Source organism: Guyparkeria sp. (genome assembly GCF_046545975.1).
GTDB lineage: Bacteria > Pseudomonadota > Gammaproteobacteria > Halothiobacillales > Halothiobacillaceae > Guyparkeria.
This window is the reverse complement of record NZ_JBKGYT010000003.1, coordinates 1-48,676: the sequence shown is the minus strand read 5'-3', so window position 1 is coordinate 48,676 and position 48,676 is coordinate 1. Positions and strand designations below refer to the sequence as shown.

Annotated in this window: 49 protein-coding genes and 1 other RNA gene; 18 read left to right on the top strand and 32 right to left on the bottom strand. The window is 68.1% G+C overall.

What is annotated here, in order from left to right:
- The 19 genes from mnmD to ACLFMY_RS00740 all read right to left on the bottom strand — a co-directional run.
- A partial coding sequence (mnmD, locus tag ACLFMY_RS00830; protein WP_410762609.1) for a tRNA (5-methylaminomethyl-2-thiouridine)(34)-methyltransferase MnmD occupies positions 1–1,150 on the bottom strand: 1,150 nt, incomplete at its 3' end.
- Between the two features lies 1 nt (position 1,151).
- Positions 1,152–1,556: a secondary thiamine-phosphate synthase enzyme YjbQ gene (locus ACLFMY_RS00825; RefSeq protein WP_410762608.1), complete on the bottom strand. Its 405-nt coding sequence runs from the start codon at positions 1,554–1,556 to the stop codon at positions 1,152–1,154.
- 39 nt (positions 1,557–1,595) lie between these two features.
- Positions 1,596–2,138, bottom strand: a complete 543-nt coding sequence (locus ACLFMY_RS00820; RefSeq protein ID WP_410762607.1) for a hypothetical protein — start codon at positions 2,136–2,138, stop codon at positions 1,596–1,598.
- Positions 2,139–2,209: 71 nt separating this feature from the next.
- A complete protein-coding gene (gene recR, locus ACLFMY_RS00815) occupies positions 2,210–2,815 on the bottom strand; it encodes a recombination mediator RecR (RefSeq protein ID WP_410762606.1) in 606 nt (201 codons plus the stop codon).
- A 69-nt stretch (positions 2,816–2,884) separates the two neighbouring features.
- Positions 2,885–3,208 carry a YbaB/EbfC family nucleoid-associated protein gene (locus ACLFMY_RS00810; RefSeq protein WP_410762605.1) on the bottom strand — a complete coding sequence of 108 codons (324 nt, stop codon included), beginning with the start codon at positions 3,206–3,208 and terminating at the stop codon, positions 2,885–2,887.
- Positions 3,205–5,031 carry a DNA polymerase III subunit gamma/tau gene (dnaX, locus tag ACLFMY_RS00805; RefSeq protein ID WP_410762604.1) on the bottom strand — a complete coding sequence of 609 codons (1,827 nt, stop codon included), beginning with the start codon at positions 5,029–5,031 and terminating at the stop codon, positions 3,205–3,207. The genes ACLFMY_RS00810 and dnaX overlap by 4 nt, the downstream gene beginning before the upstream one ends.
- A 26-nt stretch (positions 5,032–5,057) precedes the next feature.
- Positions 5,058–5,154, bottom strand: an RNA gene (gene ffs / locus ACLFMY_RS00800) — signal recognition particle sRNA small type.
- A gap of 99 nt (positions 5,155–5,253) precedes the next feature.
- Positions 5,254–6,348 carry a histidinol-phosphate transaminase gene (gene hisC / locus ACLFMY_RS00795; RefSeq protein WP_410762603.1) on the bottom strand — a complete coding sequence of 365 codons (1,095 nt, stop codon included), beginning with the start codon at positions 6,346–6,348 and terminating at the stop codon, positions 5,254–5,256.
- A complete protein-coding gene (hisD, locus tag ACLFMY_RS00790) occupies positions 6,345–7,646 on the bottom strand; it encodes a histidinol dehydrogenase (protein ID WP_410762602.1) in 1,302 nt (433 codons plus the stop codon). Before hisD ends, hisC begins: the two co-directional genes overlap by 4 nt.
- On the bottom strand, positions 7,643–8,299 hold the full coding sequence (gene hisG / locus ACLFMY_RS00785; protein WP_410762601.1) for an ATP phosphoribosyltransferase: 657 nt from the start codon (positions 8,297–8,299) through the stop codon (positions 7,643–7,645). The genes hisD and hisG overlap by 4 nt, the downstream gene beginning before the upstream one ends.
- A gap of 5 nt (positions 8,300–8,304) precedes the next feature.
- A complete protein-coding gene (gene murA / locus ACLFMY_RS00780) occupies positions 8,305–9,564 on the bottom strand; it encodes a UDP-N-acetylglucosamine 1-carboxyvinyltransferase (RefSeq protein ID WP_410762600.1) in 1,260 nt (419 codons plus the stop codon).
- Between the two features lie 16 nt (positions 9,565–9,580).
- Positions 9,581–9,916: a lipid asymmetry maintenance protein MlaB gene (locus ACLFMY_RS00775; RefSeq protein ID WP_410762599.1), complete on the bottom strand. Its 336-nt coding sequence runs from the start codon at positions 9,914–9,916 to the stop codon at positions 9,581–9,583.
- Between the two features lie 7 nt (positions 9,917–9,923).
- Positions 9,924–10,568 (bottom strand): phospholipid-binding protein MlaC, encoded by a 645-nt coding sequence (locus ACLFMY_RS00770; RefSeq protein WP_410762598.1) that lies wholly within the window; start codon positions 10,566–10,568, stop codon positions 9,924–9,926.
- Positions 10,569–10,577: 9 nt separating this feature from the next.
- Positions 10,578–11,975 carry a TolC family protein gene (locus tag ACLFMY_RS00765; RefSeq protein WP_410762597.1) on the bottom strand — a complete coding sequence of 466 codons (1,398 nt, stop codon included), beginning with the start codon at positions 11,973–11,975 and terminating at the stop codon, positions 10,578–10,580.
- Between the two features lie 2 nt (positions 11,976–11,977).
- Positions 11,978–12,436 (bottom strand): outer membrane lipid asymmetry maintenance protein MlaD, encoded by a 459-nt coding sequence (mlaD, locus tag ACLFMY_RS00760; RefSeq protein ID WP_410762596.1) that lies wholly within the window; start codon positions 12,434–12,436, stop codon positions 11,978–11,980.
- A gap of 6 nt (positions 12,437–12,442) precedes the next feature.
- The gene (gene mlaE, locus ACLFMY_RS00755) at positions 12,443–13,222 is read right to left on the bottom strand and encodes a lipid asymmetry maintenance ABC transporter permease subunit MlaE (RefSeq protein ID WP_410762612.1); all 780 of its coding nucleotides are present in this window, start codon (positions 13,220–13,222) and stop codon (positions 12,443–12,445) included.
- Between the two features lie 5 nt (positions 13,223–13,227).
- Positions 13,228–14,070, bottom strand: a complete 843-nt coding sequence (locus ACLFMY_RS00750) for an ABC transporter ATP-binding protein (protein WP_410762595.1) — start codon at positions 14,068–14,070, stop codon at positions 13,228–13,230.
- Positions 14,067–14,561 carry a hypothetical protein gene (locus ACLFMY_RS00745; RefSeq protein ID WP_410762594.1) on the bottom strand — a complete coding sequence of 165 codons (495 nt, stop codon included), beginning with the start codon at positions 14,559–14,561 and terminating at the stop codon, positions 14,067–14,069. Before ACLFMY_RS00745 ends, ACLFMY_RS00750 begins: the two co-directional genes overlap by 4 nt.
- 282 nt (positions 14,562–14,843) lie before the next feature.
- Positions 14,844–15,701, bottom strand: coding sequence for a formylglycine-generating enzyme family protein (locus ACLFMY_RS00740; RefSeq protein WP_410762593.1), 858 nt, complete (start codon positions 15,699–15,701; stop codon positions 14,844–14,846).
- Between the two features lie 99 nt (positions 15,702–15,800).
- On the opposite strand from ACLFMY_RS00740, the gene ACLFMY_RS00735 reads away from it, so the two are divergent.
- The 13 genes from ACLFMY_RS00735 to ACLFMY_RS00675 all read left to right on the top strand — a co-directional run bounded on the left by ACLFMY_RS00735 (position 15,801) and on the right by ACLFMY_RS00675 (position 25,134).
- Positions 15,801–16,805, top strand: coding sequence for an SIS domain-containing protein (locus tag ACLFMY_RS00735; RefSeq protein ID WP_410762592.1), 1,005 nt, complete (start codon positions 15,801–15,803; stop codon positions 16,803–16,805).
- The gene (locus ACLFMY_RS00730) at positions 16,802–17,338 is read left to right on the top strand and encodes a KdsC family phosphatase (protein ID WP_410762591.1); all 537 of its coding nucleotides are present in this window, start codon (positions 16,802–16,804) and stop codon (positions 17,336–17,338) included. The genes ACLFMY_RS00735 and ACLFMY_RS00730 overlap by 4 nt, the downstream gene beginning before the upstream one ends.
- Positions 17,335–17,931: an LPS export ABC transporter periplasmic protein LptC gene (lptC, locus tag ACLFMY_RS00725; RefSeq protein ID WP_410762590.1), complete on the top strand. Its 597-nt coding sequence runs from the start codon at positions 17,335–17,337 to the stop codon at positions 17,929–17,931. The genes ACLFMY_RS00730 and lptC overlap by 4 nt, the downstream gene beginning before the upstream one ends.
- Before the next feature lie 34 nt (positions 17,932–17,965).
- A complete protein-coding gene (lptA, locus tag ACLFMY_RS00720) occupies positions 17,966–18,532 on the top strand; it encodes a lipopolysaccharide transport periplasmic protein LptA (RefSeq protein ID WP_410762589.1) in 567 nt (188 codons plus the stop codon).
- Positions 18,533–18,540: 8 nt separating this feature from the next.
- On the top strand, positions 18,541–19,299 hold the full coding sequence (gene lptB, locus ACLFMY_RS00715) for an LPS export ABC transporter ATP-binding protein (RefSeq protein ID WP_410762588.1): 759 nt from the start codon (positions 18,541–18,543) through the stop codon (positions 19,297–19,299).
- Positions 19,300–19,479: 180 nt separating this feature from the next.
- The gene (locus ACLFMY_RS00710) at positions 19,480–20,958 is read left to right on the top strand and encodes an RNA polymerase factor sigma-54 (protein ID WP_410762611.1); all 1,479 of its coding nucleotides are present in this window, start codon (positions 19,480–19,482) and stop codon (positions 20,956–20,958) included.
- A gap of 22 nt (positions 20,959–20,980) precedes the next feature.
- A complete protein-coding gene (gene hpf / locus ACLFMY_RS00705; protein WP_410762587.1) occupies positions 20,981–21,274 on the top strand; it encodes a ribosome hibernation-promoting factor, HPF/YfiA family in 294 nt (97 codons plus the stop codon).
- 239 nt (positions 21,275–21,513) lie between these two features.
- Positions 21,514–21,996, top strand: a complete 483-nt coding sequence (locus ACLFMY_RS00700) for a PTS sugar transporter subunit IIA (RefSeq protein ID WP_410762586.1) — start codon at positions 21,514–21,516, stop codon at positions 21,994–21,996.
- A 112-nt stretch (positions 21,997–22,108) separates the two neighbouring features.
- Positions 22,109–23,053: an HPr(Ser) kinase/phosphatase gene (locus ACLFMY_RS00695; RefSeq protein ID WP_410762585.1), complete on the top strand. Its 945-nt coding sequence runs from the start codon at positions 22,109–22,111 to the stop codon at positions 23,051–23,053.
- On the top strand, positions 23,050–23,931 hold the full coding sequence (gene rapZ / locus ACLFMY_RS00690) for an RNase adapter RapZ (protein ID WP_410762584.1): 882 nt from the start codon (positions 23,050–23,052) through the stop codon (positions 23,929–23,931). The genes ACLFMY_RS00695 and rapZ overlap by 4 nt, the downstream gene beginning before the upstream one ends.
- Positions 23,932–24,083: 152 nt before the next feature.
- Positions 24,084–24,476 carry a PTS sugar transporter subunit IIA gene (locus tag ACLFMY_RS00685; RefSeq protein WP_410762583.1) on the top strand — a complete coding sequence of 131 codons (393 nt, stop codon included), beginning with the start codon at positions 24,084–24,086 and terminating at the stop codon, positions 24,474–24,476.
- A 29-nt stretch (positions 24,477–24,505) separates the two neighbouring features.
- Positions 24,506–24,790, top strand: a complete 285-nt coding sequence (locus ACLFMY_RS00680) for an HPr family phosphocarrier protein (protein WP_410762582.1) — start codon at positions 24,506–24,508, stop codon at positions 24,788–24,790.
- Between the two features lie 17 nt (positions 24,791–24,807).
- Positions 24,808–25,134, top strand: a complete 327-nt coding sequence (locus ACLFMY_RS00675) for a hypothetical protein (protein WP_410762581.1) — start codon at positions 24,808–24,810, stop codon at positions 25,132–25,134.
- A gap of 114 nt (positions 25,135–25,248) precedes the next feature.
- Here the strand turns inward: ACLFMY_RS00675 and hemL are convergent, their stop codons facing one another.
- The 8 genes from hemL to gatC form a co-directional block, all read right to left on the bottom strand.
- Positions 25,249–26,538, bottom strand: coding sequence for a glutamate-1-semialdehyde 2,1-aminomutase (gene hemL / locus ACLFMY_RS00670; RefSeq protein WP_410762580.1), 1,290 nt, complete (start codon positions 26,536–26,538; stop codon positions 25,249–25,251).
- Positions 26,539–27,219, bottom strand: a complete 681-nt coding sequence (gene thiE / locus ACLFMY_RS00665; protein ID WP_410762579.1) for a thiamine phosphate synthase — start codon at positions 27,217–27,219, stop codon at positions 26,539–26,541.
- A complete protein-coding gene (locus ACLFMY_RS00660; RefSeq protein ID WP_410762578.1) occupies positions 27,216–28,229 on the bottom strand; it encodes a glucokinase in 1,014 nt (337 codons plus the stop codon). The genes thiE and ACLFMY_RS00660 overlap by 4 nt, the downstream gene beginning before the upstream one ends.
- The gene (locus ACLFMY_RS00655) at positions 28,226–31,483 is read right to left on the bottom strand and encodes a glycoside hydrolase family 15 protein (protein ID WP_410762577.1); all 3,258 of its coding nucleotides are present in this window, start codon (positions 31,481–31,483) and stop codon (positions 28,226–28,228) included. Before ACLFMY_RS00655 ends, ACLFMY_RS00660 begins: the two co-directional genes overlap by 4 nt.
- A 135-nt stretch (positions 31,484–31,618) precedes the next feature.
- The gene (locus tag ACLFMY_RS00650; RefSeq protein ID WP_410762576.1) at positions 31,619–32,554 is read right to left on the bottom strand and encodes an Hsp33 family molecular chaperone HslO; all 936 of its coding nucleotides are present in this window, start codon (positions 32,552–32,554) and stop codon (positions 31,619–31,621) included.
- 31 nt (positions 32,555–32,585) lie between these two features.
- Positions 32,586–34,055 carry an Asp-tRNA(Asn)/Glu-tRNA(Gln) amidotransferase subunit GatB gene (gene gatB / locus ACLFMY_RS00645; protein WP_410762575.1) on the bottom strand — a complete coding sequence of 490 codons (1,470 nt, stop codon included), beginning with the start codon at positions 34,053–34,055 and terminating at the stop codon, positions 32,586–32,588.
- A gap of 19 nt (positions 34,056–34,074) precedes the next feature.
- The gene (gatA, locus tag ACLFMY_RS00640) at positions 34,075–35,556 is read right to left on the bottom strand and encodes an Asp-tRNA(Asn)/Glu-tRNA(Gln) amidotransferase subunit GatA (protein ID WP_410762574.1); all 1,482 of its coding nucleotides are present in this window, start codon (positions 35,554–35,556) and stop codon (positions 34,075–34,077) included.
- 77 nt (positions 35,557–35,633) lie between these two features.
- Positions 35,634–35,921: an Asp-tRNA(Asn)/Glu-tRNA(Gln) amidotransferase subunit GatC gene (gatC, locus tag ACLFMY_RS00635; RefSeq protein WP_410762573.1), complete on the bottom strand. Its 288-nt coding sequence runs from the start codon at positions 35,919–35,921 to the stop codon at positions 35,634–35,636.
- Between the two features lie 374 nt (positions 35,922–36,295).
- Between gatC and ACLFMY_RS00630 the strand changes: the two genes are divergently transcribed.
- Genes ACLFMY_RS00630 through mreD form a run of 3 tightly spaced genes read left to right on the top strand, consistent with a single transcriptional unit; the run spans position 36,296 to position 38,728 of the window.
- Positions 36,296–37,333 carry a rod shape-determining protein gene (locus tag ACLFMY_RS00630; RefSeq protein ID WP_410762572.1) on the top strand — a complete coding sequence of 346 codons (1,038 nt, stop codon included), beginning with the start codon at positions 36,296–36,298 and terminating at the stop codon, positions 37,331–37,333.
- Between the two features lie 11 nt (positions 37,334–37,344).
- On the top strand, positions 37,345–38,262 hold the full coding sequence (gene mreC / locus ACLFMY_RS00625) for a rod shape-determining protein MreC (RefSeq protein WP_410762571.1): 918 nt from the start codon (positions 37,345–37,347) through the stop codon (positions 38,260–38,262).
- Positions 38,252–38,728 (top strand): rod shape-determining protein MreD, encoded by a 477-nt coding sequence (gene mreD / locus ACLFMY_RS00620; RefSeq protein WP_410762570.1) that lies wholly within the window; start codon positions 38,252–38,254, stop codon positions 38,726–38,728. The genes mreC and mreD overlap by 11 nt, the downstream gene beginning before the upstream one ends.
- A 30-nt stretch (positions 38,729–38,758) precedes the next feature.
- Here the strand turns inward: mreD and ACLFMY_RS00615 are convergent, their stop codons facing one another.
- Complete coding sequence (locus tag ACLFMY_RS00615; RefSeq protein ID WP_410762569.1) at positions 38,759–39,118, bottom strand: diacylglycerol kinase; 360 nt, start codon at positions 39,116–39,118, stop codon at positions 38,759–38,761.
- 18 nt (positions 39,119–39,136) lie between these two features.
- Positions 39,137–39,517, bottom strand: coding sequence for a glycine cleavage system protein GcvH (gene gcvH, locus ACLFMY_RS00610; protein ID WP_410762568.1), 381 nt, complete (start codon positions 39,515–39,517; stop codon positions 39,137–39,139).
- 250 nt (positions 39,518–39,767) lie between these two features.
- On the opposite strand from gcvH, the gene ACLFMY_RS00605 reads away from it, so the two are divergent.
- Positions 39,768–41,807 carry a TonB-dependent receptor domain-containing protein gene (locus tag ACLFMY_RS00605; protein WP_410762567.1) on the top strand — a complete coding sequence of 680 codons (2,040 nt, stop codon included), beginning with the start codon at positions 39,768–39,770 and terminating at the stop codon, positions 41,805–41,807.
- Positions 41,808–42,282: 475 nt separating this feature from the next.
- Here the strand turns inward: ACLFMY_RS00605 and ACLFMY_RS00600 are convergent, their stop codons facing one another.
- Positions 42,283–43,254 (bottom strand): sigma-54 interaction domain-containing protein, encoded by a 972-nt coding sequence (locus tag ACLFMY_RS00600; RefSeq protein WP_410762566.1) that lies wholly within the window; start codon positions 43,252–43,254, stop codon positions 42,283–42,285.
- Between the two features lie 135 nt (positions 43,255–43,389).
- On the opposite strand from ACLFMY_RS00600, the gene ACLFMY_RS00595 reads away from it, so the two are divergent.
- Positions 43,390–44,628 (top strand): multifunctional CCA addition/repair protein, encoded by a 1,239-nt coding sequence (locus tag ACLFMY_RS00595; RefSeq protein ID WP_410762610.1) that lies wholly within the window; start codon positions 43,390–43,392, stop codon positions 44,626–44,628.
- Here the strand turns inward: ACLFMY_RS00595 and metE are convergent.
- Entirely contained in the window at positions 44,619–46,928 is a 2,310-nt protein-coding gene (gene metE / locus ACLFMY_RS00590; RefSeq protein ID WP_410762565.1) for a 5-methyltetrahydropteroyltriglutamate--homocysteine S-methyltransferase, read from the bottom strand. The genes ACLFMY_RS00595 and metE overlap by 10 nt on opposite strands.
- 99 nt (positions 46,929–47,027) lie before the next feature.
- Positions 47,028–48,676: diguanylate cyclase domain-containing protein (locus ACLFMY_RS00585; protein ID WP_410762564.1), on the bottom strand; the 1,649-nt coding region annotated here is incomplete at its 5' end.

Genomic DNA, 48,676 nt, shown 5'->3' with positions numbered 1-48,676 from the left:
CGGCGATGCGGCCCTGGCGCTCGGCGTGGCGCGACTGCCGGGCGAGCTTGATCACCCCGGTAAAGCCGTAGGCCGGATCGTTCCGATCGGCGGGGCCAAGGGTCTCGCGGACCAGTTCACGCATGAATCCCATGCCGGTGGCGGTCAGCTGGGACAAGCGGTTCCAGTCTCGGCTCATCACCGGCGCGACCAGGCCGGCGGGATTGCCCGACCCCCCGCCGGCGGGGGCGGACCCGGATTCGAACACCTCCACGGGAAGCCCGCGGCCCGCGGCCAAGTGGGCCAGTGAAGCGCCGGCCATCCCTGCACCGACCACCGCGATGCGCCGACCGTCCGCGTGCCCTGTCGATGACGCCGACGTTCCGCCGGCCGCGTGCCGGCCGACCAGCATGTCGCGCTTGCGTCCGAAACCCGGCCGCTTCTCGGTGTCGAATCCCGCGGCACCGAGGGCATCGACCACCCGCCGGGCAGCCGAGTAGGTCGCCGCCGTCGCGCCCGGCGCGGCGCGGCGCCCCAGCTCGACCAAAAGCGCCTCGTCCCAGAGTTCGGGGTTGCGCGCCGGCGCGAAGCCGTCGAGGAAGAAGGCGTCGAACGCCCCGTCGATCTGGGGAAGCTGGTCGCGGGCGTCGCCCCAGACCAGGGTCAGGCGAATGCGACCACCGGCGAGCAACCGGCGATGGAAGCCGGGAATCGCGTCCGGCCATTGCCCGTGCAGCTGTTCCTGCAGCCGTGCCAGTCGCGCCGGACCGCCCTCGTCCAGGGCGGGATGCTCGTCGAGCCAGCGGGCGGCCAACTCGCACTGAGCCCGCCCCAGTCGGGGCAGGTCCTGCCGGGCGATGGGATGCTTCTCGAGGCTGACGAAATCCAGTTGCGCGTCGGCCGGCGCGGTCGCGAGGAAGACGAGCGCCGTGGCAAGGAAGTTGCGGCCGGTGCCGAAACCCGTTTCCAGTATCCGGCTGGCCCGGCCGTCGGCGAAGCGCTCGGGAAGGTCGTTCCCGTGGATGAACACGTGTTCGCTCTCGCCGAAACCGCCCTCGCGGGAGAAGTAGACGTCGGAATACAAGGAACTGGTCGGGGTGGTGGCATCGTCCCCCCACTCCAGCCGCGCCGACGACAGCGGCCAGCCCGGTGCGACCGTGGACTGGTCCACCTCAGGCGGACTCGGGGACCTGCGTGATCACCACGCGCCGCCGATGCGGCTGCGCCCGATGCTCCCAGAGGAAGATGCCCTGCCAGGTGCCCAGCAGCAGGCGACCGTTCTGCACCGGGATGGTCAGCTCGTGTCCGGCGACCAGCGTGCGGAAATGCGCCGCCATGTCGTCCGGCCCCTCGTCGTCGTGGCGATAGGCGGGGTCGCCATCCGGCGCAATGCGCTGGATCAGGGTCTCGAGATCGATCCGCACGTCGGGCGAGGCGTTCTCGCAGAGAATCAGCGAGGCACTGGTGTGCTGCAGGAACAGGTGACAGAGACCCGAGCCGGACAACTCGCGGTCCACCTCCCGCGTGATGTTGGTGAACCCGCGTCCGGGTGTACTGAGTTCGATGATCCTTGGCATGAAGGCATTCTACCAGCGGTCAGGCGACTCTGGCGGGGATCAGGGTTGTTCCCCCGGTGCCGACCCGTCGGCCGTCAGCGCGTCGCGCAGCTCGTCGGGCTCACAGGCCTCGTCGATGCGATGCACTTCCCCTTCCCCGGACAGCTGGAACAGGGTGACGCAACCATCGGTGGCAGGCAGCGTGTCGGCCACACCCTCTTCGCGGATGAGCGTCACCGGGTAATCGCGATCCTTGAGGGCCGGCATGGCGATGAGCTTCGTGATCAGCCCCGGCATGCGGCTGATATCGGAAAGGTAGATGATCTCCCCCGCGCGCAGGGCATCGCCGGCGATCTCGCCCAGCGTGCCCGAAAGGTCATCGTCGGCCTGCTTGGAGCCGGAGAAGATGATCAGCGTGGCCTCGCCCGGTACGGCGTGCTCGTCGCCGAACTGGTCCTCGAGATCAAGCATGGGAAAACGCTCGCCCGGGACGAGCACCGGCTGGCCCTCCTCGGCATTCGCGAATGGACTGGCAGCCATCAGGGCCAGCGCCATGGCCAGGGCCGGCTGGAGGAAACGGTGGGAGGCGGAACGACGCAGCATGGCGACCTCTTTCAACGGTATGGGGGGCAGCAATCCTATCAGTCCGGATGATACCCCATAAGTTCCCGGGGTCAGTCGTCCCGCTGCTCGCGCCGCCCCCGCAGGGCAAGACTCAGCGTACTCGGGTCGATGTACTCGAGCTCGCCGCCCATGGGTACGCCCTGGGCGAGCCGCGTCACCTTCAGGCCGCGGGCCTGCGCGAGTTCCGTCACGTAGCCGGCGGTCGCCTCGCCCTCGATGGTGGCGCTGGTGGCCAGTATCACCTCCTCCAGGGCCGGGTCGGCCAGCCGCGTCTCGAGCTGGTCGAGCTGCAGCTCCTCCGGGCCGATGCCGTCGAGTGGCGAGAGCCGACCGAGCAGGAGAAAGTAGCGCCCCTGAAAGGCGCCGGACTGCTCGATCGCGATCCAGTCGGCCGGCGACTCGACCACGCACAGCAGCGCATCGTCGCGTCGCTCGTCGGCACAGATCGGGCAGAGGTCACCCTCGGTGAATACCCGGCAGGAACGACAGTGGCCGAGCGTCTCGAGCGCCTGCTCGATCGCCCGCGCGAGGTTGGCCGCCCCGGCTCGATCGCGCTCGAGCAGGTGGAGGGCCATGCGTTGCGCGGTCTTCTGGCCCACGGTGGGCAGGCAGCGCAGCGCGTCGATGAGTTGCTGGAATCCGGGCGAGAATTGCACGGGCGGGTCTCCGGAACGAGAAACGCCCGAACCGTGGTGGATCGGGCGACGGGACGGACGAGTCCGTGATCAAAACGGCATCTTGAAGCCCGGCGGCAGGTTCATGCCGGCCGTCATGCCCGACATCTTTTCCTGCTGCTCCTGCTCGATGCGACGGGAGGCGTCGTTGATCGCCGCGGCGATCAGGTCCTCGAGCATCTCCTTGTCGTCCTCGAGCAGGCTGGGGTCGATCTCCACCCGGCGGGCCTCGTGCTTGCCGGTCATGGTGACCTTGACCAGGCCGCCACCGGACTGCCCCTCGACCTCCATATTGGCGACTTCTTCCTGCATGCGCTGCATGTTTTCCTGCATCGCCTGCGCCTGTTTCATCAGATTACCCATACCACCTTTCATCTGCGGTCTCCTGCTGGCTGTTGTTCGTTGGCATGCTCGCCCTGCTCGACCGGGCGAACGGAATCGGGAAGCAGCTCGGCGCCGGCACGCTCGGTCAGCACGCGAGCGGACGGATGCGAGCGGACGGACTGTTCGCGCGCGTCCCGCGCGGCCCGCTCGTTCTGCTCGCGGATCTCGGCCGGCGTGGGGCCGTCGACGGCGGGCGCCCTCGGGGCCGGAGCGGCCTCGGCCCGCCGCTCGACGGGCGAACCGAACACGAAGCGGACCGGCTGGGTCACGCCCAGCCGCTTGAGTTGCGTCACTAGGCGATCCTGCGTGCTCTTCGAGGCCATCGACCGGAATCCCGGGTCGATGGTCAGCACCACCGTGTCCGAGTCCAGCGAGGCGTGGCAGCGTTCGGCCAGGCTGCGGGCCGGCATCGGCAGGCGCGAGACGAGCTCCGGCCACCTGTCGGGGTCGAAGGCCCGGGGGCTGTCGACCTCGCCGGCCGATGCGGAAGCTACCCCGGGATCGGCCGACGGTCCCGCAGGATTATCGGAACCGGCGGGCGATCGGGAGGCGTCGGGCACCGTCCGGTCGGGAACGTTCGGCTCCGCCGGTGGCGTCGACCACCTCGCCGCGACGTCAACGGCCGGGCTGGCCTCGGGCCTCGTTTCGGGTCCGGGTTCGGGCCGGGCCCGCTCGGCCAGGCGATAGGCGGGTGCCGCGCCGGCATCGGCCACGTTGCCGACCGGGGCCGGGGCCGATGCCGGCCGGTCGACCGGCTGGAACGCCAGCATTCGCAGCAGGGTCATCTCCAGCCCGACACGGGCCGACGGCGCCCAGCCGATGTCCCGCCGTCCGCCGAGGGCAATCTGATACCAGAGCTGCAACGTCTGCGGGTCGACGTCGGGGGCCTTCGCGCCGGGTTCGGTCGAGTCGCCCGGGGGCAGCCACTGGGCCAGAGAGGCCCGGTGGACGCTCTCGGCCAGTTCGGCCAGCAGTCGCGCCGGGTCGACCGATCGCTCAAGGGCCTGGTCGACCAGCGCGAACAGCGCGTCGGCATCACCGGCGGCCAGCGCGTGCAGCAACGACTCGAGCAGGCGGCGGTCGGTCACGCCGAGCATGTCGGCCACGGCCTCGGCGTCGAGACGCCCGTCGCAGTAGCCGATTGCCTGGTCGAGCAGGCTCAGGGCATCGCGGATCGACCCGCCGGCGGACTCGGAGACCAGCCGCAGCGATTCGGCATCGCTCTCGATGCCCTCCTTCTCGAGGATATCGCCAAGGTAGCGCTGGATGTGCTGCTGCGGCAGCGCACGCAGGTTGAACTGCAGGCAGCGTGAAAGCACGGTGACCGGCAGTTTCTGCGGATCGGTGGTCGCGAGCAGGAACTTGACGTGTTCCGGCGGCTCCTCGAGCGTCTTGAGAAGCGCGTTGAAGCTTGCCGCCGAGAACATGTGCACTTCGTCGATCAGGTAGATCTTGAAGCGCCCCTTGACCGGCAGGTAGACGACGTTGTCCAGCAGCTCGCGGGTATCGTCGACCTTGGTGCGGGAGGCGGCGTCGACCTCGATCAGGTCGACGAAGCGTCCCGAGTCGATCTCGCGACAGGCATCACACTCGCCGCAGGGGCGGCTGGAGACGCCGCGCTCGCAGTTGAGCGCCTTGGCGAAGATGCGCGCGACCGTGGTCTTGCCGACGCCGCGCGTGCCCGTGAAGAGGTAGGCGTGGTGAAGGCGATCGCGATCCAGCGCGTTGGTGAGGGCCTGGAGCACGTGACCCTGGCCGACCATCTCGTCGAAACGCTTGGGTCGCCACTTGCGTGCCAGTACCAGGTAGCTCATAGATCGCAATCCAATTGGGTGGCACCCTGCATCCGCCGGTCTCCGGCGCCCGAATCGACCGCTACCGTTGCTCCCTTCCGGGCCTGGCGGAATTCACGGTGATCCGTCGCGAAGGGACGAACACAGGGCACCATTGGGTGGCGTCTCGGACCAGCGTTCACTGATCGGAAACGCGGGCGAAGAATAACATGCCGGACGCCCGGAAAACAGGCTGGTCCGGGACTACTCCGCGCCGAGGATCGCATCGAGGGCGGTCAGTAGCGCCGCGTTCTCCGGTTCACTACCGACCGTGATGCGCAGGTGGTCGCCGATGCGGGGACGGTCGAAATGGCGCACGATCACCTTGTGCCGGCGCAGGCCGGCCGCCAGATCGGCCCCGGCGTGGTCCGGGTGGCGCGCGAGCAGGAAGTTCGCGGCCGACGGCACCACCTCGAAGCCCCGGGCATTCAGCCCCGCCGCGAGCTCCTCGCGCATGCGGATGATCGCGGCACGGGTCCGCTCGAAGTGCGCCCGGTCCTCGAAGGCGGCGATCGCTCCCGCCTCGGCGAGTCGGTCGACCGGATAGGAGTTGAAGCTGTCCTTAACCCGGGTCAGCGCCTCGATCAGTCCCGACTGGCCAACGGCGAAACCGATCCGAAGGCCCGCGAGGGAGCGCGACTTCGAGAGTGTCTGGGTGACCAGCAGGTTCGGGTAGCGCCCGACCAGGGCGACGGCCGACTCCGCGCCGAAATCGACATAGGCCTCGTCGATGACCACCGCACAGTCGGCGAAATGCGCCGCGAGCCGCTCGACCTGCTCCAGCCCCAGGGCCCGGCCGGTCGGCGCATTGGGATTCGGCAGGATCACGCCACCGACACTGGAGGGGTCGATGCGGCACATGGCGTCCACGTCCACGGCCAGCGCCTCGTCGAGCGGCACGATCGTCGACTCGATGCCGTACAGCCGGCAGTAGACCGGGTAGAACGAGTAGGTGATGTCGGGAAAGACGATCGGCCGTCCCCGCTGGAACAGCGCGCGGAACAAGAACCCCAGCACCTCGTCCGAGCCGTTGCCGACGAAGACCTCGTCCAAGGCCACGCCGTGGTAGCCGGCCAGGCACTCCCGCAGGGCCTGGCTGGCCGGGTCCGGGTAGAGCCGCAGGCGCTCGTCGGCCGCCGCCCGGATCGCCTCGGTGACCCGGGACGACGGCGGAAACGGGTTCTCGTTGGTGTTGAGCTTGATCAACCCCTCGATGCGGGGCTGCTCGCCCGGAACGTAGGGCGTCAGCCCGACCAGGTCGTCCGACCAGAATCGCTGCCTGTCCGACCGCATGCTCATTCCCCGGATTCGATCCGGTAGCGGGCGGACTGCGCGTGGGCATCCAGGCCCTCGGCGCGGGCCAGGCAGTCGGCGGTCACGCCCAGCTCGGCCGCGCCGGCCGGCGAACAGTGGATGATGCTCGAGCGCTTCTGGAAGTCGTAGACCCCCAGCGGCGAGGAGAACCGCGCCGTGCCGGAGGTCGGCAGGACGTGGTTCGGCCCGGCGCAGTAGTCGCCCAGCGCCTCGGCGGTGTAGCGCCCGACGAAGATCGCCCCGGCGTTACGAATCTCGCCGAGCCGGTCTTCGGCTCCCTCGAAGGAGAGCTCGAGGTGTTCGGGCGCGATGCGGTTGACCAGTTCGATTGCCTGGTCGAGGTCGGCCACCTCGATCAGCGCCCCGCGCGAGCCGAGCGCCTTTTCGATGATCGCCGCCCGCGGCTGGTCGGGCAGCAGGCGCTCGATGGACGCGGTCACCGCGTCGAGGAATTCCGGGTCCGGGGCGACGAGGATCGACTGGGCCTGCTCGTCGTGCTCGGCCTGCGAGAACAGGTCCATGGCGATCCAGTCGGGATCGGTATGGCCGTCGCAGACGATCAGGATCTCGGAAGGCCCGGCGATCATGTCGATGCCCACCCGGCCGAAGACCTCGCGCTTGGCCGCGGCGACGAAGATGTTGCCCGGCCCGACGATCTTGTCCACCGCCGGGATGGTCTCGGTGCCGAAGGCCAGCGCGCCGACGGCCTGGGCGCCGCCGACGGTGAACACGCGGTCCACCCCGGCGATGCGCGCGGCGGCGAGCACGGTGTCGTTGAGCACGCCGTCGGGCGTGGGCACGACCATGACCACCTGCCCGACCCCGGCGACCTTCGCCGGGATCGCGTTCATCAGCACGGACGAGGGATAGGCCGCCTTGCCACCCGGGACGTACAGGCCGACGCGGTCGAGCGGGGTCACCTGCTGGCCGAGGACATTGCCGTTGTCCTCGGTGTAGGACCAGCTTTCCCCCTTCTGACGTTCGGCGTAGGCGCGCAGGCGTTTCGCCGCCAGTTCGAGGGCCTCGCGGACGTCGGCCGGGATGGCGTCCAGCGCCTGGTCGAGGCGTTCGATCGAGAACTCCAGTTCGCCGGCGCTGGTCACCTCCAGTCGGTCCAGGCGACGGGTGTGCTCGAGCACCGCGGCGTCGCCGTGCTTGCGGACATCCGCAAGGATGTCGCGAACGATGCCCTCGACCCGGGCGTCGGCCATGCCGGACCAGTCGAGCAGTTCGTCCAGTTGCCGGTCGAATCCCGCGGCGCGGGCGTTCATGCGACGGATCATGAGCGTTTCTCCTCGAGATAGGCTTCCACCCGCTCGACGAAGTCGGAGATCCGGGCGTGCTTGAGCTTCTGCGCGGCCCGGTTGACGATCAGGCGCGACGAGATGTCGGCGATGTGCTCCAGCGGCTCGAGGCCGTTGGCACGCAGCGTGTTGCCGGTGTCGACCACGTCGACGATGCAGTCGCCCAGGTCCACCAGCGGGGCCAGTTCCATCGAGCCGTAGAGCTTGATCAGCTCGATCTGGCGCCCCTTGTCGGCGAAGTGCGATTCCGCTGCCCGGGTGTACTTGGTCGCCACGCGAAGGCGGCCCGGACGGTCGAGCGCACCGGGTCGGCCGGCGACCATCAGCTTGCAGCGGGCAATCTCGAGATCGACCGGCTCGAACAGCCCGTCACCGCCGTGCTCGAACAGCACGTCCTTGCCGGCAACGCCGATGTCGGCGGCACCGTGCTGGACGTAGGTGGGCACGTCGGAGGCACGCAGGATCAGCAGGCGCACGCTGGGGTCGCTGGTTTCCAGGATCAGCTTGCGGCTCTTGTCCGGATCGTCGAGCGGCTCGATGCCCACCGAGGCGAGCAGCGGCAGGGTCTCCTTGAAGATGCGCCCCTTGGAGAGGGCGACGACGATCTCGTTGGTCGGGTCAGTTTGGGACATGGCGATCAGTTGTTGATCCGTTGGATGTTGGCCCCGAGCCGGGAAAGCTTTTCCTCGATCGACTCGTAGCCGCGGTCAATGTGGTAGATGCGGTTGACGACGGTCTCCCCGCGGGCCACCAGCCCGGCCAGGACCAGGCTGGCCGAGGCGCGCAGGTCGGTGGCCATGATCGGGGCGCCGGACAGTGACTCGACCCCGCGGATCACGGCCGTGTTGCCCTCGATGTGGATGTCGGCCCCCATCCGCTGGATCTCCTGGACGTGCATGAAGCGGTTCTCGAAGATCGTCTCGACCACCGTGGAGGTGCCCTCGGCGACCGCATTCATGGCGACGAACTGGGCCTGCATGTCGGTGGGGAACCCCGGATGCGGCGCGGTGCGGATGTCGACAGCCTTCGGCCGCTTGCCGTGCATGTCGAGACGGATCCAGTCCTCGCCCACCTCGAGGTCCGCACCGGCTTGTTCGAGCTTGGCCAGCACCGCGTCGAGCAGGTCGGGACGCGTGTCCCGCGCCAGGATGCGCCCGCGGGTCATGGCGGCGGCCACCAGGTAGGTACCGGTCTCGATCCGGTCGGGCAGCACGCGGTAGCGAACGCCATGCAGGCGCTCGACCCCGTGGATGCGGATCACGTCGCTGCCGGCGCCGCGGATATCCGCCCCCATCGCGTTGAGGAAACGCGCCAGGTCGACCACCTCAGGTTCGCGCGCGGCGTTCTCCAGCACCGTCTCGCCCCTGGCGAAGACGGCCGCCATCAGGAGGTTCTCGGTGCCGGTCACCGTCACCTGGTCAAGCACGATGCGTGCACCGACCAGCTGCTCGGCGGACGTCTCGATGTACCCGCCCTCGACGCGAACGTCGGCACCCAGCGCCTCCAGTCCGCGCAGGTGGATGTCGACAGGACGGGTGCCGATCGCGCAACCGCCGGGCAGCGAGACCCGCGCCTTGCCGAAGCGCGCGAGCATCGGGCCGAGCACCAGGATGGAGGCACGCATGGTGCGGACGAGATCGTAGGGCGCCTCGAGGGTGTCGACCGTGGTCGCGTCGATCTCGACGCTCATCTGGTCGCCCACCGTGAGCGTTGCCCCCATGCGGCCGAGCAGCTCCATGGTGGTGGTGACGTCCTGCAGGTGCGGGACGTTCTCGATGGTGACCGGCGAGTCGGCCAGCAGGGAGGCGGCCATCATGGGCAGCACGGCGTTCTTGGCGCCGGAGATGCGAATCTCGCCGTCGATGGGAACGCCACCGCGAATCAGGAGCTTGTTCATGGGTTGCGATCAGGTCTCAGCCGGAGGTGGGCAGATCGTCCAGGCCGGATTGGAGGTTCATCAGGTCAGCGAGACCGTAGACACCGATCATCTGGCGCATGGAACTGGGGGCGTGAGTGTATCGCAGACGGACCCCTTTTGCCTCCGCCCGGGCCTGCAGCGCGGTCAGCCAGGCCAGCCCGGCGGTGTCCAGCCGCTCGACCCGGCCGAGGTGCACGTCGAACTCGGGTCCGACGACCCCCTCGGGCAACACCGGCGCGACCCGGTCGAGGCCGGCGCGCACCAGGGAGCCGGCGATCAGCAACTGACCGGCCTCGATGCGACAGGACCAGGCGGGGGCCGTCTCGCTCATGCCCGGCTCACTCCTCGTTCTGTTCGCGCAGCGTGCGGACCAGACTGTCGAGCCCGTCGCGCTGGACCTTCTGCGCGAAGCTGCCACGGTAGTTGTTCACCAGGCTGATGCCGTCGACGACCACGTCGTACGATTTCCACTCGCCGTCGACCACCACGAGCCGATAGGCCACCGGTACGGTCCCCAGGTCGCCACCGGACACCTCGGTCTCCACCCGCAGCTCGTTCTCGCCATCGGCGCGCGATCCGGTGATCTCGATCTCCTGGTCGCCGAGTTCCGAGAGCGGACCGGCGTAGGTCCGCACGAGCAGGCGCTGGAATTCCCGAGTGAATGCCCGGATCTGTTCCGGGCTCGCCTGACGGTAGTAGCGTCCCAGCACCAGGCGCGTCATGCGCTCGGAATCCACGTGCGGGAGCAGGATCCGGTCGACGATCTCCAGCAGCTCGTCCGGGTCCGACTCGACGGCCGCCCGGTTCTCGGCGATCTCGGCGATGACCCGCTCGGCCGTTTCCTCGACCAGCACGCGGGCCTCCTCCTCCGTGGGCTCGGCGTGGACGGCGGGCGAGGCGACCAGCAGGGTCGGCAGCGCCAGGAGGAGCGCGAGGACGCGCCCGATGAACGGTCTGTCATCACGAAGGGACGTTGCTTGCATGGGAATCACTTACTCTTGCGGATAGTCACCGGTCGCCACGGCCAGCTGGGCGACGCTCATGTTGAAATCGTTGATCGCGCGGAAATACTCCGCCTGGGCCTCGGTATTGGCCCGCACGGCATCCGCGAGCTTGCCGCCGTCGATCAGGCCGGCCTGGAAGTCCATGAAGCTGGACACCATCCACCGCCGGGAGTTGTCGCGGGTTCTGGCCAGCGCCTCGATCTGCTGGTCCAAGCCCACGCTCTCGTGGTAGGCCTCGGCCACCTGGAACGGGATGCCCTGGCGGGCGAGCTGGGACTTGGCCACCACTTCCTGCATCTGCGCCTCGGCCTCGCTCACTCGGGCACGATGCACGCCGGGATTGAACTCCCACTGCACCCCGATGACCGGGGTGGCATACGCGTTGTTGAGCGGCTGATGGATGTAGGGATTGTCCAGCCGCTCGCGCCCCGGGGTGTAGGCACCGCCGGCCGCCAGTCCCGCGTAGACATTCGGATACTTGTCGCGCTTGCGGGCCTCGATCAGGCTGCGCACGGCCTCCTGCCCGGTCTCGGCCATGAACATCTCCGGGCGGTGGGCCAGGGCCTGCTCGGCCAGATCCTGAAGCGACGACGACGGCCCGTCGATCGGCTCGATGCCGCGTTCGGCGACCTCCAGTTCCTCGTCGATGGGCACGCCGATGATCGTCTTCAACCCGTCGAGCGCGACTGCCTCGACACTGCCGGCCTGGGCAATGTAGCGGTCGAGGTTGCCCAGTCCCGTCTCGAGGGCGTAGAGGTCGCTCATCGGCGCATCGCCGCGTTCGGCCTTCGCCTGCATCCGATCGCGCGTCTTCACCACCTGCCGGCGGACTCCCTCGAGCATCCGGCGCGTGTCACGCGCGGTCAAAAGGCCCCACCAGGCCCGGCGCACCGTCAGCCAGGTCTCGCCGCGCGCGATCGATACCTCCGCGGCACTCACGTCCCGGTTCAAGTCGGCCGCCCGCTTGTAGTTCTCGAACTTGCCGAAGCTGTAGAGCGGCTGGATGATCGTCGCGGTGAGCCCCGTGGTGACCGTGACCCCCTCGTCGAGATCCAGCCCGTCGTCGCGTAGCGTGCAGCCCTCCGGAGGACAGGTGTTGGTCCCGTTCGTGAAGATGCCGTCCGACGCCTTCGGTGCCAGCCCGGCATAGAGGTTGGCCGACACGCGCGGGCCGCCCTCGCCCAGCACCCGCTCGATCAGTGCCTGGGCGCGGGCGACGTTTGCCTTCTGCTCGTCGATGCGCGGATCCGAGGACAGCGCTAGCTCGGTGGCCTCCTCCAGCGTGATCGGCCTGTCGACGGCCTGGGACAGCGACGGCAGCGCCGCGCCCGCCACGCCGACGGCCAGGGCCAGCCCGCGTCCGAATGTCTGCAGTACGTGTTTCATTGTCATTCACTTGCCTTGTCGAACAGGAACCGGGAGACCACGCTCTCGAGGATGATCGCGGACTGGGTCATGGTAATACGGTCGCCATCCTCGAGTGACTCGAGCGCCCCGCCCGGGGAGATCTCGACGTACTTCGCCCCGAGCAGCCCGGACGTGTAGATGTTCGCGAAGGAATCGGTGGGCAGGTTGTCGTAGCGATCGTCGATGACCATGCGGACCTCGGCCTCGAAGGTCTCGGTATGCAGTTCGATCGAATCGACGCGCCCGATGGTCAGGCCGGCCAGCTTGACCGGTGACTTCTCGGTTAGACCGCCAACGTTGTCGAAACGCGCCAGCACCTCGTAGCCGGCCACCCGGCTGGCGCCGAAATTGCTCCACTGCAAGGCCATTACCAGCAGGGCGGCGATCCCGGCGAGCACGAACAGCCCCACCACCAGCTCGACTCCGCGTTGCACATTCATTACGTATCAGGCCCCAAACATGAAAGCGGTCATCACAAAATCCAGCCCCAGCACCGCCAGCGAGCTCAGGACCACGGTCTGCGTGGTCGCCCGAGCCATGCCGCTCGCGGTGGGTTCGGCCTCGTAGCCCTCGAACGCGGCGATCAGGGCGATCACCGCGCCGAAGGCGAACGACTTGAGGGCACCCTGCCCCACGTCGTCCCAGGCGGCCATCTGCTCGGCGATCTGCCCCCAGTAGGACGACGGATCGACGCCGAGCACCACCACCCCGATCAGGTAGCCACCGATGATACCCACCAGCGAGAACAGCGCGGCAAGCAGCGGCACCGAGATCAGCGCCCCCCAGAAACGGGGGCCGATCACCCGTCGCATCGGGTCGACGGCCATCATCTCCAGCGCGGCAAGCTGCTCGGTGGTCTTCATCAGCGCGATCTCGGCCGTGATCGCCGAGCCGGCGCGCCCGGCGAACAGCAGGGCGGCGACCACCGGCCCGAGTTCGCGGACCAGCGACAGGGCCACCATCACCCCGAGTGACTCGCTCGCGTTGAACTTGTCGAGGATGTGGTAACCCTGCAGTCCCAGCACCAGTCCGACGAACCCGCCGGCGACGAGAATGATGACCAGCGACAGCACGCCCGCCGCGTAGACCTGCTGGACGACGTCGCGCGGCCGGGTCCAGCTCGGAAAGAGCACCCAGCCCAGACGCCCGGCGAACAGGCCCATCGAGCCGGCGTGCCGGACGCCGCCGATGGCCATCCGGCCCAGTTTCGCCATCGGGTCGAGCAACGCACTCACGAGCGTCCCTCCAGGCCGAGTGCCTCGCCCATGGACTTAGCGGCCGAACCGGCCGTCAGGGGGCCGTCCGGCGCCCCGTCGAGGAACTGCGCCAGCGCCGGCTCGTCATCCCGTTGCGCCAGCACCTCCTCCGGGGTCCCGGAGCCGATGAATCGCCCTCCGGCCAGCACCACCACGCGATCGGCAATGCTCATCGCTTCCTGGACATCGTGGGTGACCACGACGCTAGTCAGCCCGAGGGCATCGTTCAGGTGCCGGATCAGTCGCAACAGCACCCCCATGCTCACGGGATCCTGGCCGGCAAAGGGTTCATCGTAGAGCATCAGCGCCGGGTCTAGGGCCATGGCGCGGGCCAGCGCGGCACGGCGGGCCATTCCGCCGGACAGTTCCGCAGGATACTTGTCGCGCGCCTCGCGCAGCCCCACGGCCTCCAGCTTGAACAGCACGATCCGGTCGATCAGCTCCGGGTCGAGACGCGAGTGGGCTTGCAGGGGAAAGGCGACGTTTTCGCCGACGGTCAGGTCGGTGAACAGCGCCCCGTTCTGGAACAGCACGCCCATCCGGCGTCGCAGGGCGTACAGCTCACGCCTCCGCGCTCTGCCCACGTTCACGCCATCGACCTCGACACGTCCCCGGGAAGCACGTACCTGCCCCCCGATCAGGCGCAGGAGAGTGGTCTTCCCGGTACCGGAAGGCCCGAGCACGACGGTCACCTGCCCGCGCGGCACGACCAGATCGACCTCCGAGAAGATCGGCTGCGCACCGCGCGAGAAGGACACTCCCTCGAGGCGGATCATCGCGTCGCGCTCGGCGACCGGGCTTGTGTCGACGGCATTCACAGCCCCATCAGCTCCGCCATGGTCTTCAACCGGTCGACGGTGGCGGTCGAGGGCGGCTCCCCGTCGACGAACAGCGCGCCCGGCCCCGGACACTGCCCCATGAAAGCTTCCAGCCACTCCCGGAGCTGGGCGGGATCGTCCGAGGCCGGGATCAAGCCCACGCGCGCCGCCCTGCCGGCGTCCCCGGTGCCGGGCCGCCATATCGGCGTGCTCTCGCTGCGGCGCAGGACCAGGTGGAAATCGCGAGCGGCGAGTTCGTCCCAGGCACCGGACCACCGGCTGTCGTCCACCACCACGACCACCGGGGCCGGAGCGTCGGCCAACTCGGCAAGCACGGTCTCGACGTCATCGGCTTGTGGCCCGACCCAGAGCGCGTCGTGTTCGTTGAGCAGGAAACCCACGCGCCACTCCGCCGGCATGTCCGGATCGAAAAACGCCGAGACCAGTGCAGGCGACTGGCGATTGCGAATGCCGAAGTGAATGGCTTTCATTCTTCGAAGCTGCTCCGTCCGGATGGTGGATCGATCCGCGGATCCAAAAACGCGGCCGTCGTTCATGGCAGAGCCGTGTCCGACGGCGGAGAATGATACACAGCCCGCGCCGGGATTGCCGCCCGGGATCACCAGCAAAGCGCGGCCGGAGCGCGCCTCGAGCCGGGCAGATGCAAGGCGACCATCCACCGCGGAAGGGTGATTCCCGCACCCTCGGATAGCAACGTAGCAGATGCCCAGCTCAAGGCGCGCAGAACGGAATCGGATTCGTGCAGGCCTTCCCTAGCGGATTTCCCGAACGAGCCGGAACCCGAGATTGAGGTCGAATTCGTTCTCGTGACGCGGGGCCCGCGAGGCACTGCGACAAGCCCCCGGGGGTTCGAACCACGATCCTCCGCGCACCACCCGCAGGCGCCGGTTGCGCTCGTCGGTGCTGCGGAAGGGATCATCACCGGCCTGTATCGACCCGGCGTAGGCATTGCGCCAGTGATCCTGCGTGTATTCCTGCACGTTGCCGTGCACCTCGTAAAGCCCCCAGGCGTTCGGTGGCAGGCTGCCCACCTCGACGGGGCGCCCCAGACCGCAGAGGAACAGCCCCCGGGTGCAATGTAGCCCCCCGGAGCAGTTGACCTGCTCGCGCCGGATCTTGTCGCCGAAGCAGAACATGCCGTCCGTGCCTGCCCGGGCCGCGTACTCCCACTCGGCCTCCGTCGGCAGCCGGTAGACCTGGCCGGTCTGCTCGCCGAGCCACTCGGCATAGGCCTCGGCGTCCCGAGCCGTGACGTTGAACATCGGATAGTCCGGGTTGTTCCAGCTGTAGGGACGCGGGCGGCGGTGGTTCGTGGCCTCGAGAAAGCGGTCGTACTCCCGCCGGCGGATCGCCCCGCGGGTGATCGCGAACGCCCGTTCGAAGCGCGCCTCGTGCCGAGGCTGCTCCCAGTCGCGAGCGCCGTGCTCGTCGGCGCGGGCGCCCATCCAGCACCCCCCCGGCGGGATCACCGCGAGCTGCGGGGCGGGCTCCCCGTCGGACAGTCGGTCGTTAAAGAACGGCGCGAGACCCGCGGCTCTCGCCGCCTCGCGCTGCCGCTCGACGATCAGGTCGGCCGCCTCCGCTTGTCTTGCAGTCGCTGCAGCCTGCATCAGGGTCACCTCCGGCTGGCTCACTTCGAATGGGACAGGATGCCTTCGGGGCCGCTGCCGCCCCCGGGCTGATATAATCCGAAACCCGAAAATACTAGCATGTCAGCCGGACCCTTCATGGAGCATCAAGCCATCCACCCCGACAACCTTCTCAGCATGGCCAGGCGCGTGGTCGAGATCGAGCAGAGCGCGGTGACCGCCTTGCTCGACCGCCTGGATCGATCCTTCGTCAAGGCCTGCCAGCTCATCCTCGGCTGCGAGGCCCGCGTCATCGTGACCGGCATGGGCAAGTCCGGCCACATCGGCGGCAAGATCGCCGCGACGCTGGCCAGCACCGGCACGCCCTCGTTCTTCGTCCACCCGGGCGAGGCCAGCCACGGCGACCTGGGGATGATCACCGATCGTGACGTGGTCATCGCCCTGTCGAACTCCGGCGAGACCGGCGAGATGCTCGCCATCCTCCCGGTCATCAAGCGCCTGGGCGTGCCGCTGCTCGCGATGACCGGGCGCCCCGACTCCACCCTCGCCCGCTCCGCGGACGTGCACCTGGACGTCGGCGTCGAGCGCGAGGCCTGCCCGCTCAACCTGGCCCCGACGGCGAGCACCACCGCCACGCTGGTCATGGGCGACGCCCTGGCGGTGGCCCTGCTCGATGCGCGCGGCTTCCAGCCCGAGGACTTCGCCCTCTCCCACCCGGGCGGGTCGCTCGGCCGACGCCTGCTGCTGCACGTGCGCGACGTGATGCACACCGGCGAACAGTTGCCGAGGGTCGGTCCCCGGCAGAGCGTCAAGCAGGCGCTGCTGGTGATGTCCTCCGGCGGGCTCGGCATGACGGCGGTCGTCGACGAGGAGGAGCGCCTCCTGGGGCTGTTCACCGACGGGGATCTCCGCCGGCTGCTCGACCGCAGCGACTTCGACCTCGACTGCCCGATCGAACGGGTGATGACCCCCGGCCCGCGCACCTGCCGCGAGAACGTCCTGGCCGCCGAGGCCATGGCCATCATGGAGCGCGACAAGATCAACGGGCTGCTGGTCGTGGATGCCGACGGGCGCCTCGTCGGCGCACTGAACATGCACGACCTGCTGCGGGCCGGGGTGGCATGATGGCGCGTCAAGACCTGACCTGGCTCGAGCGCGCCCAAGGCATCCGGTTGCTGGTGCTGGACGTCGACGGCGTGATGACCGACGGCCGGCTCCACTTCACCGAGGACGGCGACGAGCACAAGATCTTCCACAGCCGTGACGGTCACGGCATCAAGCTGATCCAGTCCCTCGGCGTGGACGTGGCCATCATCACCGGCCGCTCATCGCCGGCGGTCTCTCGACGCGCCGCGGACCTCGGCATCCAGCACGTGGTGCTGGGCGCCACGGACAAGGGCCAGGCGATCGAGGAACTCGCCCAGCTGCTCGACCTCGACCTTCTGGAGGTGGCGGCCATGGGAGACGACGTGCTCGACCTGCCCATGCTCAACCGCGCCGGGCTTTCCGCGACGGTGGCCGATGCCCCGCCGGTGATCCGCACCCGGGTCGACTGGGTCAGTCCCCTGCCCGGCGGGCACGGGGCCGTCCGCGCCCTGATCGACACGCTCATCGACGCCCGCGGACAGTGGGCCGAGATACTGGCCAGGCATTCGTGATCGTGCCGACCCGGATCTACCGGATCGCCCTTGCGCTCGGCGGGCTGGCCATGCTTGCCTGGCTGGCCTGGCACAACCTCGCCGACGAGCGCGCCCTGTTCGTCGAATCGACGGATGGCTACGCCCAGCGGATCGATGCCGCCCGCAGTTGGCAGTATGATGACCAGGGCCAGCTGGCCTACCGGCTCGTCTCGCCCACGGTCACTCACCTGGACGAGGCCGAGCGCTACCGGCTCGAATCCCCGGAGACCACCCTGTTCGACGAGCGTCCGTCTCCACCCTGGACACTCAATGCCGATCACGGCGAGGTGCGCGACAAGGGCGGCGTCGTGGATCTGCAGGACAACGTCATCGCGCACCGCGATCCCTTCGAGGAAACCGGGCGTCTCGAATTGCGCAGCGAGGCGATGCGCATCCACCCGAACGGACGGCGAGCCGAGAGTCGAACGCCGACCCGACTGAGCGAGATCGACGCGGACGGGGCCATGCGCTGGACCAGCGACTCCGAGCGGCTCGACCTCGACTGGGCGGCCGAACACCTGACCCAGACGGGCCGGGTCCGGGATCACATCGAACCGGCCAGCACGCCGTGAACGCCACCAGAGTCAACCAACGAGGGATGCCACCATGCTCCAGCTCGCCCCTTACCGCAACATGACACGCGAACCGACGCCCGGTGCCGCCGGCGGCCGGATGGCTGGCGCATGCCTGCTGGCCCTGGCCGTTTCCATGCTGGCCCCGGCGACCGGGCAGGCCGCGCAGGACGACCGCTCCGAACCCGTCAAGGTGCAGGCCGACAAGAAGGTGACACGCTACAAGGAAGGCAGCAGCGTCTACACCGGTGACGTGGTGATCGACCAGGGCAGCCTGCATGCCACCGGTGACCGGGCCACGCTCTACCTCGAGGACGGGGAACTCGTGCGGGCGGTGCTCGAGGGCAACCCGGCGACCTTCCGCGAGCGCGACGACGAGGGGAACCTCATCGAGGGCGAGGCCCTGAATGCCGACTACCGGACCGCCGACCGCGAGGTGATCCTCACCGGCGAGGCCTGGATGACACGGTCGGGCGACCGGATCAGCTCGAACCGCATCATCTACGACCTGGCCGACGAAGTGATCGAGGCCGGAGACAGCGAGGGCGGCTCCCGGGTGGACATGACCCTGCAACCGCGCAACGAGCCCGACGAGGACTGAGCAAGCCGATGGCCAGCAATCCGACCGAAGCAACGCAGCCCCGCGCCCTGCTCGAAGCCCGCTCGCTGTCGAAGACCTACGGCTCGCGCACGGTCGTCCGCGACGTCTCGCTGACGGTCAACGCCGGCGAGATCGTCGGCCTGCTCGGACCCAACGGGGCGGGCAAGACCACCAGCTTCTACATGATCGTCGGCCTGGTCGGGGCCGACCAGGGCGGCGTGTACCTCGACGGCCGCGACATCACCAGCACGCCGATCGACCAGCGGGCCCGGCTGGGCCTCGGCTACCTGCCCCAGGAGGCGTCGGTGTTCCGCAAGCTCAGCGTGCGGCAGAACATCCTGGCGATTCTCGAGCTGCGCGAGGATCTTGACCGCCGCAGCCGCCGGAAGGCCCTCGAGGAACTGCTCGACGACCTGAACATCGGCCACATCGCCGATTCCAAGGGCCAGGCCCTATCGGGGGGCGAACGCCGCCGCGTGGAGATCGCCCGGGCACTCGCCGCCAATCCCCGGGCCATGCTGCTCGACGAGCCCTTCGCCGGCATCGACCCCATTTCCGTGAACGACATCCAGCGCATCATCGAGCATCTCCGCGATCGCGGTATCGGGGTGCTCATCACCGACCATAACGTGCGCGAGACCCTGGGCGTCTGCGAGCGCGCCTACATCGTCTCCGACGGCACCATCCTCGCCCACGGCACGGCCGAGGAGCTTCTCGCCAACCAGTCCGTGCGCGATGTCTACCTGGGCCATGATTTCCGGCTCTGAACCGATCGCCGGCGCACTGTCACCGCCCTCCCGAATCGGCTAGACTGTTTCCATGCAAATTACGTGCAAGACCTGCGCTCCCAACGCCCCGACGGAGGCAATCGCAGCTGAAACCCCGTCCCCATTTGCAGAAAACAATGCTGTGAAACAGTCTGTTGCCGGAGATTATTCATGGCAGGCATGAAGGCAGGACTCGAACTGAGGATGGGCCAGTCGCTGGCCATGACGCCCCAGTTGCAGCAATCCATCCGCCTCCTGCAACTATCCACCGTCGAGTTGAGCCTGGAGATCCAGCAGACACTCGACAGCAATCCGCTGCTGGAAGTGGCGGACGAGTCGGACAACGGCGAAACGCAAGCCGGGGAAACGAGCACGACGGAGCAGGACCCCGGGGCAAAGGCCGGCGAGGCCCTGCTGGAGGACCGACAGGACAAGTCGGCCGACGAGAACCTGGTGGTCGACGCCTCCTGGGACGACTACTACGAACCGGACGGCGGCACCACTCTGAGCGCCCCTGCCCCCGGTGACGGCGACTACGACCCGTTTGCCACCCAGTCCACCGGCGAGGAAGACCTGCGCGACCACCTGCTCAGCCAGGTCCATCTCGCCTCGCTGTCCGAGACCGACCGGCATATCGCCACTGCCCTGATCGAGTCGATCGACCCCACCGGCTACCTGGGGGAATCGCTGGAAGAGATCGCCGCGTTGCTCCGGGAGGACCTGCCGGAGGTCGAGATCGACGAGGTCGAGGCGATGCTGCACTACATCCAGCACCTCGACCCGATCGGTGTCGGTGCGCGCTCGCTCAACGAATGCCTGCTGCTACAGATCGACCAGGAGCACCCCGACGACCCGGCCGCGGACGACGCCCGTGCCATCCTCGAGGGGGACCACCTGGAGGCCATCGCCCGTCGCGAACTGCCCCAGGTGACCCGCAGCCTCGGCATCGACCGGGAGGCGGCCGAGGCCGCCCTGCGCCTGATCCAGCGCCTCGACCCGCGCCCCGGGCTGTCCATCGGCGAGACGGAAGCCGACTACATCAAGCCCGACGTGATCGTCACCCATCGCGAGGACGGCTGGCACGTGGACCTCAACCCGGAGATCGCCCCCCGCCTGCGGGTCAACCAGACCTACGCCGGCCTGATCGATCGCTCCAGCCGCGGGGACGATGCCACCTACATCCGCAACCACCTGCAGGAGGCGCGCTGGTTCATCAAGAGCCTGAGAAGCCGCAACGAGACCCTGCTCAACGTCGCGCGCGAGATCGTCCGGCGACAGATGGACTTCCTCGAGCAGGGCGAGATCGCGATGAAGCCGATGGTGCTGCGCGAGATCGCCGAATCCCTCGACCTCCACGAGTCGACGGTCAGCCGCGTGACCACGCAGAAATACATGCTCACGCCGCGAGGCGTGTTCGAGTTCAAGTACTTCTTTTCCAGCCACGTGGGCACCAGTGACGGCGGGGAATGCTCCTCCACGGCCATCCGCGCGCGCATCAAGAAGCTTGTCGAGGAGGAAAATCCGCGCAAGCCCTTGAGTGACGCGAAGATTGCAACCATGCTTGGAGAAGAGGGGATCGATGTGGCCCGACGCACGATCGCCAAGTACCGTGAGGCAATGGGCATTGCTTCATCCACTGACCGCAAGCGACTGATATAGCCGCACAAAACGGGAGTTGATCATGCAAATAGACATCACCGGTCATCATGTCGATGTCACCGAGGCCCTCAAGAGCCACGTTCACGAGAAGTTCGCGCGACTCGAGCGCCACTTCGACAAGCTGGTGGACATCCACGTGATCCTGACCGTCGAACGCAAGGACCTGCAGAAGGCCGAGGCGAACCTGTTCGTCAGCGGCCAGGACATGCATGCCGAGGCCATCACCGATGACATGTACGCCTCCATCGATGCCATGATCAACAAGCTCGACCGCCAGATCGTCAAGCACAAGGAAAAGCTCACGAGCCATCGTTGAGCATGACCGGCGACCCCACCGACCGGTCGCCGTGGTCCCGCCGAGGGGATTTCCGTCTCCACCGGCGGGACATCCCGCTCCGACACGCCCTTCAGGCACCCAGACACTGCCCCGTCCGGACGAACATCCGCCATGGTGTTGCAGACCGGTCACAAAACGCTATGATGCGCGCCGACCCGACATTTTCCCGCAGCGACCCACGAGCGATCCTCGTGACCCGTCGACCGACAGAGTGACGCATGAATACTGCCGACCTGTTCCCGATCCACCACATCCGGATCGACGAGCTGTACCAGAGCCGCAAGCGCGTGCTGGAGGTCCTCTCCGGCCTGCTCGCCGACGACGAGCTGGGTGGCGAGCACGCCACGCGCATCTTCGAGGCGCTGATCGCCCGTGAACGCCTGGGCTGCACCGCCATCGGCCACGGCATTGCCGTCCCCCACGGTCGTGTCGACGACATCCTGACGCCGCGGGGCGCCGTGATCCGACTGCGCGAGGGCGTGGATTTCGATGCCCCGGACGGCGCGCCGGTAACCCTCGTGATCGGCCTGGTGATCCCGGAAGACTGTCCGGAGCAGCACCTCGAGATACTCGGCCGACTGGCCCGTCACCTGAACGACCCGGACGAGCGCGACACCCTCATGCAGGCACAAAGTGCAGAGCGCGTGCACAGCCTGATGGTAGAGTGGCTCAAGGACAGCACCGAGGCACCGACGTCCTAGGGTCGATCTGCACGAGCCCGGCATCCCGCTACCGCGGGACCTGACGAATGGGCCCGTGCCCCCAACGGCACCGGCGAGCCATCGGGAGCCCACACTCGCAGACGGGTTCGCCATGACAGACAACACCCGACACCGACACCTGACGGCCTCCCCGGACGATGCCGAGTGGCAGGAAGCCCTTCCCCCGGACTGGTCGGAAGACCTTCGCGATGGGGAACGGCTGGTAGGCCCGGCAAACCCCTGGATCCCCACCCGCATCGCCCTGATCGACCGCTACCTCCGCGAGAGCCTCAACGATCTCGCGCAGGCCAACGGTCCCGATACCCGGCGCTCGCCTCGCCGGCTGGTCGTGCTCACCGAGATGTCGCAGGACGAAGCCGATCGCTGGCTCGAGCAGCACGGCCGGGCCGATGGCCCCGAATCGGCCACCCTCGTCATCAGCACCCCGGAGGGAAGCGGCTCGGTGGCCCGCCGTCTCCGGCGACTCTGCGGACGAGCACCCAGGGAATGGCGCCACGGGGTATTCATGGAGATCAGCGGCCTGGGGGTACTGATCCGCGGTGCGGCCGGGATCGGCAAGAGCGAGGTGGCGCTCGAGCTGATCACGCGGGGGCACCGCCTGGTGGCCGACGACGCTCCCTGCTTCCACGCCCGCGGCAACGAGGTCACCGGCTCCTGCCCCGACCGGCTGTTCGGCCTGCTCGAGGTGCGCGGCATCGGCATTCTGGACATCCGCGAACTCTTCGGCGCCAACGCCCTCAAGGCACGTAAGTACCTGCGCCTGATCGTGGACCTCTATCCGGCCGACAGCGGCAAGCCCATGGGCGCCGACCAGCGGCTGTTCGGCGACCGGGGCGCCGAGCGCATCGCCGGCCGTGAGATCCCGGTCTGGCGACTGCCGGTTGCGCCCGGTCGCAACCTGGCCGTGCTGCTCGAGGCGATCGTCCGGCAGCGCAATCTCGAGCGACAGCGCGGCTCGCGCCCGGCCAGTGACCGCGTGGCCAGCCTGCTGAGCGGTGGCGACGACGACACGGATTCGCCGGAGAAGTCCCGATGACGCGCACCACCCCTCGCCTGATCCTGGTGACCGGGCAGTCCGGCTCCGGCAAGTCGGTGGCGCTGGCCGCCCTGGAAGACAGCGGCTTCTACTGCATCGACAATCTCCCGCCGGACCTGCTCGACCACCTCGCCGAAAGCTACCTGGAAGGCGGCATCGCTGCCCGGGGCATCGCCATCAGCATCGACGCCCGCGCGCCCGAGCAATCGCTCGCCGGCCTGCCCCAGCGCATCGAGGATCTCAAGCAACGACTGCCGCAGCTCGCCGTGAACAGTGTCTTCCTCGAGGCGGACCAGCAGCGCCTGATCGCACGCTTCAGCGAGACGCGCCGCCGCCATCCCCTCTCCTACCAGATCGACAACCTGGTCGAGGCGATCTCGCGCGAAGGTCAGCTGCTGACCCCCATCCGGGCCTACGCCGACCTGGTCATCGACACCAGTCTGACCACCGTGCACCAGCTGCGTGAAGACGTTCGCTCGCGACTGGTCGGCGAGAAGGCCGCCGGACCACGGATCCTGATCCAGTCGTTCGGCTTCAAGTTCGGTATCCCGCTGGACTCCGATTTCCTGTTCGACGTGCGCTTTCTGCCCAACCCGCACTGGGACACCTCGCTTCGCCCCCACAGCGGACTCGACGAGACCGTGGTCAACTACCTCGAGCAGCACCCCGTCACCCACCAGACCCGCAGCCAGATCAGCGATTTCCTGTCGAACATCCTCGTCCAGGCGATCCGCAGCGACCGCAGCTACGTCACCTGTTCGGTGGGCTGCACGGGAGGCAAGCACCGCTCGGTCTACGTCGTCGAAAAGATCGCCCGGGATCTCAAGCCGACCTTCGACAACCTGGTCGTCAGGCACCGGGACCTGGCCAACCACTGACCGACCGATCCGGCGAACCGGGCGATACCGAATACGGCCTGTTCCTTACCGATTTTTCGGTATGATGCACGTTTTGGAAACGGCGGGACGTTCGCATTCCGGTCGACCTGGCGTTTCCCCCAGCGCTGCGTGAACGAGGAATCGACACGACGATGACCGTGGGAATACTGCTTATCTGCCACAACGACATCGGTGCGCAGCTGATCGAGACGGCCACCGACATGCTCGAGCGTGTTCCGACCCGGCTCGCGCATATCGACGTCAGGCAGGATGACGACCCCATCGACCTGCTCGCCAGCGCGCGGCGGCGAGTCGCCGAAATCGACTCCGGCGAGGGGGTGCTGGTGATGACCGACATGTTCGGGTCGACCCCATCCAACATCGCCCACCGCCTGCGTGACCAGCACGACGTGCAGGTGGTCTCCGGGGTCAACCTGCCGATGCTGGTGCGGGCGCTCAACTATCCCCGCCTAGGCCTGGACGAGATGACGCAAAAGGCCTGGACCGGCGGGCGTGACGGGATCATCCTGGACAACCGGCAGTAGCCGGCTAAAGCCACCACGGACCAGCAGGCATGAACGTTTCCCCCGCCATCACCCGAGAAATGACGCTCTGCAACAAGCGCGGCCTTCACGCCCGGGCGGCCGCCCGGTTCGCGGCCACCGCCGAGCAGTTCGAGAGCGACATCGAGGTGTCGTTCAACGAGCGCCGCGTCAACGGCAAGTCGATCATGGGCCTGATGATGCTGGCCGCCGCCTGCGGCAAGACCATCGAGGTCACCGGCCGCGGACCCGATGCCGACGAGGCGATCGAGGCGATCGCCGCGCTCGTCGGGGCCCGCTTCCATGAATCCGAATAGAACCAACGGGGTACACGATGCAACGCAGAGGCAATCAGGCGAAAGACGGCTACGTCGGCCTGGACAACGACCGCGACGGCGGCATGACCTTCCACGGACGTCTCGTGCTCGATGCACGGGTGTTCGGCCTGATCCCGGAAGACGAGACCTGCGAAGGCTGGGAACTCGGGCGGTTGCAGGGCTTGGCCGACAAGGTGAACGCCGAGTGGGACAAGTACGGTGGCGGCATCCCGAGCCTGCTGCCCGACGACCTACGCGCCCGTCACGCCCGCATCTACGAGGCACAGTTGGAAAAGGCCCGGGAAGCGGGCTGGGACCCGGACGCCCAGATCGAGGAAGACTGAACCTCCACCCTCGCATGCAGAAGGCCGCCCGTTCGACGTGTGAACCGGGCGGCCTTTTTCGTTCTGCCGACAAGCCGACCGTCGGAGACGGTCGGCCCGCTCGGGCGTCGGTGCTCAGCCGGCCATGCGGCTGAAGACGCGCTCGGCGGCGGATACGGTGGCGTCGATCTCTTCCTGGCCGTGCGCCATGGAGACGAAGCCCGCCTCGAAAGAGGACGGCGCGAAGTACACGCCCTCCTCGAGCATGCCGTGGAAAAACGCCTTGAAGGCCTCGCCGTCGCAGGCGGTCGCGTCATTGAAGTTCGCCACGCGATCCTTGTCGGTGAAGAACAGCCCGAACATCCCACCCACGTTCTGCGTGATCATGGGGATACCATGCTTCTTCGCCGCCGCCGACAGCCCGTCGCACAGCTCCTGGGTGCGGCGGGAGAGCACGTCGTAGAACCCCGGGACCCGGACGAGGTCGAGGGTCTTGACCCCCGCCGCCATGGCGACCGGATTGCCCGACAGGGTGCCGGCGTGGTAGACCGGCCCCATCGGCGAGATCATCGACATGATCTCGTGCCGGCCGCCGAAGGCGCCCACCGGCATGCCGCCACCGATCACCTTGCCCATCGTGGTCAGGTCCGGCTTGATGCCGTAGTGCTCCTGCGCCCCGCCGAGGGCGACGCGGAAGCCGGTCATCACCTCGTCGAAGATCAGCACCGCCCCGTACTCGTCGCAGACCTGGCGCAGGCCCTCGAGGAAGCCCGGCTCCGGCGGGATGCAGTTCATGTTGCCGACCACCGGCTCGACGATGATGGCCGCCACCTCGTTGCCCACTTCGGCGAACACCTCACGCACCTGCTCGAGGTTGTTGTACTCGACCGTGGTGGTCAGGTCCGCGAATGCCTTGGGCACGCCCGGCGAGCTCGGCACGCCGTGAGTCAGCGCCCCGGAACCGGCCTCGACCAGCAGCGAGTCGGAATGACCGTGGTAGTTTCCCTGGAACTTGACGATGCGGTCACGGCCGGTGAAGCCACGCGCCAGGCGGATCGCGCTCATGGTCGCCTCGGTGCCCGAGGACGTCAGCCGCACCATGTCCATGGAAGGCACGAGTTCGCAGAGCAGGTCCGCCATCTGCGTCTCGCTGACGGTGGGCGCTCCGTAGGACAGGCCGAGAGTGGCCGCCTCGCGCACCGCCTCGATGACGTCCGGCTGCGCGTGACCGAGGATCATCGGGCCCCAGGAACCGACGTAGTCGATGTACGGCCGGTCGTTCTCGTCGAAGAAGCGCGGCCCTTCCGCGCGTCTGACGAATACGGGATCGCCCCCGACCGAGCCGAAGGCACGCACCGGCGAGTTGACGCCGCCGGGAATGTGGGCCTGTGCTTTCTCGAATAGCTCGTGGTTGGATGCGGTCATCTACGGAGTCTCCGGATCGTCATGGATGTGTCTGATTTGTTCGGCCAAGGACGCGGCCGCCCCCCGGATGTCGGTTGAGGAGAACACCTCGCTGATCACCGCGACCATGTCGGGGCGATACGGCAGCAGATCGACAATGTTTTCCGCGGTTATGCCGCCGATGGCGCACACCGGCAGGCCGAGCCGCTCCCGCGCCCAGGCCAGCAGCTCGGCCGAGGCGCTGGGCGCGTGTGGCTTGGTCGGGGACGGGAACATGGCGCCGAAGGCAAGGTAGTCCGCTCCGGCGGCCGCGGCGTGTTCGGCCCGTTGGCGGTCAGCATAACAAGACACGCCGACGATCGCATCGAGCCCCGCCTGCTCGAAACGTCGGCGGGCATCCACCAGCGCCTGATCGTCTCGACCCAGGTGCACGCCGTCGGCCCCGACGTCGATGGCCAAGTCGACATCGTCGTTGACAATGAACGTGCGGCCATGGTGCTGACAGAGCGCGGCCAGGGCCGCCGCTTCGGCGCGTCGGCGGGACGCGTCATCGCTCTTGTCCCGGTACTGGACGACCCTCGCCCCGCCGTCGATGGCCTCGCCCACGGCCCGGACCAGGTCGTCGCGGACGAAGCGCGTGGTATCCGTGATCACGTAGAGGCCCTGCAGCGCCGACCGGCGCCGGGCGTTCGAATCCGTCATGCATTCAGCTCCTGTTCGGCCAGTTCCCGGGCGCCGACCAGCCCGAGGTCCGGCGCGGCTACCACCCACAGGGGCATGCGACCGAGCAGCGTCGTGAACCGCCCCTTGTCGAGAAATCCCGCCAGGGTCTCCTCGCGCAGGAACGGGAGCACGTGCCCGGCGATGTCGCCGGCGATGAACACCCCGCCGAACGGCAGGGTCTTGAGCGCGAGGTTGCCCGCCTCCGCCCCGAGGATGCGGGCGAAGTACCGGCAGGCGATCTGCGCGCACTCGTCCTCGCCGCTGATCGCCATCCGGGTGACCAGTGCATTGCGGTCCTCGGCCTCGGACAGCCGCCGGTCGGCGTCCGGGGCTGCGCGCCCCAGCTGATGTTCGCGCGCAAAGGCGTAAAGGGCGGAGAACCCGTCCCCGGAAAGCAGTCTCTCGTAGCTCACGTGCCCGCCGCAGCGGCGCCGCATGAAGGCGAGCAGCTCGTCCTCGCGGGCGTTGTTGGGGGCGAAGTCGCAGTGACCGCCCTCGCTGGGCATCGGGAGAAACCGGTGGCCGTCGTGGTGGAAGACCGCCTCCCCCAGCCCGGTGCCGGGCGCGATCACGGCCACGTGTCCGCCGTCGAAGGTGGCATCGGGATTGAGCGCCTCCCGCCGACGCACCGGGCTGGCCATGGCGCCCAGGCCGACGGCCACCAGGTCGTTGACGATACGCACCGGGACGTCCGCCAGGAGCTCCCCCACCCGCGCGGCCGAGACCGTCCACGGGAGGTTGGTCGTCCGCGCCACCTCCTCGCCGGGCCGCCCCGCCACCGGACCGGCCACGCCGAAGGCCGCGGCGTCGATGTTCTGCCACTCGATCTGCCGGTCCGCCTCGATCTCGCGACGGAAGTCGGCAAGCAGCTCGGACAGGCTGTCGTACTCGGCACTGGGGAGGTGGCGTTCGACCAGCGAGCGCTGATCGCCGGGCCGGAACACGGCCAGCCGGGAACGGGTGCCACCGATGTCACCGGCAAGAATCATGATCCCACCTCCGATGTTGCGTGCACATCCACCCCCAGCAGCATGTTCAGCGATCGACTGACCCATTGCGCCACCTCGTCGGGCGACGAGTGATAGAAGGCCTGCCAGGCCCGGTCGCGCACCTCGTCGTAGCGCTCGTCGTCACCCGGATGCCGGTCGACCCAAGCAAGGCGCACGGCGTGACCGATCAGGACGTCCAGGACCAGGGGCTCTTCCACCGAGAGATCCGGATGACGCTGGGCGACCTCGACCAGCGCGGCCAGCGCCTCGATGCACAACTGGCGATACTCCGGCGCCGCGATCCGGTTGAGCAGATGCTCGACCTCCAGCGCGAAGTTGTGTTCACCCGCCGTCGTCTGGCTGCGATACAGCGCACTGTCGAGTGCGCTCCTCGGATCATAGCGGTTGCCGATCACGATCGCCGGGGCGTGACCGAGCAGGGACCACAGTTGGCGGTAGAAGCCCGCGGGCAGACGTCCGACCGCCCCCTGTATCTGGCGATGACGGCACCAGTCGGTCGTCGCCTCGTCGGCGGCGAGCGCTTCGCGCATCTCCCCGGTCAGCACCTCGCCACCCTCGCCCGCCGCGAGACTCACCGAGCCGGACATCCCCCTGCGCAGGTGGAGCGCCTCCAGCCTTTCCGGACGGTCGCGCCAGTCGAGCGCCTCGCGCAGCATGCCCCGGATCACGCTGGGGGCCATGCCGACCAGTTCATCCAGCGCCCGCGACGGCGGGATTTGTCGCTCGCGGGCATGCAGTGCGATGAGGATCTGCAGGAGCGGGCCGGTCCGCAGGGTGATGACGTCCTCGAACAGGGCCGGCTCGGCGCGGATCCAGGCACCGAGATGGATGATCAGCTCCTGGGTCAGTATCCGTTCCCGCGGGTCGTCGCCGCAGAAGGCCGCGATGCGTCGCAGGATCTCGGCGTTGGAGACGGGCTCGGCGAGCACGGCCTCGCAGGTATAGGAGCGCCCCACCGCGACCCGCTTGTGCCGCACGATCAGGTCCATCAGGGCCACCTCGAGGAAGGCATCGACCTTGCCGGCCTGTTCGGCAGCCAGGCGCATCACCCGCCACGCCTGTTTCTGCTGGGCCACTCGGAAGAGCGTCGACAGATGGTCGCCGAGCGTGCGGACCTGGCCCAGGGCGTCAGGAAACGCGCGCCGGCCCGGTTGGCCGGCCTGCTCAAGCCGCTGGAGAATCTCCCGCTGCTCTTCGAGTTGCCGCGTCTCGGCGAACGCCTTTTCGAGCGCCTCGGGTGACGGGTCGTCGCCCAGACGCTCCGGCAACCCCGTCGCCTCGCGGTCGGCACGCCATTGCGAGGCATCGACGACCGGGCGCCGGGCCCAGCCGGGCATCGGCCCGGGCAGCCGGATGCGGGGGGCGGTGCTGGAGAGGTTGTCCAGATCGTCGAAGTGCACGGGCACCCCGCCCACCAGCCCGGTGGCCAGTTCGTCCCGACAGAACCGCAGCAGCACGTCGAATCCCTGCACCTCCAGCATCCATTCGGAGACCAGGAACAGGAACAGCGGCCGACCGGCCTGCCGGGCATTGCGGTGCAGGTAGTCGATGGTCGTGCGCACCTCGTGAACGAGCAGGTGCAGGTCCCGCGTCAGGTAGAAGTCGCCGGTCTCGAACAGTTGCGGGACCACGGCCCAGCTCTTGCCGTCCGCCTCGACGATGGACGAGGTGGCCAGCCCCAGGACCCTACGCCGCGGCCGCCCGCTCAATCCGAGTCGCGGGTTGTCGCCCACATGGGTCAGGCTTTCCGTCAGCGCCCTCGCGGACGTGATCTGGACCCAGGACTGTCCCAGCACGTTGACCGGCTCGACACCCGCATCCGAAAGCTGTGCCGCCACGGCATCCGTCTCGGCGACCACGGCCACGGAGACGGCCGGCGAACGCTGCACGCGGAGGTTGCGGCGGCGATTGAGCGGGTCGACATCCGAAACGTCCACCAGCCCCTGGCGGAGCAGCCGTCCGACCACCCAGAGGCTCTGTGCCCACACGAGCGGTCGGTTGTCGTTCGGCTGGCGCTCGGTCGACCCCGGGTGCGCCCGCTCCGCCTCGAGGTTCTCGGCCGTGACGTAGTAGAGCTCCGGGAGCAGGCCCTGACCGCCCTCCTCGACGGCCAGCGACTCGAGCTGCCGGTCGAGGGCCGCCGCGGACGCGGCATCACCGGCGAATACCGCGTTGATCAGGCGGAAGGTCAGGAACAGCGGCCATTCGGATTCGATCCCGGCGAACGCCTCGAGCTCCTCGGGCTCGTAGTGCAGCTTGTTCTCGTCCTCCACGACCGTCTGGTGACCGTCGCGCAGGAAGCGCTTGTAGCCGTACCGCCCGGACAGGCGCGCGTCGATGGTCTCGGCGATGGACTCGACCAGGCCGGCATCGTGGACGGCAAAGCCCGGGTAGCCGATCACCGGGAACAGGGCCGAGTCGACTTCCTTGGATCCGGATTCCCTCGGCAGCAGGGCCAGCAGGCTCTGCTCCACCCGGACGATGTCGTCGGTGACCACCCTCACCCGCGTGCTGGCGTCACCCTCCCCGCCGAACAGGTCGAAGCCGTCGACCGCCTCGAGGGCCGCGAGCACCAGCCCCAGCGAGCTGGCATTGAGTTCCCGCACCCCCCGGTTGATCTTGTTGCCCCGTTCCCAGATCCCGTAGTCCGGCGTGACGTAGGCCCGCGACAGGTACCAGACGAGGTTCTGCACGAAGTCGACCTCGTCCCGGCTCTGGATGATGCGCAGGCCGCTGACGGTCATCTGCGCCAGCATCAGCACGAACAGCGAGGTGGCGTCGAGCTGGAGGTGCCCCCAGTCCTCGTCGCCCACCACGGCGTCGCCGGTAGCGGTGTCGTACTTGGCATGCAGGGCGTCGACGGGATCGAGCGTGTGCTTGAACCGCTCGACGCGGTCGGACTGGCGCATCATGGCCGTCAGCAGGCCACGCATGTTGCGAACGGTGGCCTGATCGAGCTCGTAGGCGCGCACGGAGGAATGACCGGTCCGCCGATAGGCCATCCCCAGCGCCCAGGCGCCGAGGATGCTGTAGGCATTGTCCCGCACCCAGGCGTCGGTGTAGTCGCCGTGGGCAGTCACCGCCGTGCTGGCGGGCAGCAGGCCGGACACGGGATGCTGCCGGTCGAGAATGTGGCGGCGCACCTCGGTGTAGAGGACGTCGAGCTGTGCGGCGGGATTCGGCTCGGCAGCCGGACCGGCCTGGACATCCCCCGGAGCGTTACCTGCACTCATCGTCGGTCACCTGTTACGGCCCGGACATGCCGGAAGGAAGGCACCCGGCGAATCTGCCGGATGTATGGGCCAAGTATGGGGGGTCCCGGCCTCCCCGGCCAGCCCGGATCGACCCGACAATGCCCCCGGAACCGATCAGTGCCGGGTCGATCCGGGCGGCTCGACGCTGTCACCACTGAGCAGCTGCTCGACATCGACACGATCGAAGCGATACAGGCTGCCGCAGAAATCGCAACGGACCTCGAGGCTGCCCGGCGTCTCCTCGTTCTCGAGGGATTCCTCCAGCTCGTCGCGCCCCAGGCTCGCCAGCATGGCGCCCACCGCCTCGCGCGAACAGCCGCAGCTGAACTGCACCCGCGCCACGTCGTGGATCCGCAGGGTTTCCTGGTGGAACAGGCGATGCAGCAACTCCGGGGCCGAGACCTCGAGCATCTCGGCGCGGCCCTTGTCACCCACCAGGGTGTCGACCAGCTTGCCGACGTGTTCGAACTCCAGCGCGCCCGGGCCGGAGACGGGGATGATCCCGCCGGTCTCCGGCATCTGCTGGACGAGCATCCCGGCGGTCACCGTCCCGTCGGCGGCCAGCACCAGCCGCGTGGGCAGCTGCTCGGACTGCCGGAAGTATCCCTCGATGGCATTCTCGAGCCGGTCACCGGTCAGCGGCACCAGCGACTGGTAACGGCTGCCCTCGTCCGGCTCGATGGTCATGACCAGCTGGCCTCGGCCCATCAGCCCGGTGAGCGAGGTTCCGGCATTCGCCAGCCGGCCGCCGTCCCACTTGGCCATGCAGCGAAAGCGCCGGTCGGAGCGGACCTGGACCACCAGCAGGCTGATCGGACCGTGCCCCGCAAACTGCAGCACCAGTCGTCCCTCGAACTTGAGGCTGGCGACCATCAGCACGGCCCCGGCAACGGCCTGGCCCAGCAGCGCGGCGACCTCGGGCGGATAGTCGCTGTTCTCGATGGCCGATTGCCAGGTGTCCTCCAGCCGCAGCGAGACGCCACGGACCCGGCCGTCCTCGAAGGAAAACCGGAACAGCTCGTCGCTCTGCGGCAGCGATTGCCAATCCACGATCGCGGTTGTCTCTTGGTCGGCCATCGCCCTACTCGCCATCCAGTCGACGCTTGAGCACGTCGTTGACCGCCTTCGGGTTCGCCTTGCCCTTGGCCGCCTTCATCACCTGCCCGACGAAGAAGCCGAACAGCTTGTCCTTGCCGCCCCGGTAGGCCTCGACCTGCCCGGGGTTGGCGGCGATCACCTCGTCGACCATCGCCTCGATCGCACCGGTATCCGAGATCTGCTTGAGCCCGCGCGCCTCGATGATCGCGTCGACCGAACCGCCTTCCTCGGCCAGCGCCTCGAACACCTCGCGAGCGAGCTTGTTCGACAGCGTGCCGTCGGAAATGCGCTCGAGCAGGTCGGCGAGCCGGTCTGCCGACACCGGGCACTGATCGATGTCGGTCTCCAGTCGGTTGAGCAGCGCGGCGACCTCGCCCATCACCCAGTTGGCCGCGAGCTTGGCGTCCATCCCGTCACGGGCGATCACGGCCTCGTAGTACTCGGCCGTGGCTCGGCTGGAGGTCAGCACGCCGGCGTCGTAGGCGCCGAGGCCGTACTCGGACTGGTAGCGTTCGGCCTTGGCGTCCGGCAGCTCGGGCAGCTCGGCGCGCCAGGACTCGATGGTATCGTCATCGAGCACCACCGGCAGCAGGTCCGGGCAGGGGAAGTAGCGGTAGTCGTCGGCCTCCTCCTTGGTGCGCATCAGGCGCGTCTCGTCGCGGTCCGGGTCGTACAGACGCGTGGCCTGCACCACCTCGCCGCCGGTCTCCAGCAGGTCGACCTGCCGCTCGATCTCGAACTCGATCGCCCGCTGCAAAAAGCGGAAGGAATTGACGTTCTTGATCTCGGTGCGGGTGCCGAAGGCATTGTCGCCGCTCGGGCGCACGGAGACGTTGGCGTCCACGCGGAACGAGCCTTCCTGCATGTTGCCGTCGCAGATGCCCAGATACTGGACGATCGCGTGGACCTTGCGGGCATAGGCGACCGCCTGCTCGGGACTGCGCATGTCCGGCTCGGAGACGATCTCGATCAGCGGCGTGCCGGCGCGGTTGAGATCGATGCCGGTCATGCCGTGGAAGTCCTCGTGCAGGGACTTGCCGGCGTCCTCCTCGAGATGCGCGCGGGTCACGCGGACGGTGTGTTCCTGCGCCTGCTTGCCCTCGCCGGTGGTGATGGTCACCGAGCCGCCCACGACGATGGGACGGGCCAGCTGCGTGGTCTGGTAGCCCTTGGGCAGGTCCGGGTAGAAGTAGTTCTTGCGGTCGAAGCTCGAGACGCGCGAGATATCCGCGCCGATGGCCAGGCCGAACAGCGAGGCCATCCGCACGGCCCCCTCGTTCAGGACCGGCAGCACCCCGGGCAGCCCCAGGTCAACGCCACAGGCCTGCGCATTCGGTTCGGCACCGAAGGCGGTCGACGCCCCGGAGAAGATCTTGGAACGGGTGGCCAACTGAGCGTGGATCTCCAGGCCGATGACCGCTTCCCAGCCCGAAGGGATGGCATAGTCAGACATGTCGTTTCTACCCTTCGCGTTAGTGGTTAGAGGAGTCGGCAGCGACCGGCGGCGTCCGACGATGCCAGTCCACCCGCTGCTGGTACTGGTGCGCGACGTTGAACAGGCGGGCCTCGTCGAAGTGACGGCCGATCAGCTGCAGACCCACCGGGCGCCCCCCGACGAAGCCCGCGGGCACGGACATCCCCGGCAGGCCGGCAAGGTTGACCGGGATGGTGAAGATGTCCTCGAGGTACATCTTGGCGGGGTCGGCACTGTGCGCACCGCGGTCGAACGCCGCGGACGGGGTGACCGGCCCGGCGATCACGTCGCACTGCCCGAAGGCACGGTCGAAGTGCCCGCTCACCAGGCGACGGGCCTTCTGGGCACGGCGGTAGAAGGCGTCGTAGTAACCGGCGGACAGCGCGTAGGTCCCCACCAGGATGCGGCGCTTGACCTCGGCCCCGAAGCCTTCCGAGCGGGTGCGCTCGTAGAGGTCCTGCAGATCCTTCGGCTCCTCGCAGCGGTAGCCGAAGCGCACACCATCGAAACGCGACAGGTTCGAGGAAGCCTCGGCCGGGGCCAGCAGGTAGTAGGCGGCCAAAGCGATCTCGGCGTCCGGCAGGTCGATCTCGACCGTCTCGGCCCCGGCGGCTCGTAGCTCGTCGATGGCCGCAGTGACCGCGTCCCCCACTGCCGGCTCGAGCGCATCGGTGAACCACTGCCTCGGGATGCCCACGCGCAAGCCGGCGATCGACTCGCCGAGGGTGGCGGTGTAGTCGGGCACCTCGCGGTCGGCCGAGGTGGAGTCGCGCGGGTCGAAACCGGCCATCTCGCCGAGCACGATAGCGCAGTCCTCGGCGGACTTGGCGATCACGCCGCCCTGGTCGAAGCTCGAGGCGTAGGCGATCATCCCGTAGCGCGACACGCGCCCGTAAGTGGGCTTGATGCCGGTCACGCCGCAGTAGGCGGCCGGCTGGCGGATCGACCCGCCGGTATCCGTGCCCGTCGCGAACGGCGCCAGGCGCGCGGCGACCGCCGCGGCCGAGCCACCCGACGACCCACCCGGCACGGCCTTCGCGTCCCAGGGGTTGGCCACGGCCCCGAAATGGCTGTTCTCGTTCGAGGAGCCCATGGCGAACTCGTCCATGTTGGCCTTGCCCAGCAGCACGGCGCCGGACCGGGTCAACCGCTCGTGCACGGTCGAGTCGTAGGGGGCGACCCAGTCGGCCAGCATGCGCGACCCGCAGGTCGTGCGGGTTCCCTTGGCGCAGAAGATGTCCTTGTGAACGTAGGGGATGCCGGCCAGGGGACCGTCGGTCGAGGCGGGGGCGGCCGCCTCCACGCGGCTGATCAGGCTGTTGAGGCCGGGATCAACGGCCTCGATGCGTGCGGCGAACGTGCCGGCAAGCTCGGTGGGGGAGATCCTGCCGGCCGCGAGCAGTCCACGTAGCTCGGCGATCGAGGCATTGATGGTGGCCGAGTCCCCGGTGGCGGCTGGGTGTTGGTTGCTACTGGACACGAAGTTGCTTCCCGAGATTCGTATGTGATGACAGGTTAACGAACGGATACGGGACCATCGGCCCCGGCGCGGGGTGCCTACTCGATCACCTTGGGCACGAGGAACAGACCTCGCTCGCTCGCGGGCGCCCCCGCCAAAAGCTCCTCGCGCTGGTCCGTCTCCGTGATCTCGTCGGGACGCATCCGCTGCGTCTGGTCCAGCGGATGCGCCATCGGCTCGAGTTGATCGAGCCGAGGATCATCGAGCAGCGAGGCCTGGTCGAGAATCGCGTTGAGGTCCGAGCGCAACGCGTCACGCCATTCCGGCTCGATCGCGATGCGGGCCAGATGCGCCACGGCCTGCAGCTGGTCGTTGGTCAGCGACATGGACGGAACCCCCGAAGAAATAGTGAGTCAATCAATCGCGAACCGTCCCGTCGGGGGCGGTCGCCGTTACGGGCAACAGGCCGACCCGCGCGCCTCGTCGAGGCGCGCGGGTCGGCCGGCGAAACCCGGCGCGAAGCCTATCACAGGCTCGCTTGCTAAGGCACGCGCATGTTGCTACCTTAGCCGCTTATTTTACGGTGTCCCTGACCTCGTTTGCCGCAAGGCAACAGGGCAGGCCAGGCAGGGAGCCCACCGCAAGAAAACGGGAATGGACTCAGTGACCGCCACCATTTCGAATGGGGCGGCGCAGGCGGACACGCCACCACGGCACGACCCAAATACTCACTACTCAACAGCTACCGGTTAAAACCCCCATGTTCAAAGGCTTTCGCGGCATCTTCTCCACCGACCTCTCCATCGATCTCGGCACCGCCAACACACTGATCTACGTCTCCGGTCGGGGGATCGTGCTCGACGAGCCGTCGGTGGTCGCCCTGCGCAACGACGGTGGCCAGACCGTGATCCAGGCCTACGGCAACGAGGCCAAGCAGATGGTCGGCCGCACGCCGAAATCCATCCAGGCCGTCCGCCCGCTGCGCGACGGCGTGATCGCCGACTTCCACGTCACCGAGAAGATGCTGCAGCACTTCATCAAGAAGGTGCACTCCTCCCACTGGTTCCGCCCCAGCCCGCGCGTGCTGGTCTGCGTGCCGGTGGGCGCGACCCAGGTCGAGCGCCGCGCCATCCGCGAATCCGTGCTCTCCGCGGGCGCCCGGCGGGCGTTCATCATCGAGGAGCCGATGGCGGCCGCGATCGGCGCCGGGGTGGACGTCGACGAGCCGCGTGGCTCGATGGTGGTCGACATCGGCGGCGGCACCTCCGAGGTGGGCGTGATCTCGCTGGACGGCATCGTGTATTCGTCGTCGGTGCGCATCGGCGGGGACAAGTTCGACGAGGCGATCATCGCCTTCGTCCGCCGTCACTACGGCATCCTGATCGGCGAGGCCACCGCCGAACGGATCAAGAAGGAAATCGGCTCGGCCTACCCGGGCAAGGAACTGCGCGAGATCGACGTCAAGGGCCGCAACCTCGCCGAAGGCGTGCCGCGCAGCTTCACCCTCAACTCCAACGAGATCCTCGAGGCCCTGCAGGAGCCGCTGTTCGGCATCGTCCAGGCGGTACGCGCCGCGCTGGAGCAGACCCCGCCGGAACTCGGTGCGGACATCGCCGAGCGCGGCATCGTGCTCACCGGTGGCGGGGCCCTGCTGCAAGACCTGGACAAACTGCTGATGGAAGAAACCGGGCTGCCGGTGGTCATCGCCGAGAATCCGCTGACCTGCGTGGCCCGCGGCGGTGGCAAGGTCCTCGACCTGATCGACCAGCGCAACAGCACCCTGTTCGCTGACGAATAACGGCGCCGGCCATGGCGCTGTTCGACACCCACCGCCCCGGCTTCAACCTCCTGCTCGTGCTGGTCGTGGTCTCCATCGTCCTGATGAGCCTCGACCGTATCGGGACGCGCTGGGTCGACGAACTCGACGGTGACCTTGGCAGCGTCACCGACGGGGTGATCAAGGCGATTCACCAGCCTGTCGCCCTGACACGATCCGTCTCTCGGTGGTTCGCCGATCGGGATGACCTGCATGACGAACTCGACCGCCTGCGAGAGGAGAACATCCTCCTGCGCGGGCAGATGCAGCAGTTCGCCAGCCTCACTCAGGAAGTCGATGCACTCCGGGAACTGCTCGACGGCCGGCCGGTCGACGTGCCTCCGGTCCTGCTCGCCCGCCGCATCGGCCGCCCGCCGAACTCGGAAGGCAACCTGTTCACCATCGATCGCGGTCTGGACGACGACGTACAGCCCGGCGATCCCGTCATCGATGCCCACGGTCTGGTGGGCCAGGTACTCCGCAGCACCGGATCGGGCGCCACCGTCGTCCAGCTCACTTCACGCGACCACGTCGTGTCCGTCCTCCTCGGGGAGACCGGCCGAAGCTCCCTGATGCGTGGCACCGGTGGGCGGGAACTGGTGATCGAGCGCGTGTCCGAGCGCACCCGGATCGGCACGGGCGACCTGCTCTACACCTCGGGAATCGAGGGCGCGTTCCCGCGGGGCTATCCCGTCGGACGGGTCACGAAGGTGGACATGGACGAGGCACAGGGGTTCGTTCGGCTGCATGCCGAGCCGGTCGCGGACCTCGAGCGACTGGACCACATGCTGGTAATCACCGAACCGCCCGACAGCCCCGATGACTCCGCTACCCAGGGAGACGAACCTGCGGCGGAAACGCCGCCTGTCGAGGATGCCCCGGATATCGAGGATGCCCCGGATGTCGACTAGCTGGTTCGCGATCATCCTGACGAGTGTGGCGGCACTAGGACTCACGCTGCTGCCGTTGCCGCAGGGGCTGCAGATCCACAACCCGCAGTGGCTCTTGCTCACCGTGATCTTCTGGGCGCTGTACCGGCCTGCACAGGCGGGGCTGGTCTATGCCTGGTGCGCGGGCCTGCTGGTGGACATCGCGGTCAACGGCCTTCTGGGACTCAATGCCCTGCTGTTCACCCTGACGGTGTTCCTGGTGCTGTCGCTGCGTCATCGGCTGGCCGTCGCCCCGCTGCTCTCCCAGGCCCTGCTGATTTCCGGGTTCACCCTGCTCTACCTCGTGGTCGCGCTGTGGGTGGAGGGCGTGGCCACCGACGTGGTGTCCATGGCCACCTATCTCTCGCGGGCGGTGAGCAACCTGGCCGCCTGGCCGATCATCTACTTCGTCCTGAGTCGACTGACGACGATCCGCCCGATGCGCTGACCGCGGATCCCGTCCGCCGCGAACGACGCATCAGCCGAAGAGGACCAGCCCCCAGACGACGGCTGCCAGCACGATGGCCATGAACACCGCGGCCGAACCGACATCCTTGGCCCGACCGGACAGCTTGTGGGGGTCGGAGCCGATCCGGTCGACGACATTCTCCACGGCGGTGTTCACCAGCTCGATCACCAGCACGTTGATCACCACCGCGGCCAGCAGCGCCCGCTCGACGGCCGTGTCGCCGAGAAACCAGGCCACCGGCAAGGCGACCATCGCAACCACCACCTCCTGACGGAAGGCCTCCTCCTTGCGCCAGGTGGCCCGCAGCCCCTGCCACGAGTAGCGGGTGGCGTGGATCACCCGCCTGAGTCCGTGTCGTTCCGATGGCATCGCCCGTCTCCCCGTGTGTCAGTCCGCGGCTTCCAGCATCTGTTCGTACTCGTCCGGGCTCATCCAGGCGGCGGGCGAACCGGTGGCACGAATCCGCAGGATCCAGCCCTCGTCGAGGGGATCGTCGTTGATCAGTTCCGGGCTGTCTTCGAGTGCCGGGTTGACCTCGATCACCTCGCCATCGACCGGGCAGAGCACGTCGGACGCCGCCTTGACCGACTCCAGCGTGGCGCAGGGCGCCCCTTCGGACACGCCCTGGCCGACATCCGGCAGGTCGGCGTAGACCACGTCGCCCAGCATCTCCTGACCTTGCTCGGTCACGCCGACCGTGACCACGTCGTCTTCGACCATGTACCACTCGTGGGTCTCCCCGTAGCGCCGATCCTGCCGAATGCTCATCGATGACTGCCTCTTCACTTGCCTGTGGATCAAGACCGGGATTCTGGCACATATCTCCCGCGGACAGCACGGCCCACTCGGGCGGTGCCGGCTTGCCGACCGTGGCATGTGGCGCGGTCGAGGAGGGATTTCACACGGTCACGACGGGCTCGCTGATGCCATTTCAATCACTTGGCGCTGGCCTGTTTCCTGCTTGGGAGAGTGACGCCAAACGACACAACGCATAATCAAGAGAATGGATCACGACATCATGACACCGCAGAGCCGATCTCTCCCCTTCCGTCGAACCCGCCTGGGCCTCGCCCTGTTTCCCTTCCTTGGCGTATCGGTCGCTGCCACGGCCGCCGACTCGCTCGACACGATCCTGATTTCCGCCCCGGCGCCCGTGGACCACAGGGCGCCCGTGTCGGTTTCGCAGGAAGAGACCACCGCGCCCAAGGCCGACCTCGCCGACGTGCTGCGCGAGATCAGTGGCGTGACCGCGGGCCGCATGTCGGGCCACGGCCTGGACCCGATCATCCGCGGCCAGCGCGAGCATCAGCTCAACGTGCTGCTCGACGGCGCCGGCATCGCCAACGCCTGCCCCAACCGCATGGACCCGCCCACCAGCTTCGGCAACCTGGCCGGTTACGACGAGGTCGAGGTGCGCAAGGGCGTGACCACGCTGACCCGGGGCCCGGGCGGCAGCGGCGGCTCGATCGAGCTCACGCGCAACACCTTCGAGCGTGCCGCGGAGTCCGGTATCCAGTCACGGTTCGACGTCGGCACCAGCAGCAACGGCCTGACCGACCAGAGCAGCGCGGACGTGCTGATGAGCGACGGCAACGTCTTCGGGCGCGTCATCGGCCAGATCGCCAACGGCGAGAACTACGAGGATGGCGACGGTGACGAGGTGCCGTCGTCCTACAAGCAGCGCAGCGGCACCGTCATCGCCGGCTACCGGGTCAGCGACGAGACCGGCATCGAGATGTCCGTCGACCGCAACCGCATGCTCGACACCCGCTATGCCGGCGCGGGCATGGACTCGGTCTACGACAACGCCACGATCTATCGCCTCGACGGCCGCATGGGCGACCTTTCAGGCCCCGTCGACAGCCTGCGCCTCGAGGTCTCGCGCGCCAACGTCGATCACCTGATGGACAACTTCAGCCTGCGCGACGCACCGCCACCGTCCAAGCGGATGGAGTCGTTGAGCGAGTCGCACACCACCACTGCGCGCCTGGCCCTCGACTCGAGCTTCGGCGACCTTGACCTCGCCTACGGGGTCGATTTCGAGCGCATCGAGCAGGACGCCGCCGGGCAGAAGCCCGACAGCGGCATGGTCATGTTCCGGCAGTGGCCCGATGCCCGGGCCGACCAGGCGGGCGCCTTCGTCGAGGCCGACTGGAGCGTCGCTCCGGATGGTCGGCTGCTGGCCGGTGCGCGCGTCGACCGGTTCGAGAGCGAGATCGACTCCTCGCTGGACAAGGGCCTGGCCACACACACGCACCCGGGCATACCGGACGACGTGGCCGAATCGGCAGCCCGGGACAAGAGCGACACCGAGATCAGTGCCCTGTTGCGCTACGAGCATCGCTTCTCGGAGGAGATCGCCGGGCATGTGGGTGTCAGTCGCACGGCGGTGGCTCCCAACCTGACCCAGAAGTACGCACTCATTGTCAAGGGCGGCAACCTTGACAAGGTGGGCAACCCGGATCTCGCCCCCGAGATCCACAACCAGATGGAAACCGGGCTGAGCTGGGAAAGCGCAGGACTGTCGGCCGGAGCCAATCTCTTCTACGACCAGGTGGAAGACTTCATCCTCCAGGACCAGGCCGTGCCCACCTATCGCAACGTGGACGCCCGCCTTTACGGCGGCGAGCTCGACCTCCATTACGCCGTCACCGACTGGCTCGCCGCCCGTGGGCAACTGGCCTATACCCGCGGGCGCAACACCGACGACTCGCGCAATCTCCCGCAGATCCCGCCGCTGTCCGGCAACGTGGGCCTGCTCGCCGAGCACGGCGACCTGAGCGGCGGGGTCGACCTCCGCTGGGCCGATCGCGCCACCGACCTGGACACCGCCAGCGGCCTGGACACCCGCGAGACCGCTGGCTACGGCGTGGTGGACCTGCACGCCGGCTACCGGATCAGTGCCAACTGGCAGCTCCGTGCCGGGGTGGAAAACCTGTTCGACCGGACCTACAGCGAGCACGTCAACCGGGCCTACGCCGGCACGTTCGGCGACCCGACGACCCGGATCAACGAGCCCGGCCGAACCGTCTGGGCACGCCTCACCGCCCAATTCTGAACCCGGACCTTTCCTTGTTTCCAGACTGCCACGCGACCGCGTGGCTTTGTACGGCAGCCATCGGCTGCCGTTTTTTTGCGCCGCGGTCTCGCCAAGACGAGCCGGCAGGATGCCGGATCCCCTGCCCCTGCACTCACCCTTTAGCCAGGACGTCAGCTGCCACAGCAACTGCGGTATATGACGCAGATGGCAACGGCGAGGGCGAGCCACATCAAGGACTTGGAGGTGGCACGTGGATTGCAAAGTATTGGACGAGATTCGCTGGGCGCATGCCCGTTCGACTCCTCTCTCCAGACTGCCACGCGACATCGTGGCCATTGCGGCAGCCCCGGGCTGCCTTTTTTTGTCTGCGCGACACCGCGGCGCTCATCCCCATGCAAGCGGCGGCAGAGTCGCCAACGACAAGGCCCCGTCCCGGGAACATCCGGGACGGGGCCTTGGCAGGGAACGGCGACAGGCGCCGGCCGGTCAGCGCCTATTCGATGGCAAACTTCTTCAACCGGTAGAGAAAGGTGTCCCGCGAGAGGTTCAGCAGACGCGCGGCACGCGACTTGTTGCCACCGGTCAGCACCAGGGCCTGCCGCAGCAGATCGCTTTCCACGGCCTCCAGGTCGACACCGCCCTCCGGCAGCACGAAGCCCGGGGCGATCGGACCACCGCGCCCGCTCTGGTCCGCCGAACGCATCGCCGGCGGCAACGCCTCCACGTCGACCACGGTCCCGGCGTGGAAGATCACCAGCCGCTCGGCCAACTGGCGCAGTTCGCGGACATTGCCCGGCCAGCGATAGCGCCGCAGGACCCCGGTGGCCCGGGCCGTCAGCCGCGGAACGGCAACGCCGTTGCCGCGCGCGTTATCCTCGAGGAACTGGCGGAACAGCCATTCGGCGTCGCCCTGACGATCGCGCAGGGGCAAAAGCTCGATCGGCACCCCGCTGAGCCGGTAGTACAGGTCGGCACGGAACGTCCCCTGCTCGACCATGGACTCGAGGTCGCGGTGGGTGGCCGCCACGATGCGCAGGTCCACACGGCGGGTGCCGGCCTCCCCCACCGCACGGGTCTCGCCGTTTTCCAGCAGACGCAGCAGCTTCGCCTGCATCGCGGTGGGCAGTTCCCCCAGTTCGTCGAGAAAGAGCGTGCCCCCGTCTGCCTGGTCGACCAGGCCCTGCTGGTCGTTCAGGGCGCCGGTGAAGGCCCCGCGACGGTGACCGAAGAGCGTGGACTCGGCGAGATCATCCGGTATCGTGGCGCAGTTGACGGTGACCATCGGGCCGCCGCGACGGGAGGATCCCTCGTGGATCGCACGGGCCGCCAGTTCCTTGCCGGTGCCGGTCTCGCCGGTGATCAGTACCGTCGCGTCCGTTCCCGCAACCAGCCCGATGCTGCGCAGCGTCGACTCGAAGCGTGGCGACTGGGTACGTAATGCCTCAAGATAACGGTTTCCGGTCATGTTCCGTCTGGCCTGTTTCGATACGGTAATAAACGTGTCCGATAACAGTTTACCGCCGGGGGTCTTCCGGGCAAAGCCGCTCCGGGACCGTCAGTCAACCGCATGAGGACATCCATGACAGACCCGATCCGGGACCTGAACTGCTACATCGTCGGCGGGGCGGTGCGTGACCGGCTGCTCGGCCGGCCGGTCATGGACCGGGATTGGGTGGTCGTCGGCACCACCCCCGAAGCCATGCAGGAACGGGGGTTCCGGCAGGTCGGGGCAGACTTCCCCGTGTTCCTTCATCCCGAAACCGGCGAGGAGCACGCACTGGCACGCACCGAACGCAAGCAGGGGCGCGGCTACCACGGCTTCGCCGTGCACGCCGACCCGGACGTGACCCTCGAGGAGGATCTCGAGCGGCGCGACCTGACCATCAATGCCATGGCGATGCAGGCGGACGGCACCATCATCGACCCCTTCGGCGGTCTGGCCGACCTCGAGGCGCGGACGCTGCGCCATGTCGGTCCGGCCTTCGTCGAGGACCCGCTGCGCGTACTGCGGGTGGCGCGCTTCGCCGCGCAACTGGCCGACTACGGCTTCACCGTGGCCGACGACACGCGTGAGCTGATGCGCAGGATGAGCGACAGCGGAGAACTGGCCGACCTGACCCCGGAGCGTGTATGGACCGAGACCGCGAAGGCGCTGGCGACTCGTCATCCGTCGCGGTACTTCGAGGTCCTGCGCGACGTGGGGGCATTGTCACGCGTCTTCCCGGAGGTCGACGCCCTGTTCGGTGTGCCTCAGCCGGCGAGATACCACCCGGAGATCGACACCGGCATTCACACCCTCCTGGTGCTGGAGGCCGCCGCCCGCCTGAGCGATTCCGTGGCGGTGCGCTTTGCCGCGCTCTGCCACGATCTGGGCAAGGCGCTGACCCCGCGCGCCGAGTGGCCGAGTCACATCGGCCACGAAGCCCGCGGCGTCGCGCCGACGCGCGAGTTGTGCGAACGCCTGCGCACGCCGAAGGCCGTGCGGGAACTGGCCGTGCTGGCGACCGAGATGCACGGCCGGGTGCACAAGGCCTGCGAGATGCGCGCCTCCACGCTCGTCGACCTGCTCGACCGCATGGACGCCTTCCGGCGACCGGAACGCTTTCGGGACGTCCTGACGGTCTGCCACGCCGACGCCCAGGGCAAACCGGGCCACGAGGCCGACCCCTATCCGCAGCGGGAGTGGCTCGAGCGGGTGCGGGAGGTCGTGGCCGCGATCTCGCCCCGGCCGCTGGTCGAACAGGGCTGCCGCGGGGCGGAGATCGGCAGGAAGCTGCGCGAGCAGCGCATCCGTGCCGTCTCGCACCTGAAGGCCGAGCGGGGGCAGGCTCAGGGCTGAGCCCCGAGTTCGCCGCGCAGCCGGCGGGCGGCGGCGACCATGGCGGTCAGGGCCGCTCTCACCTCCGGCCATCCCCGGGTCTTCAGCCCGCAATCCGGGTTCACCCACAGCCGCTCGGCGGGCACCTTCTCCAGCGCCAGCCTCAGGCGCGCGATCATTTCCTCCTCGGAGGGCACCAGCGGCGAGTGGATGTCGTAGATGCCCGGCCCGATCTCGTTGGGGTAGTCGAAGTCGGCGAAGGCATCCAGCAGCTGCATGTTCGAGCGCGTGGTCTCGATGGTGATCACGTCGGCATCCAGCGCGGCGATCGACTCGATGATGTCGTTGAACTCGCTGTAGCACATGTGGGTGTGCACCTGGCAGTCGTCCGGGGCCACGGCCGTGGCGTGACGGAAGGCGCGCACCGCCCAGTCGAGGTAGCCCGGCCAGTCGCGCCGGCGCAGGGGCAGCCCCTCGCGGAAGGCCGGCTCGTCGACCTGGATGGCCGCGATGCCCGCCTCGGCCAGGTCGCGCACCTCCTCTCGCAGCGCATCGGCAATCTGGTAGGCGACTTCCTCGCGCGGCAGGTCGTCGCGGACGAACGACCAGAACAGCAGGGTCACCGGCCCGGTGAGCATGCCCTTGACGGGCCGGTCGGTCAGCGACTGCGCGTGACGGCTCCACTCGACGGTCATCGGCGCCGGGCGAGCCACGTCGCCCCAGATGATCGGCGGCTTGACGCAGCGCGAGCCGTAGGACTGCACCCAGCCCTGCCGGGTGAAGGCGTAGCCCTCCAGCTGTTCGCCGAAGTATTCCACCATGTCGTTGCGCTCCGGTTCGCCGTGCACCAGGAGGTCCATGCCGATCGATTCCTGGAAGCGCACCACCTCGACGATCTCGTCGCGCATGTGTCGTTCGTACTCGGCCCGGTCGATCTCGCCGCGCTTGAACGCCCGACGGGCCGCCCGTATCTCGTCGGTCTGCGGGAACGAGCCGATCGTGGTCGTCGGCAACAGGGGCAGATCAAGCCGCCGGCGCTGCCGTTCCGCCCGCTCCGGATACGGACTCTGCCGGGCGGGTTCCTCCCTGAGGGCCGTCGCGATGCGCTCCCGGCGGGCCGGATCACATCGCCCGCGCAACGACTCCAGTCGTGCACGCGCGGTCTTCGCCGCCTCGATCTCCGCGGCGATCGCCGCACGTCCCTCCGATAGCCCGCGCGCAAGCAGGGCCAGCTCGTCGAGCTTCTGCCGGGCGAAACTCAGGTTCTCGGCCAGGGCGTCGGGCAGGTGGGTCTCGTGACGGGCATCCAGGGGCAGGTGCAGCAACGAGCAGCTCGGCGCCAGCCAGAGACGGTCGCCCAGCTGCCAGTGGAGAGGCTCGAGCCGCTCCAGCAGGGCCTCCGGGTCGGCACGCCAGATCGAGCGACCGTCGATGATGCCGACCGAAAGGATCTTGAAGGACGCCAGCCGGTCGACCGCGGTCGACAGGTCGATCTGCGTGGTCGCGTCAAGGTGCAGGCCATCGACCGGCAGGTCGGCGGCAAGAGTCACCTGCCCGTCGAGTTCGCCGAAATAGGTGGCGAGCAGCAGCTTTACGCCGGGTGTCTTGAGCCGGTGGTAGGTCGGCTCGAAGGCCGCCCGCCATTCGGCAGGCAGATCGAGGCCCAGCACGGGTTCGTCGATCTGTACCCACTCGACGCCGATTACGGCGAGTTCGGCCAGCACGGCGGCATAGGCGTCGGCCAGTTCGCCGGATCGCGCCAGTCGAGCCGCATCGTCGGCACCGCGGCTGAGCCACAGAAACGTCAGCGGACCGATCAGCACCGGCTTGGCCTGCGCGCATTCGGCCACCGCCTCGCGGACGGGCGCCAGGAACCGTGCCGCGTCGACGCGGAAGGGGCGTCCGGCATCGAGCTCCGGAACCAGGTAATGGTAGTTCGAGTTGAACCACTTCTTCATCGCCAACGGCGGGAGCTTCTCGCCCGCCCTCTCGACCCCTCGCGTCAGGGCGAACAGCGACTCGACGGTATTGGGCAGGTCACCGAAGCGCGCCGGGGCCTGGCCGAACAGCAGGGCGAGGTCGGCCATGCCGTCGTAGAACGAGAAATCGCCGGTCGCCGGACGGTCGATGCCGGCCGTCCGTTGCGACTCTAGCGACTGGCCGCGGATGGCGGCGGCCACCGACTCCAGCGCCTCGACACTCGATTCGCCTCGCCAGGTTCGCTCGAGCGCCCACTTGAGAGCTCGGCCCTCCCCCATGCGGGGGTAGCCGAGCAGGTGCGTGACAGGGCGCGACGGATTGGTGACGGACTGTGCGGTCATGCGTATTCCTTGGTCGTTTCCGGGAAGTGAATGCGCACAGCCTAAAGCCTGTTTGAATGAGGTTGGTGTATCGTTTTTAAGTGATTAGGTGATTATCTCTCATGTTACGTCATCGATCTCGGGGCGGGTGCCCTGCCGCTGGCCGTCCTGCCCCTCGCCGTCGGGTCCTCGAGCCACTGGACAGGCGGGCGCGCCGAACTTGACCTCGTACATGGCCTTGTCGGCATGACGCAGGAGGCCGTCGAGCGTATCGGCGTCGATCGACAGGCGCGCAAAGCCGATGCTGGCCCGCACCTTGAGGGGCTGGTCCATGCCGCGCAGGAGGATGGGCGCTCCGATCCGCTCGCGGAGGGTCGCGCCCAGCCCCGACATGGCCTCGCTCGAACGCACGTCGTAGAAGACCACCACGAACTCGTCGCCTCCGAGTCTCGCCACGATATCCTCTCGACGTCCGATGGCGCGCAGGCGGCTGGCGATCTCGCGCAGCACCTCGTCGCCGACGTGGTGGCCGTGGGTGTCGTTGATGGGCTTGAAGTCATTGAGGTCGATGAACGCCAGCACGATACCGTCGCCTTCCCGGAGGGCATGCAGTCGCGCCTGCTCGAAGCGTTCCTCGAGTCCGGCGCGGTTGAGCAGATCGGTCAGGGGATCGTGGTGGGCACGGTGATGCATGGCCTCCATGCGCTGATGACGCCGCGTGACGTCCGTGATCACGGCGACGTATCGACTGACGCGGCCCCGCTCGTCCCGCACCGCATCCAGCGACCAGTTCAGCACGCGCCGCTTGCCGCCCGGAAGCCGCGAGGCCACTTCCTCCTGCCAGCGATCTCGGTACTTGAGGTGCCGGGCAACCTGGGCCAGCCACTGCCGCGTCGGCGAGATCACCTCGGGCACCCGGAGTCGCTGGCCGGACAGTTCCGCACCCGGCATCCCGACCATTCGCTCGAAGGCCGGGTTCGCCGCCAGCACCCGGCGGTGACGATCGAGGATCACGATCGCATCCCCCGCCCCTTCGAAGACCGCCGTGGCGAGTTCCTCGAGCTGTTCGAAGGCATGTCGCTCCGACTGGTCGCTCACGGTGCCTACCAATCCGGCATCCGCACCGCTCCTGGTCGGCACCACGTCCACCCGGATCTCGACCGGCAGGGAGGCGGCATTCTGCCGGGCCAGCCGGGAAGTCATCACCAGCCGCCCGCCGGCATCGCGGGAGCGCTTGAAGGCAAACCTGACCCGCCGACGTTCGCTTTCCGAGAACAGGTTGAGCCAGCTGGCTCCCAACAGGTGTCGGCCACGCCGGCCCGTGAGGCGCTCGTAGGCCGGGTTGAGGTAGAGCAGGCGACCCTGCGTGTCGGCCCGGAACACGACATCATTGACGTGGGTATTGACGTCCCGAAGCAGTCGCTCCGACTCCACCAGTCGGCGCTGCTGGGTCTGCCAGCGCAGGACCAGCCAGATAACCAGCAGCCCGAGGAGGACGCTGCCGAACCGTGTCGCCCGACTCATCCAGACGGCCGCCCTGCCGGGCTCCGAGGGTTGCATGGCCAGTTGCCAGCGCCCGTCGAGTGCGATCACCGGCGTCCTCAGGCTCGAGTCGCTGTCGAACCGTTCGGGTCGACCGAGAAATGCGGCTCCCTGCTCACCCAGGCCATCGAAGCCCCGTACGGCCAGACGGCCGTTCCTTAGAAGCTCCGCAGCCCCGGCTGCCTCGAACAGGCGCATCACGTCGATCGGGGTGCTCACCACGCCCC

Coding starts and splice junctions, on each gene's coding strand:
- ACLFMY_RS00825 (WP_410762608.1), bottom strand. CDS start 1,556: ATGCCAAGGATCATCGAACTCAGTACACCCGGACGCGGGTTCACCAAC.
- ACLFMY_RS00820 (WP_410762607.1), bottom strand. CDS start 2,138: ATGCTGCGTCGTTCCGCCTCCCACCGTTTCCTCCAGCCGGCCCTGGCC.
- ACLFMY_RS00810 (WP_410762605.1), bottom strand. CDS start 3,208: ATGAAAGGTGGTATGGGTAATCTGATGAAACAGGCGCAGGCGATGCAG.
- dnaX (WP_410762604.1), bottom strand. CDS start 5,031: ATGAGCTACCTGGTACTGGCACGCAAGTGGCGACCCAAGCGTTTCGAC.
- hisC (WP_410762603.1), bottom strand. CDS start 6,348: ATGAGCATGCGGTCGGACAGGCAGCGATTCTGGTCGGACGACCTGGTC.
- hisD (WP_410762602.1), bottom strand. CDS start 7,646: ATGATCCGTCGCATGAACGCCCGCGCCGCGGGATTCGACCGGCAACTG.
- hisG (WP_410762601.1), bottom strand. CDS start 8,299: ATGTCCCAAACTGACCCGACCAACGAGATCGTCGTCGCCCTCTCCAAG.
- murA (WP_410762600.1), bottom strand. CDS start 9,564: ATGAACAAGCTCCTGATTCGCGGTGGCGTTCCCATCGACGGCGAGATT.
- ACLFMY_RS00775 (WP_410762599.1), bottom strand. CDS start 9,916: ATGAGCGAGACGGCCCCCGCCTGGTCCTGTCGCATCGAGGCCGGTCAG.
- ACLFMY_RS00770 (WP_410762598.1), bottom strand. CDS start 10,568: ATGCAAGCAACGTCCCTTCGTGATGACAGACCGTTCATCGGGCGCGTC.
- ACLFMY_RS00765 (WP_410762597.1), bottom strand. CDS start 11,975: ATGAAACACGTACTGCAGACATTCGGACGCGGGCTGGCCCTGGCCGTC.
- mlaD (WP_410762596.1), bottom strand. CDS start 12,436: ATGAATGTGCAACGCGGAGTCGAGCTGGTGGTGGGGCTGTTCGTGCTC.
- ACLFMY_RS00745 (WP_410762594.1), bottom strand. CDS start 14,561: ATGAAAGCCATTCACTTCGGCATTCGCAATCGCCAGTCGCCTGCACTG.
- ACLFMY_RS00740 (WP_410762593.1), bottom strand. CDS start 15,701: ATGCAGGCTGCAGCGACTGCAAGACAAGCGGAGGCGGCCGACCTGATC.
- ACLFMY_RS00735 (WP_410762592.1), top strand. CDS start 15,801: ATGTCAGCCGGACCCTTCATGGAGCATCAAGCCATCCACCCCGACAAC.
- ACLFMY_RS00730 (WP_410762591.1), top strand. CDS start 16,802: ATGATGGCGCGTCAAGACCTGACCTGGCTCGAGCGCGCCCAAGGCATC.
- lptA (WP_410762589.1), top strand. CDS start 17,966: ATGCTCCAGCTCGCCCCTTACCGCAACATGACACGCGAACCGACGCCC.
- lptB (WP_410762588.1), top strand. CDS start 18,541: ATGGCCAGCAATCCGACCGAAGCAACGCAGCCCCGCGCCCTGCTCGAA.
- ACLFMY_RS00710 (WP_410762611.1), top strand. CDS start 19,480: ATGAAGGCAGGACTCGAACTGAGGATGGGCCAGTCGCTGGCCATGACG.
- hpf (WP_410762587.1), top strand. CDS start 20,981: ATGCAAATAGACATCACCGGTCATCATGTCGATGTCACCGAGGCCCTC.
- ACLFMY_RS00700 (WP_410762586.1), top strand. CDS start 21,514: ATGAATACTGCCGACCTGTTCCCGATCCACCACATCCGGATCGACGAG.
- ACLFMY_RS00695 (WP_410762585.1), top strand. CDS start 22,109: ATGACAGACAACACCCGACACCGACACCTGACGGCCTCCCCGGACGAT.
- rapZ (WP_410762584.1), top strand. CDS start 23,050: ATGACGCGCACCACCCCTCGCCTGATCCTGGTGACCGGGCAGTCCGGC.
- ACLFMY_RS00685 (WP_410762583.1), top strand. CDS start 24,084: ATGACCGTGGGAATACTGCTTATCTGCCACAACGACATCGGTGCGCAG.
- ACLFMY_RS00680 (WP_410762582.1), top strand. CDS start 24,506: ATGAACGTTTCCCCCGCCATCACCCGAGAAATGACGCTCTGCAACAAG.
- ACLFMY_RS00675 (WP_410762581.1), top strand. CDS start 24,808: ATGCAACGCAGAGGCAATCAGGCGAAAGACGGCTACGTCGGCCTGGAC.
- hemL (WP_410762580.1), bottom strand. CDS start 26,538: ATGACCGCATCCAACCACGAGCTATTCGAGAAAGCACAGGCCCACATT.
- thiE (WP_410762579.1), bottom strand. CDS start 27,219: ATGACGGATTCGAACGCCCGGCGCCGGTCGGCGCTGCAGGGCCTCTAC.
- ACLFMY_RS00660 (WP_410762578.1), bottom strand. CDS start 28,229: ATGATTCTTGCCGGTGACATCGGTGGCACCCGTTCCCGGCTGGCCGTG.
- ACLFMY_RS00655 (WP_410762577.1), bottom strand. CDS start 31,483: ATGAGTGCAGGTAACGCTCCGGGGGATGTCCAGGCCGGTCCGGCTGCC.
- gatB (WP_410762575.1), bottom strand. CDS start 34,055: ATGTCTGACTATGCCATCCCTTCGGGCTGGGAAGCGGTCATCGGCCTG.
- gatC (WP_410762573.1), bottom strand. CDS start 35,921: ATGTCGCTGACCAACGACCAGCTGCAGGCCGTGGCGCATCTGGCCCGC.
- ACLFMY_RS00630 (WP_410762572.1), top strand. CDS start 36,296: ATGTTCAAAGGCTTTCGCGGCATCTTCTCCACCGACCTCTCCATCGAT.
- mreC (WP_410762571.1), top strand. CDS start 37,345: ATGGCGCTGTTCGACACCCACCGCCCCGGCTTCAACCTCCTGCTCGTG.
- mreD (WP_410762570.1), top strand. CDS start 38,252: ATGTCGACTAGCTGGTTCGCGATCATCCTGACGAGTGTGGCGGCACTA.
- ACLFMY_RS00615 (WP_410762569.1), bottom strand. CDS start 39,118: ATGCCATCGGAACGACACGGACTCAGGCGGGTGATCCACGCCACCCGC.
- gcvH (WP_410762568.1), bottom strand. CDS start 39,517: ATGAGCATTCGGCAGGATCGGCGCTACGGGGAGACCCACGAGTGGTAC.
- ACLFMY_RS00605 (WP_410762567.1), top strand. CDS start 39,768: ATGACACCGCAGAGCCGATCTCTCCCCTTCCGTCGAACCCGCCTGGGC.
- ACLFMY_RS00600 (WP_410762566.1), bottom strand. CDS start 43,254: ATGACCGGAAACCGTTATCTTGAGGCATTACGTACCCAGTCGCCACGC.
- metE (WP_410762565.1), bottom strand. CDS start 46,928: ATGACCGCACAGTCCGTCACCAATCCGTCGCGCCCTGTCACGCACCTG.